55 protein-coding genes (1 of these 55 running past the window's edge) are annotated in these 57671 nt (G+C 54.9%); 24 read left to right on the plus strand and 31 right to left on the minus strand.

Going from position 1 to position 57671, the window contains the following annotated elements; genetic code table 11:
* The 8 genes from EXY20_RS23865 to EXY20_RS23900 form a co-directional block, all read left to right on the plus strand.
* Positions 1-954 (plus strand): helix-turn-helix transcriptional regulator (locus tag EXY20_RS23865; protein WP_207671329.1); only part of this gene is annotated, 954 nt, incomplete at its 5' end.
* Positions 955-1047: 93 nt separating this feature from the next.
* Entirely contained in the window at positions 1048-1917 is an 870-nt protein-coding gene (locus EXY20_RS23870) for a hypothetical protein (RefSeq protein ID WP_235886167.1), read from the plus strand.
* A 19-nt stretch (positions 1918-1936) separates the two neighbouring features.
* Positions 1937-2887, plus strand: a complete 951-nt coding sequence (locus EXY20_RS23875) for a hypothetical protein (RefSeq protein ID WP_135554640.1) — start codon at positions 1937-1939, stop codon at positions 2885-2887.
* Positions 2888-3342: 455 nt separating this feature from the next.
* Positions 3343-3948, plus strand: a complete 606-nt coding sequence (locus tag EXY20_RS23880; RefSeq protein ID WP_167859469.1) for a GNAT family N-acetyltransferase — start codon at positions 3343-3345, stop codon at positions 3946-3948.
* Between the two features lie 509 nt (positions 3949-4457).
* On the plus strand, positions 4458-4799 hold the full coding sequence (locus EXY20_RS23885; RefSeq protein ID WP_268966428.1) for an HIT family protein: 342 nt from the start codon (positions 4458-4460) through the stop codon (positions 4797-4799).
* Positions 4800-4902: 103 nt separating this feature from the next.
* Complete coding sequence (locus tag EXY20_RS23890; protein WP_135554643.1) at positions 4903-5502, plus strand: hypothetical protein; 600 nt, start codon at positions 4903-4905, stop codon at positions 5500-5502.
* A 257-nt stretch (positions 5503-5759) separates the two neighbouring features.
* Positions 5760-6503: a PIG-L family deacetylase gene (locus tag EXY20_RS23895; protein WP_167859470.1), complete on the plus strand. Its 744-nt coding sequence runs from the start codon at positions 5760-5762 to the stop codon at positions 6501-6503.
* A 200-nt stretch (positions 6504-6703) separates the two neighbouring features.
* Complete coding sequence (locus tag EXY20_RS23900; RefSeq protein WP_135554645.1) at positions 6704-7000, plus strand: hypothetical protein; 297 nt, start codon at positions 6704-6706, stop codon at positions 6998-7000.
* Between the two features lie 644 nt (positions 7001-7644).
* Here the strand turns inward: EXY20_RS23900 and EXY20_RS40455 are convergent.
* Entirely contained in the window at positions 7645-7773 is a 129-nt protein-coding gene (locus EXY20_RS40455; protein ID WP_328592587.1) for a 23S rRNA (pseudouridine(1915)-N(3))-methyltransferase RlmH, read from the minus strand.
* Between the two features lie 651 nt (positions 7774-8424).
* Here EXY20_RS40455 and EXY20_RS39550 point away from each other — a divergent pair.
* The 4 genes from EXY20_RS39550 (at position 8425) to xerS (ending at position 13430) form a co-directional block, all read left to right on the plus strand.
* The gene (locus tag EXY20_RS39550) at positions 8425-9456 is read left to right on the plus strand and encodes a stalk domain-containing protein (RefSeq protein WP_207671330.1); all 1032 of its coding nucleotides are present in this window, start codon (positions 8425-8427) and stop codon (positions 9454-9456) included.
* A gap of 399 nt (positions 9457-9855) precedes the next feature.
* Complete coding sequence (locus EXY20_RS23915) at positions 9856-10104, plus strand: helix-turn-helix transcriptional regulator (RefSeq protein ID WP_268966427.1); 249 nt, start codon at positions 9856-9858, stop codon at positions 10102-10104.
* A gap of 637 nt (positions 10105-10741) precedes the next feature.
* Positions 10742-11545: a class I SAM-dependent methyltransferase gene (locus tag EXY20_RS23920; RefSeq protein ID WP_135554647.1), complete on the plus strand. Its 804-nt coding sequence runs from the start codon at positions 10742-10744 to the stop codon at positions 11543-11545.
* 808 nt (positions 11546-12353) lie between these two features.
* Positions 12354-13430 carry a tyrosine recombinase XerS gene (gene xerS / locus EXY20_RS23925; RefSeq protein ID WP_328592588.1) on the plus strand — a complete coding sequence of 359 codons (1077 nt, stop codon included), beginning with the start codon at positions 12354-12356 and terminating at the stop codon, positions 13428-13430.
* A gap of 8 nt (positions 13431-13438) precedes the next feature.
* On the opposite strand, the gene EXY20_RS23930 is transcribed toward xerS, so the two are convergent.
* From EXY20_RS23930 to EXY20_RS23980, 11 genes are all read right to left on the minus strand, one after another.
* Positions 13439-14578: an NADH:flavin oxidoreductase gene (locus EXY20_RS23930; protein ID WP_135554744.1), complete on the minus strand. Its 1140-nt coding sequence runs from the start codon at positions 14576-14578 to the stop codon at positions 13439-13441.
* Positions 14579-14641: 63 nt separating this feature from the next.
* A complete protein-coding gene (locus EXY20_RS23935; protein ID WP_235886169.1) occupies positions 14642-15091 on the minus strand; it encodes an SRPBCC family protein in 450 nt (149 codons plus the stop codon).
* A complete protein-coding gene (locus EXY20_RS23940; RefSeq protein ID WP_135554648.1) occupies positions 15088-15426 on the minus strand; it encodes an ArsR/SmtB family transcription factor in 339 nt (112 codons plus the stop codon). The genes EXY20_RS23935 and EXY20_RS23940 overlap by 4 nt, the downstream gene beginning before the upstream one ends.
* A 77-nt stretch (positions 15427-15503) precedes the next feature.
* Positions 15504-16388: an ornithine carbamoyltransferase gene (locus EXY20_RS23945; protein ID WP_135554649.1), complete on the minus strand. Its 885-nt coding sequence runs from the start codon at positions 16386-16388 to the stop codon at positions 15504-15506.
* A gap of 142 nt (positions 16389-16530) precedes the next feature.
* Complete coding sequence (locus tag EXY20_RS23950) at positions 16531-17355, minus strand: helix-turn-helix transcriptional regulator (protein WP_135554650.1); 825 nt, start codon at positions 17353-17355, stop codon at positions 16531-16533.
* 24 nt (positions 17356-17379) lie between these two features.
* A complete protein-coding gene (locus EXY20_RS23955) occupies positions 17380-18138 on the minus strand; it encodes a phytanoyl-CoA dioxygenase family protein (RefSeq protein WP_235886170.1) in 759 nt (252 codons plus the stop codon).
* Between the two features lie 191 nt (positions 18139-18329).
* Positions 18330-19478: a trans-sulfuration enzyme family protein gene (locus tag EXY20_RS23960; protein ID WP_235886171.1), complete on the minus strand. Its 1149-nt coding sequence runs from the start codon at positions 19476-19478 to the stop codon at positions 18330-18332.
* 20 nt (positions 19479-19498) lie between these two features.
* Positions 19499-20284 carry an MBL fold metallo-hydrolase gene (locus EXY20_RS23965; protein ID WP_135554652.1) on the minus strand — a complete coding sequence of 262 codons (786 nt, stop codon included), beginning with the start codon at positions 20282-20284 and terminating at the stop codon, positions 19499-19501.
* A 13-nt stretch (positions 20285-20297) separates the two neighbouring features.
* Entirely contained in the window at positions 20298-21353 is a 1056-nt protein-coding gene (locus EXY20_RS23970; RefSeq protein WP_135554653.1) for a transketolase family protein, read from the minus strand.
* On the minus strand, positions 21350-22213 hold the full coding sequence (locus EXY20_RS23975; RefSeq protein ID WP_167859471.1) for a transketolase: 864 nt from the start codon (positions 22211-22213) through the stop codon (positions 21350-21352). The genes EXY20_RS23970 and EXY20_RS23975 overlap by 4 nt, the downstream gene beginning before the upstream one ends.
* Positions 22214-22225: 12 nt before the next feature.
* A complete protein-coding gene (locus tag EXY20_RS23980; RefSeq protein ID WP_167859472.1) occupies positions 22226-22960 on the minus strand; it encodes an SDR family NAD(P)-dependent oxidoreductase in 735 nt (244 codons plus the stop codon).
* Positions 22961-23090: 130 nt separating this feature from the next.
* Here EXY20_RS23980 and EXY20_RS23985 point away from each other — a divergent pair, with 130 nt between their 5' ends.
* Positions 23091-23762, plus strand: a complete 672-nt coding sequence (locus EXY20_RS23985) for a GntR family transcriptional regulator (protein WP_135554656.1) — start codon at positions 23091-23093, stop codon at positions 23760-23762.
* 84 nt (positions 23763-23846) lie between these two features.
* Here EXY20_RS23985 and EXY20_RS23990 read toward each other — a convergent pair whose 3' ends face one another.
* The 4 genes from EXY20_RS23990 to EXY20_RS24005 form a co-directional block, all read right to left on the minus strand.
* Positions 23847-24647 carry a phytanoyl-CoA dioxygenase family protein gene (locus tag EXY20_RS23990; protein WP_167859473.1) on the minus strand — a complete coding sequence of 267 codons (801 nt, stop codon included), beginning with the start codon at positions 24645-24647 and terminating at the stop codon, positions 23847-23849.
* Positions 24648-24690: 43 nt separating this feature from the next.
* A complete protein-coding gene (locus EXY20_RS23995) occupies positions 24691-25593 on the minus strand; it encodes a carbohydrate ABC transporter permease (RefSeq protein ID WP_167859474.1) in 903 nt (300 codons plus the stop codon).
* Positions 25594-25633: 40 nt separating this feature from the next.
* Positions 25634-26542: an ABC transporter permease gene (locus EXY20_RS24000; RefSeq protein ID WP_135554659.1), complete on the minus strand. Its 909-nt coding sequence runs from the start codon at positions 26540-26542 to the stop codon at positions 25634-25636.
* Positions 26543-26665: 123 nt separating this feature from the next.
* Complete coding sequence (locus tag EXY20_RS24005) at positions 26666-28348, minus strand: type 2 periplasmic-binding domain-containing protein (protein ID WP_135554660.1); 1683 nt, start codon at positions 28346-28348, stop codon at positions 26666-26668.
* 401 nt (positions 28349-28749) lie between these two features.
* Between EXY20_RS24005 and EXY20_RS24010 the strand changes: the two genes are divergently transcribed.
* Both EXY20_RS24010 and EXY20_RS24015 read left to right on the plus strand, forming a co-directional pair.
* Positions 28750-29976: a mandelate racemase/muconate lactonizing enzyme family protein gene (locus tag EXY20_RS24010; RefSeq protein ID WP_167859475.1), complete on the plus strand. Its 1227-nt coding sequence runs from the start codon at positions 28750-28752 to the stop codon at positions 29974-29976.
* Positions 29977-29978: 2 nt separating this feature from the next.
* A complete protein-coding gene (locus EXY20_RS24015; protein ID WP_135554662.1) occupies positions 29979-31766 on the plus strand; it encodes a glycoside hydrolase family protein in 1788 nt (595 codons plus the stop codon).
* Positions 31767-32030: 264 nt separating this feature from the next.
* On the opposite strand, the gene EXY20_RS24020 is transcribed toward EXY20_RS24015, so the two are convergent.
* Positions 32031-34076, minus strand: coding sequence for an alpha-galactosidase (locus tag EXY20_RS24020; protein WP_135554663.1), 2046 nt, complete (start codon positions 34074-34076; stop codon positions 32031-32033).
* Between the two features lie 20 nt (positions 34077-34096).
* Positions 34097-35332 (minus strand): mandelate racemase/muconate lactonizing enzyme family protein, encoded by a 1236-nt coding sequence (locus EXY20_RS24025; RefSeq protein ID WP_135554664.1) that lies wholly within the window; start codon positions 35330-35332, stop codon positions 34097-34099.
* Positions 35333-35476: 144 nt separating this feature from the next.
* Between EXY20_RS24025 and EXY20_RS24030 the strand changes: the two genes are divergently transcribed.
* The gene (locus EXY20_RS24030) at positions 35477-36259 is read left to right on the plus strand and encodes an SDR family NAD(P)-dependent oxidoreductase (RefSeq protein ID WP_167859476.1); all 783 of its coding nucleotides are present in this window, start codon (positions 35477-35479) and stop codon (positions 36257-36259) included.
* An 11-nt stretch (positions 36260-36270) separates the two neighbouring features.
* Positions 36271-37329 carry a DUF6786 family protein gene (locus EXY20_RS24035; RefSeq protein ID WP_135554666.1) on the plus strand — a complete coding sequence of 353 codons (1059 nt, stop codon included), beginning with the start codon at positions 36271-36273 and terminating at the stop codon, positions 37327-37329.
* Positions 37330-37346: 17 nt separating this feature from the next.
* Here the strand turns inward: EXY20_RS24035 and EXY20_RS24040 are convergent, their stop codons facing one another.
* Entirely contained in the window at positions 37347-37709 is a 363-nt protein-coding gene (locus EXY20_RS24040; protein ID WP_135554667.1) for a hypothetical protein, read from the minus strand.
* Between the two features lie 182 nt (positions 37710-37891).
* The gene (locus EXY20_RS24045) at positions 37892-38626 is read right to left on the minus strand and encodes a phytanoyl-CoA dioxygenase family protein (RefSeq protein WP_167859477.1); all 735 of its coding nucleotides are present in this window, start codon (positions 38624-38626) and stop codon (positions 37892-37894) included.
* 168 nt (positions 38627-38794) lie between these two features.
* Between EXY20_RS24045 and EXY20_RS24050 the strand changes: the two genes are divergently transcribed.
* Entirely contained in the window at positions 38795-39676 is an 882-nt protein-coding gene (locus tag EXY20_RS24050; RefSeq protein ID WP_135554669.1) for an AraC family transcriptional regulator, read from the plus strand.
* A gap of 16 nt (positions 39677-39692) precedes the next feature.
* On the opposite strand, the gene EXY20_RS24055 is transcribed toward EXY20_RS24050, so the two are convergent.
* The 3 genes from EXY20_RS24055 to EXY20_RS24065 form a co-directional block, all read right to left on the minus strand.
* Entirely contained in the window at positions 39693-41861 is a 2169-nt protein-coding gene (locus EXY20_RS24055; protein WP_135554670.1) for an alpha-galactosidase, read from the minus strand.
* Between the two features lie 192 nt (positions 41862-42053).
* Positions 42054-42464 carry a VOC family protein gene (locus EXY20_RS24060; RefSeq protein ID WP_135554747.1) on the minus strand — a complete coding sequence of 137 codons (411 nt, stop codon included), beginning with the start codon at positions 42462-42464 and terminating at the stop codon, positions 42054-42056.
* Positions 42465-42565: 101 nt separating this feature from the next.
* Positions 42566-43909 (minus strand): helix-turn-helix domain-containing protein, encoded by a 1344-nt coding sequence (locus tag EXY20_RS24065; RefSeq protein ID WP_135554671.1) that lies wholly within the window; start codon positions 43907-43909, stop codon positions 42566-42568.
* Positions 43910-44103: 194 nt separating this feature from the next.
* Between EXY20_RS24065 and EXY20_RS24070 the strand changes: the two genes are divergently transcribed.
* The 4 genes from EXY20_RS24070 to EXY20_RS24085 are packed head-to-tail and all read left to right on the plus strand — an operon-like array spanning position 44104 to position 47502.
* Positions 44104-44625, plus strand: a complete 522-nt coding sequence (locus tag EXY20_RS24070; RefSeq protein ID WP_135554672.1) for a sigma-70 family RNA polymerase sigma factor — start codon at positions 44104-44106, stop codon at positions 44623-44625.
* On the plus strand, positions 44622-45692 hold the full coding sequence (locus EXY20_RS24075) for a hypothetical protein (protein WP_135554673.1): 1071 nt from the start codon (positions 44622-44624) through the stop codon (positions 45690-45692). Before EXY20_RS24070 ends, EXY20_RS24075 begins: the two co-directional genes overlap by 4 nt.
* Positions 45689-46648 carry an ABC transporter ATP-binding protein gene (locus tag EXY20_RS24080; RefSeq protein WP_235886172.1) on the plus strand — a complete coding sequence of 320 codons (960 nt, stop codon included), beginning with the start codon at positions 45689-45691 and terminating at the stop codon, positions 46646-46648. Before EXY20_RS24075 ends, EXY20_RS24080 begins: the two co-directional genes overlap by 4 nt.
* A complete protein-coding gene (locus tag EXY20_RS24085) occupies positions 46645-47502 on the plus strand; it encodes an ABC transporter permease subunit (protein WP_135554675.1) in 858 nt (285 codons plus the stop codon). The genes EXY20_RS24080 and EXY20_RS24085 overlap by 4 nt, the downstream gene beginning before the upstream one ends.
* 33 nt (positions 47503-47535) lie before the next feature.
* On the opposite strand, the gene EXY20_RS24090 is transcribed toward EXY20_RS24085, so the two are convergent.
* The 4 genes from EXY20_RS24090 to EXY20_RS24105 form a co-directional block, all read right to left on the minus strand.
* Positions 47536-48300 carry an SDR family NAD(P)-dependent oxidoreductase gene (locus EXY20_RS24090; RefSeq protein WP_135554676.1) on the minus strand — a complete coding sequence of 255 codons (765 nt, stop codon included), beginning with the start codon at positions 48298-48300 and terminating at the stop codon, positions 47536-47538.
* Positions 48301-48342: 42 nt separating this feature from the next.
* Entirely contained in the window at positions 48343-49323 is a 981-nt protein-coding gene (locus tag EXY20_RS24095) for a mannonate dehydratase (RefSeq protein ID WP_135554677.1), read from the minus strand.
* 150 nt (positions 49324-49473) lie between these two features.
* Positions 49474-50478, minus strand: a complete 1005-nt coding sequence (locus EXY20_RS24100) for a LacI family DNA-binding transcriptional regulator (protein WP_135554678.1) — start codon at positions 50476-50478, stop codon at positions 49474-49476.
* 9 nt (positions 50479-50487) lie between these two features.
* The gene (locus EXY20_RS24105) at positions 50488-51087 is read right to left on the minus strand and encodes a TetR/AcrR family transcriptional regulator (protein WP_135554679.1); all 600 of its coding nucleotides are present in this window, start codon (positions 51085-51087) and stop codon (positions 50488-50490) included.
* A 282-nt stretch (positions 51088-51369) separates the two neighbouring features.
* On the opposite strand from EXY20_RS24105, the gene EXY20_RS24110 reads away from it, so the two are divergent.
* Positions 51370-52776, plus strand: a complete 1407-nt coding sequence (locus tag EXY20_RS24110; protein ID WP_135554748.1) for a DHA2 family efflux MFS transporter permease subunit — start codon at positions 51370-51372, stop codon at positions 52774-52776.
* Positions 52777-53014: 238 nt separating this feature from the next.
* On the opposite strand, the gene EXY20_RS24115 is transcribed toward EXY20_RS24110, so the two are convergent.
* Positions 53015-53710 (minus strand): histidine kinase, encoded by a 696-nt coding sequence (locus tag EXY20_RS24115; protein WP_135554680.1) that lies wholly within the window; start codon positions 53708-53710, stop codon positions 53015-53017.
* 82 nt (positions 53711-53792) lie between these two features.
* Between EXY20_RS24115 and EXY20_RS24120 the strand changes: the two genes are divergently transcribed.
* Positions 53793-54518, plus strand: a complete 726-nt coding sequence (locus EXY20_RS24120; protein WP_135554681.1) for a response regulator transcription factor — start codon at positions 53793-53795, stop codon at positions 54516-54518.
* A gap of 6 nt (positions 54519-54524) precedes the next feature.
* Here EXY20_RS24120 and EXY20_RS24125 read toward each other — a convergent pair whose 3' ends face one another.
* From EXY20_RS24125 to EXY20_RS24135, 3 genes are all read right to left on the minus strand, one after another.
* A complete protein-coding gene (locus EXY20_RS24125; RefSeq protein ID WP_135554682.1) occupies positions 54525-55628 on the minus strand; it encodes a hypothetical protein in 1104 nt (367 codons plus the stop codon).
* Between the two features lie 78 nt (positions 55629-55706).
* Positions 55707-57185 (minus strand): ribosomal protection-like ABC-F family protein, encoded by a 1479-nt coding sequence (abc-f, locus tag EXY20_RS24130; RefSeq protein WP_135554683.1) that lies wholly within the window; start codon positions 57183-57185, stop codon positions 55707-55709.
* A 304-nt stretch (positions 57186-57489) separates the two neighbouring features.
* Positions 57490-57671, minus strand: partial view of a YbjN domain-containing protein gene (locus EXY20_RS24135; protein WP_135554684.1) — the 3' portion only. The gene runs 307 nt beyond the window's last position; 182 of the gene's 489 nt are visible here — the last part of the coding sequence; the start codon falls outside the window, past its right edge — the gene reads right to left on this strand; it ends in the stop codon at positions 57490-57492.

Here is a 57671-nt window from a genome sequence, read left to right on the forward strand (position 1 = left end):
GCAGCGCATCCTCCCATTCTACAAGAAGGTTTCAACTGGCTCTCAGTTCCGGAACGGTGGCTCAGTTTGACCGGAGACGTGGCTCAAATATTCCGGAACGATGGCTCATTTTACTCCGGAGTATTCACGGAACATTTCGAAATTTCGCGGCGGCACGCCCAGCGCGACATCGAATATATGGAGCACACACTCCGCGCGCCGCTACTCTACGTCGCGAAACATCGCGGATACATGTATGAGGACCGAGCCTACGTGCTGCCGAGCTTATACATGACGGAAGAAGAAAAAAACGTGCTCCGTTTTCTTGCCAACCGATACAATCAATACGATTACGATAACGCAGACCAGGTTCGTCGCGTTGCGCAACTGCTGGATCGGTTCGCTGGCGGGCAGGATAACGCCCTGGACGGTCGGCTACCTTCGTTTCAGGCGAATCCTCGACTGATGGAGACCGTTCTCCGGCTCTCAAACGCGATCCGGGAAGCATTGGTGACGGAAATTCGCTGTGACGGCGAGCATCTCGTTGTGTGGCCGTTACGGCTGTTTGCGCACTATAACACAGATTATTTGGAAGCATGCTGCGAGACGAGCGGAAAGCTACGGACATTCCGGTTGAATCAGATTGCTTCGGTAAACGTGTCAGTGCGCCGCTTCAATCCGGCGGAAGCGGAACGCGGACTGCCGGACGAGACGGTGCCTGCCGTCCGCAAGCCGTTCACGGCTCGCGTTCGACTCGCGGAAGCGCCACCAGAAGGCGGAACCTGGAATGGATTCGCCGCAAGGTTATCTTCGGATGACCGACTTATATATCATGTTGATTTTTATGATACGGACGCTTTCTTGCAGCATTTGACGACGGCGCGGTGGGAAGCACTCCTCGGTCCGAAGTGGCTGCGGGTGAAACTGCGCGAGAGGTGCGCGGATATGTTGAGCCGGATCGAAAGGGAGCATTAAAGAATGTCGAGCGCTTACTTGGACCGGTTCAGGTTACGAAGGGAATCAAAATCGTACGTTGACAGCTTGCACGCGGTACTCTCGGCGGCCGGAATGTTCACCGGACCGAAATATATGTTGTCCGGACTGACTGGCATGGCGTTCAAATTTTCGGTTCATGAACGGCTGCTGCCGCTCTCCGTAACTGCATACGGTGGCTGGGGGGCTGAACATGGACCGGCTGTCGAAAACGTCGGTCTGCTGTCGGACTGGGACTGCAGCCGGACTCGCCATCCGACATTCCGCTTTTATCAACAGGCTGCGATTGACTGGATTAGGCGGTCGCTTGACCGCGGCATCGGAGTGATCTATTGGATTCCGGAGTTCGGAGTCATACGCGGTTATGACGACGGAGACAGCGTATTTTTCTTACAGGACGGCAAATCGGACGAAGACCAGATCGTGCTCTATGACAATTTAGGGCTGAACTCCACGGGGTTCTGGTATGTAGAAGCCGTCGCAGATGCAATAGATTTGCCGCTCGAGACGATGGCGCTCGAGTCGATTCGGCTTGCGCTGGACGATTGGACGACGCCGCACAAGACTCTTCCAAATACGGACATTGGCTCGGGCCGGCTTGCTTATTCGTTTATAATTCGGGCACTTCTGAAAGGTGATTACGATGTGCTCGGTGCGCGTTACATAATCGAATCGTACATCTATGCCCGGGATGAAATTCGGCACTATCTGGAGGACATCCACCATCTGTGGCCGGAGTTAGTCGAAGCGTCGCGGCTGTATGCAGCGATCGGCGACACGTTTGAAGGTTGGGACATGGCTGACGTACCGGCGCTCGTGCGCGCTTTCGAGACGGCGGTCGCGCTCGAGGAGGGGGCGATGGACCAGTTCCGCAAATTGTCGGACCGCCTGCCCGATCCGAAGCGTATCGTCGTTCCGCGTTGGGGTAAGGCGACAGCGAGATAGTGAGAGGGGGGGGCGCTCGGTGGGCGTTGTTTTGCTTAAAAACTTGCATATGCGCGCGGAATCGCAGTCCTATGTCGATGCGATGTACGCTGTATTGACGCATCAAGGCTGGTTCGACATGCCGAAACCGATACTTGCGGGCATGACCGTGTCGGGATTTCGTCTCACCGTCGACCGGCGTCTGTCAGCCGCATCGTCTACCGCTTACAATTGGATAGCGGAAAATTTTCTTGCTTGCGATTTCATCGGGATTACCACGTCATCGCGCGCGGGCTTCGCGTTTCAGCCGACTTTTCCGCTTCAACGGCGTCGTGCTATTACCGATATTATCGCGTCTGTCGATCGTGGCGTGGGAGCGATTTTTTGGCATAATGGTTTCGTTGTCGTGACAGGATATGACGCTGACCGGGAATTGCTCTATTATTCGGACGGCTCGGATTCGGTTGAAGGGTACAAGACGTTGCCATATGACAAATTTGGCCAGAACGGCACACCTTACTGGTACTACCAAACGTTTATTGGCCAAGTCCCTATGGATCCGCTCGCCGTATACAAGGAGTCGTTCATGCAGGCGATTTTCAAGTGGGAGACGCATGACATCATGTTGCCAAATGGGGAATACGGTTGCGGGCGAGCAGCTTACGAAATGATCATTCCGGCGCTGAAAGACGGTGACTATGATGCGGACGGATCGCGTTCTCTGTTTACATTTTATGCAGCGGCGAAACGGGACATTGCCATTTATGCGAAAGCTGTCGGATCAGTTTGGCCGGAGGTATGCGAAGTGGCGGAACAATACGGCGCACTCGCGGGTTTATTCAAACGGGTTGTCACGGCTGGGGTCAAGGACCTCGAAAGGGTAGAGGTATTCCGAGAAGCAAAGAGCGTTGAGGAACGGGCGATCGACGAACTTAAGAAGCTCGTGCGTGAGACGGCTGCGAACCGTCGTCACAACGTAGGTTTGCGTTAGCCGTATCCTGGTCGGATAGCTGTCCGGGAATCGTAGACCGAATCCGTGCCGCTGCTGCGAAGGCATTCCATTTCACAAAGAGCTCAAATGGTCCCCACGTGTCTTGTAATGAATAAATTTGTAAGTGTAGTACCGTATGAATATATATTTTTTAAACTGTTTCCTTTGCTACGATTGAAAAAACACCTTTAAAGGAGGACATTAGGATGTCATTACAAGTTCGTCCATACTGTACTGAATTGGAGGATGCAGTTAAAAATTTAAATCACAAAGCATGGTCACTATTTAAGCACAATAAAGATTTCGATCATCAGAGGATGAGTTGTGTATTTAATGAGGACGGTAATTAAATTTGTAGTGGATACTTACGACATGGAATAGCTGATGATCATGATGTATTCGAAATCGAAATGCCCACGAATGAATTAGCTTCATGCCATATGGAAGAAGTGAGAATGGTTCTATACCCTACATTCATAGATACCAGTCAAAAGATGCGTAATCCAAACAAGAAAACAAAGTTAGTTGCGTGGAAAGATTTTTATGGCGACAGAGAGTTTTACAAAGAGAAGGGCTTTATCCCGTATCAAACCTATTATGTAGCACAGCGTTCACTTGAAAACCCCGTACCTGAAGTCAGAACACCTGTTGGAGTTAATGTCGGCTACCATCCAATGAAATCCAAAGAGGAAAGGATCCAATATACCGAACTGGAAAATCAATTTTTTCAAGGCGTTGTATACAGAAGCGTCAATATGTTGGAATGGATGATGGGTGGACCAGAATTACATACCATTTCTGCATTTGAAGGCGATGAACTTGTTGGTAGCGTTATGTGTTGGCAAACTGGTGCAGTTGAAAGATTATTCGTAATTCCGCGATGGAGGAATAAAGGTCTGGGTAAGTTTCTCATAACGAAGGGTTTTGAGTATCACATTAAGAATGGTCGAAAAGAAGTTTATACGCTGGTTAATGAACAAGATAAGGAAGCTATGATGTTGTTAGAGTCAATGGGGTATACCTTTCCTGTAAAATTAGAACTCAAGGCATTGGATGTTTAATGATAGAAGAAATTCCCATTTAACAGCCATTTTCAATGGGGACGATAGTTCAAACATCTTGACGGTGGCCGGCACTCAGTCGGCGGCCGTAGTCGTTGAAGTAATAAAACATTAGTTTTTATTATGGAACGTGGCAATCGGACAATGTTCTTGACAACCGACAACATCTGTCGGATGACAAGAACATAGGCCGAATCAAGTCCGCGTAAACTGCGGGCTTTTTCATTTATCGGACAATGTTCTTGACAATTGGTGATGTCAAGAACATTGTCCGATTGCCACGGAAAACAGATAATCAGTATTATCGCTGGGCCGTAACAAAGGAGATACCGGTGCCGGTGGCGAAATGTCTGACGAAACGATTCATTGAGCTACCGGGCAGATTTCTATATACAAGGAAACACCAACCGATTTGGCGAATATAGTCGTAATATTGACATTACTTGCGAGGTGCGATCTTGAGTAGATGCCCATATTGCGATATCACCAATATTGGTAATGACCATGAAATCATAATGAGCAATGATAAATGCACTTATTCTCTCTTAAAAGAACAAGAGATACGGGGGGCGGGAATCATAGTGCCAAAAGAACATAGAGAAACTGTATTTGATTTAACCGAGGAAGAACGGATGGCTACATATCGCTTGTTATTCGAAGTTAAGGAATATTTAGATTTGAATTACGAACCGGATGGTTATAATGTTGGATGGAATTGTGGTCATGTGGGTGGACAACATATCTTTCATTCACATTTACATGTAATTCCTAGATATGCAGATGAAAAGATGGCGGGAAAAGGGATTAGGTATTTATTTAAAAACCTGCGGCAACCTGATCCAGATCGTTGAAGTAACGGGCAGGATAGCGTAATCACTTCACGAATCCCTTAGGGGTGTGGCGGATTTTTACGAAGTTCGTAAATGCGGCATATTTCAATTCTGAGGAGAGCAAATGAATAAATATCTTGAAGAGACCAAGTTTGCAACAAGTAATTTAATTGATTTAGTTACTACCGAAATGAGTTCTCTTAACGAGTTAAGTAATAGGATTAACACATTAGCTAATGAAAACAATGAAGTCCATGCAAAACTAATGTCTAATGAGTTAATTGATGAAGGAATGGAGTCTAATCATATTCATGTTGCCGCAATGATTAGGCATGTTAAATTTCAACTTGAGAAGATAGATCCATTGTTCAAAGATAAGCACCTATTAGAATTAAGTATTGAATCAAAGAAAGAATCTCTAAATGCTTTAGCAGGTGCGATTCTTCAAATTGCTAAACAAGGAATTAGCATAGCTTACGGTAAACTTAATTCTTGTCCAAATGGTAGATCTATAAAAGGAGAATTTCTGAAGAATATCATCTGGCAAGCTAGGAACCAATCATTGCATTATGAAGAAGGCAAATTTAACAAAGATGTTCAAGAATGTTTTAAAAGTTTGGGAATAACATTATCTAATAAAAATCTCGCTATGGATATTATTTATCTACTAGAATGGGACAATTACGAAACATATAAATCAGATATGCAATCACTGTTGGAGTAGTCATACACCATATTCAAGCATCGTTCATTCGCTCTTCATAATCTGACGGGAACGATAGCAGAATGTACAGCGCGGCAGCCGGCTAAACGTCGACTGCAGTCTCCATTGAAGTAACGGGCAGTTTACCGCGGCAACTGCTCCATTATTCGTGAACATTTAATGGGGCTACCTTGAGATCTGATTCGGGTGATTTGATATTAATAATGAAACTTTTTCCAGATATTTAAGTCCAATATTTTAAAGTGGAGGTGTTTAATTTGCTAAATAATCTGACATGCGTCTTCGCTCACCCAGATGATGAATTTTTGGCGGCTGGATTGCTTGCACGTGCTAAAAGAATTGGTTACAAGACCCATATTATATGTGGTACAAACGGAGAGGGGGGGAGAATAAAGGGTCAAAACTTTTTGGGTGATAAGACTGAGGATTTAGTTACTATACGAAATAGAGAGTTTAAAAAATCAAGCACACTATTGGAAGTTGATTCTCTGAAATACCTTAATTTGCCTGATAATAAGTCTGAACAATGGAATTTATACGATGCCGTAGGTGAGTTAGAATCAATTATGCTAAATATCGGCCCTTCTATTATTGTTACTTTCAATAAAAATGGAGGAAACAACCATCCAGACCATATAGGGATACATAACATTACAGTGAAAGCATTTAATAAAATAGCATTACAAAATTATAAATTGTATTTCGGGACTCTCTTTCCAAGGCAGTATTCACAAGCGAACAATATTTTACAAGTTCCCCCACAAATTATTGATAAAATTACTATCGATGATAATGAAGTTTCAAAAATAATTGAGTTATCAAATGATGAATATAAATTAAAACTCAATGTTATTGATGTATACAGAAGCCAGTTCCCAGATGAACATGGATTATATTATAAAATGCCTTTGAAGTTTCTCGCAATGATGGCTAAGTATGAATGTTACGAAGCGTTTGATATAGAAGAAAATCAAGATATCGAAATTGTAAATATGCTTTAGGTTGATATTCATGACTATTTTACCCAGGGTGAATCGATTGACTTTTATAAATAAGCCAGTCAAAACACAAGATATTTGGTGGTAACGGAGTATTGTTTTGGATAAAAGAGCTTTGAACTAACGGGCACGATAGTTGAACAACTGCCGTGGTGTGTCCCGTTAGTTATAAGAAGGATAATGTAAACAGGAGTTGGTGTATAATGCGATTTATAAAATATGGCTTATTACCCGAAGCATATGGTTCAGATAGTAAATTCATCAAAAAAGAAGGTTCTGTTACTGACCTTATATTGGATACTGGCATGCTTATTGGTTCCGAGTTTGATAAAGTAATTCCGCCTTTATCAGTCCTAAATAGAATGTTTTTGAAGGGATTCTATCCACGAACTGGTGAGTGGGAGCCATTTGATATTTCTCAAGAAGAGTACAATGAATTAATTAAAGAATTGGTTTCATTGCCTTTGGCTAGACCTTATAGAACTATTGATCATACTTGAGATTCCAATCCTCGAATGACAATATGTCTAAACTAACGGAGAACGATAGTTAAATAAGGAGCAACCGCCGCGGCAGTTGCTCCTTATCTATAATTGGACCTGGAATCAAATAATGGTCCGTCCGCAGGAGCACCATTCGGATTGAACGGCGGAAAACAATTGAGCGACGCAAACGAGTTTTATTACCGCATCGTGGCAATCGGACAATGTTCTTGTCATTTATCGGACAATGTTCTTGACAACCAACCGACATTATTATACATTTGTCGGATGACAAGAACATAGGCCGAATCAAGTCCGCGTAATTTGCGGGCTTTTTTATTAATCGGACAATGTTCTTGACATTTGGTGGTGTCAAGAACATTGTCCGATTGCCGAAAATGTCAAGAACATTGTCCGATTGCCACGGAAAGTTGATAATGGGTTTGTAGGGGATACGTCGGCGACGGCTAGACTTGCTGTTTCAGATGAAATGAATCATTAAGATCGGACAGGATAGTTAAAGATTATTCGCGGAGATGCTTACCACAGTTAATCCTAAAACCTTGCCATTCGATTTGAGCGATGAAAATTAGGTTTATTTTTTGTATGTCCGAAGGCAAGGTAGTTCAAGTCAAACATGCTGTTTAAGCGCAACTTAAGAACTATTTGTGATAGGGATGGTTGTGAATGATGCGATAGGCTCGATACAACTGCTCGAAAAGAATCGTGGCTTGTAGACCAGGTTCCATATCCATCTGGCTCAGGGTTAGTCGTTCATCCGCTTGTGGCAAGTCTAAGCCGATAATAAAGGATACTTGTGAAGTGACAGAGATTCCCTAACTGTTGATATTGTCAGCGAATGATTCGGACGAGATTGTTTGCTCGTTTAGGGTCACAAGAACCGTGAGACTACTGCCAGCAAGTTTGGTGGATAACTGCTCACGGTTCTTTAGCAGATGGAGTTGGGTTTTACCGTATCGTGTCAGGCGATTCTCGTATTCCTTGATGGCATCGAGATAGAACTTTTCAAGCTTGTTTTGGATAAAGTATATGTCAAATTTCATGGTTTGCTCCAGTTCACTGTTTTGTACTTTGCTAACCAATTCAGTGGCGACAATCAAGATGAATTAAGTATTCGACACATGTGGAGTGCTGTGTGTCGCTCGTAAGGAAGTAGTAGCCTCATCCAATAATCGATCGGGAGCTGCCACCACCACACGGGGTGGCTCTCTCTTCTGGAGAGGTGGCTCAATTTTCCTGGAGCACTGGCTCACCCATTTCCGGAATGATGGCTCTATTTCACTAAAATATTCACAGTTGGTTCAATTACGAAGGAGATTACTATAAACGTTGACATTATATCCGTTATAGTATAATGTTACCGTGGAAATAGTTCGAAATACTCAATTGGACGGGGTGCCTCTATGAAAAGGAAAATCTTCATGTCAATCAGCATGGTGTCGGTGGTTCTTGTACTATTACTTGTCTCCTCTATGTCAGCTTTTGCAGCTAATCAAAAACGCATCGATCTTGATGCTACTAATTACTTTACGGTTTCTGGCTACGATACTGAAACTTCAAGTGAATGGGGTTCTAATGGATCTGAAAAGTTAATATTTTCTGATTATAACTCTCGCTCCCCTGTAACGATTACTTACGAAGTGGACAAAGCGCTGGTAACGGTCATTTTATTTTCATATGAAACTAAACAACCTGACCCCGCCCCTCACACATTTACAACTCAAGAAACAACCGAACTTGCAACAAAAACAAGAAAGATCGAAAATCCAGGCGGTCAAACTTGGGGGATTCGAACTGAAGTCCTGGATTCTGTTACATTTGATGAACCCGGTTATTACCATGTCAAAATCAAACAGGATAACGGAAAAGTCAACAACTTATTTGTACACATCATTAAAGATGGTGAGCCAGCTCCAACAACTGCACCTGAGACAAAGCCAAGCGAGCCAGCTCCAACAACTGCACCTGAGACAAAGCCAAGCGAGGCAACGCCAACAACGTCACCGGCAACAAGCCAATCGGTATCTGCAAAACCAACATCTTCGAATGTCTTCGTTAATGGCAAAGAAAAATATTTCCAATCCTATAACATCAATGGGAATAATTACTTCAAACTACGCGACCTTGCAATGGCGATAAACGGTTCGGACAAGCAATTCGAAGTCAGTTGGGATGCGGATAAAAATGCGATCAATTTGATTTCGGCATTGGCCTACACGCCGGTTGGTGGTGAGATGGCGGTAACGACTCAGCCGGAGGATACAACTGGAAAACTGACAACTTCCAAAATTTATAAAGACGGTCAGGAGATTCAGTTGACCGCCTACAACATCGGTGGAAACAATTACTTCAAACTGAGAGACATTGCCAAAGCCTTCAACATTGGTGTGACATGGGATGGTACGGCACAGTCCATAGCGATAGACGCTGCCATCGACTATATTCCTGAGTAAATTCAGTACTTATAGAAAGAGTGAGAGGAAAACGAACGTGAGCTCGATTCATTCCCTCGCTCTTTCTTTTTGTACGATATTGGAACATATATTCCGTTCGGCCTGATAGGTGTCGTTCATTCTTACCTCTCCGCTTTGCCACAGCCGCTCCTTCTCTCGCGGCCACAAGGGTCGGTGGGAGCTTGCATCGGAGGGTAGTCGTGGGTTTATGTGTCGGCGAAGGATTTTGAGCATACAGCAGCGATTTCGTTGGTCAACTTCTAGCAAGTGGTATCCGTGTATACTCCGTATTCTTGTGCCGTCGTTTCTGGGGGGCTTAGGTACATTTCTGTTTTCAGCAAAGTTTTAGGGTAGGAGGTGGTAAGGTGAACCGTATCACAAATAGTGGTAAAGTGGAAAGTGGAGGGTAGGTATAGACTCTGCAATGATAAAGACATCGAGAACCTATCACGCCACCTTAAAACTTTACGGCAAGTTATGAAATGGACTCAAGACGACTTGGCAAAAAGAGTGGGGGTTTCTAGGCAGACAATTACTTTAATCGAAAGTGGCAAGTCTGCGCCTTCTAAGACTCTGGTGTTGGCTATATTAGGTATATTTATTGTCCTCATTGCTAGTCGAACAACAACAAGAACATCTGTCGGGTGACAAGAATATAGGCCGAATCAAGTCCGCGTAAATCGTGGGCTTTTTCATTTATCGGACAATGTTCTTGACATTAGGTGATGTCAAGAACATTGTCCGATTGCCGAAAATGTCAAGAACATTGTCCGATTGCCACGGAAACGCAGGTACGTGACCAAGAAGAAGCTGGAGCCGGCGCGACATGGAGGGTCAGATGATTAATTAAAAACGGTCCATTAAGCTAACGGGCAGTTTTGTGTAATATTTTGTCCTGTACAACTACAACATTTCCTGATATTGTATTTCCAATATCAAAAAGCGATGAAGAGGGAATTAGGTAAATGGATTCTTTCACAGAGAGCTCCGATAGCTGAAAAGGAGTAAAGAATTCTTTATTGAAAAAAGCCTCTGAGCTGCACAAAGGATCCACATCAGGTGGTGATGGTGTGACAGGAGCTCCTGTTATAGAGCTAAAGTATACACACTGCTAAAAAGGAGTGTCGTACTTGAAAAGGCATATAGGGTGACCTATTGGCGAACCTGGGTGGTACCACGAGACTTCATAATCTCGTCCCTGAGACAATGTCTTGGGGGTGGGATTTTTTATTTTGCGTCAATTATTTATGTGATTTGGTAATTCAGTTCTAACAGGAGGAATAATATGGATAGCATTGAGATAGTAAGAAGATTTTATGATGAAACCGTAAACTATGAGTGGAACCGACTTGATCGGCACAAAGTCGAATTCGAGCTTAGCAAGCGCTATATAAATCGCTATGTTAAACCAAATGACAAAGTGCTGGACCTTGGTGGGGGACCAGGCAAGTATTCTTTACTACTTTCGCAACGTGGTTGCCAAGTCACCTTAGCGGATCTCTCCCAAAACAATGTAGATTTTGCATTAAAAAAAGCAGATGAGCTTGGATTTGCGCTTAATGGTGTCCAAGTTGATTGCCGAGATTTATCAGCTCTTCAAGATGAACAATTCGACCACATCCTATGCATGGGCCCGATGTATCATCTGAAGGAAGAGAATGACAGAGTAATCACGATTAATGAATGCTTGAGTAAATTAAAGCCTAACGGGACACTTTTTGTATCGTTTGTGTCTTCATACTCGTTCGTTTGGGACTATCTTATTAGGGATCCCAGTTTGATTCTTGACGAAGGTAGGCGTTCTCAACTCAGAGCGATAGTGGATGATAAAAATTTTACAGGATACGGGTTTTCAGAAAACTTCTTCATCCGCCCAAGAGATGTTCTTTCTTTTTTCCAGCCATTTAGTCTGGAAAAGTTACATTTACTTAACTGTGAAAGCTTCCTATATTTACGTGAGTCGGAACTCCTTAACCAACCACCGGATGTGATATCGGCTTGGATCGACTTAGCTGAGCAGGTATGTGAACGCGAAGATTTGCTGAGTTTAGCGGAGCACTTCATGTACATTGGACGGAAGCAGGGTTAAGCTAACGGGCACGATAGTTAAATAAGGAGCAACCGCCGCGGCAGTTGCTCCTTATTTATAATTGGACCTGGAATCAAATAATGGTCCGTCCGCAGGAGCACCATTCGGATTGAACGGCGGAAATCAATTGAGCGACACAAACGAGTTTTATTACCGCATCGTGGAATCGGACAATGTTCTTGACAACCGACAACATACGATAACAATTCTTATGTAAACTAGCTCCTCGATCACTTAATTAGTTTACATAATATATATTATCGGACTCATCGGCAATGCCGCAATCTCGACCTTCATAATTGAGATATATCAAAAAGCCCTGTCTACTGTTGCATTCGCATCTGCTCCTCATGCAGAGCTTTTCAATATTTGGTTTTTCATTGAATGCATCCAGATGCTTTTCAAAAATAGAAATGGTTTATTCCGGAGCACCTAATTCAACTAATCGCCAGCACTAGCGATCCCGTTCAATGTTCAATCGAACTTCCGTATATGATCTCATATATGAATTGATATTTACCATGTGACGCGTTCACGTTTAATTTTTGTTGCTTATACTTTTGCGTACTTTTGCGGGAATATATTTCGCGAAATTCATTCATTGCTGCAGGACACTTCGAATTTCGGCTTATGTCGGCCTAAGATTGCCTGTGTTGACTACTTGTCTTTTCATGTTTGTGAGTCAGTGTGCTTGCAACTTGCGCACAAAATACGATTTTTGTGTATATTACTATTATTTAGCATTATTACTTTACAAGAACGAATGTTCCGGTGTATATTTAATGTAGTTAACGAAAGGCGGTGAACAATGAAAATGAATGTCATCAAGGTGCAAGATCTGAAATTGCTGGAACGCCGTCTCCCCTTATTCCCCTGGTTTGTCGGGCAATTCATCCAGCACAAGCTTGTCGATCATTCCCCTTCTACTCTTTTGGAATACTCGCGCGATTTTGAGTCGTTCTTTCGGTGGCTCATCCAGGAAGGGCTAACTTCTTCCCCATCACCGGAGCTTGTCGACATCCAGGATCTCGAGAAACTGACGGTTGAAAACATCGATACTTTCAAGCTACATCTGCAACTGAGGACTCAAAACAGCATAACAACACGCGAACGAAAGCTTGCTTCGCTCAAATCCCTGTTTCACTATTTAAGCCAGATTGCTGAAGACGACGATCATTATCCACTCATGAAACGCAATGTGATGGCGAAGCTCAAGTCACGGCGCATGGCCGATTCGCAGTTGATCGCTTCCCGTCTGCAAGGCAAAATTCTCGATGACGACGAGGAAATTGCCGCCTTCTGCTCATTCGTGGAACGGGATTATGTAGCCCGGATCAGCGATAACCCTCAAGCGTTGCATTATTACCACATGAACAGAATCCGCGATACGGCGATTATTACGCTTATTTTGTCCTCCGGCATGCGCGTTTCCGAGGTGGTCAATCTGGATCTCCACGATATCGATATCACGAAAAAAATGGCCCATATCTACCGGAAAGGCAGCACGGACCCGGATTCGAAGCAAAGCGTCTTTTTTACGGAAAACGGCCGGAAAGCGCTGCTCGATTACTTGCCCATCCGCTCGAACCTCTATCCCCATCATCGCACGGAAAAAGCCTTATTCCTGGCGGTTTCAAGAGGATCCGGGCAAGCCGGACGGATGTCCAAACGCGCCATTCAACAGATGGTGAACAAATACGCCTCCGCCTTCGGCAAACCGATGCTGACTGTCCATAAGCTGCGGCATTCGTTCGCGACGAGCTACTATTTAAAAAACGATATTTACAAAACCCAGCGGCAGCTCGGACACGCAAGTATGGACACAACCGAAATTTACGCGCAACTGACCGATAAAACGATGGAAACAGCGATCAATCGCTTATAAGGGGCAAATCAATATAGAGTTCTCAACGCTTCAACTGTAAAAGGTTTCCGTTCATCGAACCGCCCGTTTCGGATTTTCATCGCCCATTCCGGGTCGACTAACAACGAACGCCCAACAGCTACCAGATCAAATTCATTTCGTTCAAGTCTTTCGATCAAACCATCAAGACCGGTAACCTCGGATACTTGACCGGGAGCAAAGGAGCCAATGAATTCTTCGTTCAGCCCTACGGAGCCGACGGTAATGGTCGGTCGTCCAGTCAACGATTTGACCCACCCTGCCAAGTTTAAGTCAGAGCCTGCGAATTCCGGCTCCCAGAATCGCCGGGTCGAACAATGGTACATGTCGACACCGGCAGCTGTCAGCGGCTCAAGGAACGATGACAATTGCTCCGGCGTTTCCGCCAACTTTGCCGTATAGTTGGCGTTTTTCCATTGCGAGATACGCAGAGCAATCGGAAAATCGGGACCAACTGCATGTCGAATAGCACGAATGATTTCTACTGCAAAACGCGTTCGTCCCTCGAAGCTGTCCCCGCCGTAGCGGTCCGTTCTCCGATTGGTTTGTTTCCAGAAAAATTGATCGATCAAGTAGCCGTGCGCTCCATGAATTTCGATCCCGTCGAATCCGAGTAATTTCGCATGGGCAGCCGCTTGGGCGAACGCCTCGATCACGGAAAGGATATCCGATTGACTCATCGGTTCGCTTATTTGATTGCCTGACAGATCGATACCGGATGGCCCAACAGGGAGAGCTTCCGGATGCGGAGGATTGCCGACTTTCCGTGCCATGCCGACATGCCATAATTGAGGGAAAATGCGCCCGCCCGCTGCATGCACTTGCTCCACAACAGATGACCACCCGTCCAAAGCACGCCCGTAAAATTGGGGCACGTTCGGATGGTCGGCTGCCGAGGGATGGTTGATGACTGTTCCCTCCGTTACGATCAGCCCCACCCCATTCTCGGCACGACGACGGTAATACTGGGCAACATCAGCGCCGGGCATGCCGTGGGGGGAAAACGTTCGAGTCATAGGCGCCATGACGATTCGATTTGGAAGTGTCAACTTGCCGATCGAATATGGCGTAAATAAAGGTTGTACGGTAGGGGGAACGGCAATTGCGTTCTCTTTTGATTCATTGGACATGATGATGGAATCCTCCTGGTCCGATCTCCTCTTCATTTTCAACATTCAAGCTGCTGGCCTTCTCTACTGCTTCTGGTCGAGCAAGTGCGTCGTCAGATCGTCCAACGCGCTGGACCAGCCGTCGTAAAAGTACTTATCGCCGGGGTAACCGGCGCATCCGCGCAAGTGGAAGATCATCTCGGTACGGTCGCCATGTGCGGCAAGGGTCAAGGTCACGACAGGGGAATTCTCGACAGGAGCATCAGGATCTCCCCAAGTGAAGACGAGCCGTTCGAAAGGAACGACGTCGAGAAACACGCCTCCGGTGTGATACTCCTCGCCGGTCTGTGCGTTGACCATCGTGTAGCGGTAGCGTCCACCTTCCCGGACGTCGAAGGAGATAGACTCCAACGGTGTTGAAGGTAACCAGGCGGCAAGTTCCTTCTTCTCGGTCCAGGCGCGCCATACGAGCTCTCGGGGGACATTCAGGTTGCGGGTGATGGTGAACTCCGGTGCGGATGAGGTCATTTTCATTTTTCCTCCTTAGTGGTCATGGTCTTGAGGTGATCTTCGAGTGCGTCGAAAATCTGGTTCCACTCGCGGCGGTGCTTCTCGACCCAGGCCGATACCTCATCGAGAGGGTCCGTGCGTATCGTCAAGGTCCGCCACTGCGCGTTCGCTGTGCGTTCGATCAACCCTGCTCGTTCCAGCACTTTGAGATGCTGGGAGATCGCCGGTGCACTTATCTCGAAGAGCTCGGCAACCTCCCCGACTGTTGCGGTCTTCTGTGACAGTCTGGTCAGGATGTTGCGTCGCGTCGGATCGGCGAGCGCAGCGAAGATGAGGCTGAGTGTATCCTTCGCAGTCATTTAAACGACTCCTTAATTAAGGATGATGTTAAATATATACCACAATACGTAGTCATGTCAAGAAGAGTGAGCGTGGGTTAAATGTTGTTTACGCCGTTAAATATGGCCGCATCCTCCTTCTGCTGCAGACTATACAGCAAGATGGCTTGTTGGACGAACAACAAGTTCATTTTGAAGGAGTAGCCGACAAAAAAATCGGAAGCGATCGCATCAGCACTGACTTCTTCGCCGCGGAAAAAAGGCGGGCACGGATTCAGAATCGCCTGTTTGTTCGCCAAGTTCATTTTCTCCATTGTGATCTGGTATTTGTCGATATACTCGTTCGTGCGAAACAATTCCGGCAAAGCGTCCGTCAGGACGACATCGCTGTTCGGCAAAGCTTCCTCCAACTCGGTGTAATAGTTGTAGTTGCGGCTTTCGGCCGCCACCTCTTGTCCGCGGATGCAAACATGGTTAAACCGGAGGTCCATCACTTGTGCCGCCTTGGCCCACGATTTGCAAATATTCCCCGCCGGTCCCACGAATGTGAAGACAAGCTCCCGAACATCCCCTTTCCGCTTTTGAATGGCATACAGGTCGGACAATATTTCGCAAGGATGATTGTCCGATGTCATGGCGTTGATAATAGGAATAGCCGAATGAGCGGCCAATTGTTTTACTTTCCCGTCATCGGGATGCCTGATAATGAGCCCATCCGCCCAGTTTTGAACGTATTGTGCAACATCATGCAGCGATTCCCTCTTGTCCAGCGTTTCCGGAGGGAATAGCAGACATTCTCCGCCCAAATCCTTGATGCCTCTTTCGAACGCTATTCGTGTCCGCAGACTCGATTCGGGAAAAAATAACAGGAACAGCTTCCCGTTCAACCATTTCTCGGCTTTCCTTACGCTTGCCTGATCGGCCAGCTTGAAGATTGCGGTCACTTGATTAGAGGTTAAATCCCCGATTTCCAACAAATGCATTCTTCATCACCTGCTCTTAATCGTATTTTTATAAATTATAATGTATTTATATACAATACCAAATGATTCCGATTGCATGCAAGCAAAAAAAAGCCTACGAAGACGCAGGCTTGCTTGTTGCTTCATAATACGGTGCAGGCCGCTAACTGCCTGCCTCCCAACTGTGGCGGCGCAGTTCGGTCGGTGTCATGCCGGTGAGACGTTTGATGGTGCGGGCGAAGTGGTAGGTTGACTTAAAGCCCGACCGGTTGGCGATTTCGCCAACGGTAAGTCCCGTCGAGCGCAGCAACTCCACGCTGCGTTCAACGCGAAAGCGCCATAAGTATTGCGTCGGCGTCATCTTGGTTTCGCGCTGAAACAGCCGAATCAAATGCTCCGGCGAAACATTCGCCGCCTCCGCCAGATCGGCAAGCGCCAGCGAATCCCCGTAGCGATCGGCTACTGCCTTTTTGGCGAGCTGCACAGCGGGATGCTGCCGCATCACCGATTCCCTGCTGCCGCATTCCGCCGCATACGCAAGCACCGCAGAACGGCCGAGCGCACAAAGCAGCTCCCGTTCTGCGGGGGCAAGATCGCGCCCCCCAAGCGACAACACCAGATCGGTAAGCTGATTGATTCTATCGGAAAGCGGAATGAACGGAGGAAGCGCCTCCAATGCCATTCTTGTCGCCGTCGGGAGCACGGAAACACGAACATGAATATACCGGTGCCATGTCGATTGATCATGCGCAAACTCGAAACGCTCGGTTGCGCCCGGCAAGAGCAAGGCGACATGCCCTTGGGGCACGATGTAGCTAGTATCGTTCACCCATATTTTCGCCCGCCCGGTGTGGACAAGCACAAGTTGTATGTGTACTTGTACACGCGGACCAAACGTTCCTCCCGGCCTGTATTCGACCGCCCCGGCAACGGCAAATGCAACTGTCATGGCCAGCGTTTCGCCGGTATCCTGATCTTTTTCCGCCATCCGCACACACCCGGTTCCACGCGATTATTCAAGTGCTATTTTTTTCTTCAAATCTTCACGAACGATGGACGAATCGTGACGGATGTAATGGCAAACGTACGAACGTCTCCAGCGATCCGCCGAACGGTTGCGGTTGGATGAATGAATGAGCAAATTGTGGAAAATAACGATGTCGCCTTTCTCCATTTCAAGCGGCACCTCTTTACTCAGGTCGGCTCCTTCCGTTTCGTACGTCCACGCTTCATGCTCCTCCAGGTTTTTCACCTTGCCATGGTCGAGCAATCCAAGCTTGTGGCTGCCGGGAATCGCCCACAAACAACCGTTCTCCGTATCCACGCGCTCCATCGCAACCCAAGCCGCGATCAGCGTGTTCGGGTCATTGCGAATGTAGTAATAGTCCTGATGCGCCGCTTGTCCGGGCGAACCTGGCTCCTTGTAAAAGTACATGCTTTGCACACCGACCGCTTCGTCGCCCAACAATTGGGCCAGCGCGCCGCGGACAACCGGCAGCTTCATCATTTGCAAAGAAAATCCGTCATGCAGATGCGGGTTGAACAGTCGCACGGCAAACCGCATGTGTTCCGGGAATTCCATGCTCCCCCGTTGCGGTCGCGCCCACGCCGGCATATGTTCAAGATCGGCCGAACGAATCGAATGGATATGCGCGTTGTACGCGTCGATCAAATCGTCGCTGCACGCCTTGCGAAGCACGATGAATCCATCCCGTTCGTAGTTCTCTACTTGTTGTTGCGACAGCGGCGCGAGTCTTGCCTGCTTGATCACGAGCAATCCCTCCAGGTATCCATGTAGGCTTGGCGTATGTGATGCAGCCAGCTACATATAAGCGTAAAGGAATCGCTTCCGATTAGAAATGCTTCCAATCAACCAGTTTGTGTCTGCAATTGATATGTTAGCAGGATGCAGCCGAAAATGCCATCGTTGCGTCGCCGCCCGCTTGTAAACCGTTTGCTGCTTCATGCACCGGCTAAAATAGCGGCGAATGCGTTTGCCATATCATCGATCAGCGCCTGCGGTTCCTCCAGGCCGGAATAAAGGCGAACCAGAATGCCCGGTTCGCTTCTTCCCAGCTCGGACAGCGGCGCAATCACGAGCACCAGACTTTCGTAGCCGCCCCAGCTGCAGCCGTTGCGGTAATACCGCAGCGCGTCCGCCCAAGCCTGGGCCTGTTCGAGCGGTACGTCCCACTCGAAGGACAACAAGCTGCCAAAGCCGTCCATCTGTTGAATCGCCAGCTTATGCTGCGGATGGTTCGGCAATCCCGGGTAATTAATGCGGTTAATGAAAGCCAGGCCGCTCAAATAGTCGGCCACGATCCGCCCCGTCTGCCGGTACCGCTCCATACGCAGAGGCAGCGTTCGCAAGCCGCGCAGCATCAGCGATGCCGTGTGCGCCGTCATGACGCCGCCGAGCAGCACACCCTCCTTCTCCAGAATACGCCGGATGTTGTCCCGCGATCCGATGACTGCCCCGCCCAGCGCGTCGCTGTGGCCGCCGACATATTTGGTCAGCGAATGCACGACAAGATCGACGCCCAGCTCCAAGGGGCGCTGAAAGCAAGGCGTAGCCCACGAATTGTCGAGGATCGTGGTCAATCCGCGGCGTTTGGCCAATGCCGCACAAGCCGCTATATCCTGCAGCTCGAAAAAAAAGCTGGTCGGGCTCTCCAAATACAGCAGCACGGTATGTTCCAAGGTGGCGGCTTCGAGATCCGGCAGCGACGCGCCGTTGACGAATGTCGTACTCACGCCGAAGCGAGGCAACCAGCCCTCAAGGAACGCCCGGGTTCCGGTATAGACTTGATCCACGCAGACAATATGGTCGCCTGCCTGGACCCGGGACAATATCGCCGCGGAAATCGCCGCCATGCCCGAAGCGCAGCAGCGCGCGTCCTCCCCGCCCTCCAACTCGGCCAGTTTGCGCTCCAGCTCCCGCACGGTCGGGTTGGTGCCGCGGCTGTACGTGTACGGATTGGCCGGCTGATGATAGCCGGCAAAACTGAACAATGTGTTCTGATAGATCGGGAACGTCACCGCTCCGTGATGGCGTTCGTCATGCTCGTCGTGCGCAACTGTCGTATAAATCGCCGGTTTCATGCCCGACATGTCCGATTCCTCCCGGATGCTTACAACTGAAACGACTCGCCAGCGGCCATAAGCCGTACGTTTGTCTGCGGGGCCAATTCGACGGTTTTGTCGAGAAACAGCTCGAGATCGCCGCCGGAATTCCCGGGCAGCATCCAGAAGTGGCAAGGCACCGCCTGCTTCGGCTGCAGGATAGCCACTGCTTCCGCGCCGTCCGCCGCATCCATGTTGCCATAGCGGCCGTTGATCGGCACGAACAGCAGATCGATGCGGAACTTGTCGCGGATGGCGGCGAATGCCGTACGATCCAGGCACGTATCCCCCATATGGAAAATCGTGCGGCCGCCGATTTCGATCACGATGCCGACGGCGTCCGGCGCATATTCGCCATGATCGGCGAATACGCCATGAATCCGGATATCGTTGTGCAGCAGGTGCTCCGCTCCGTCATGCAGGTACAGGATGCGATCCCGGGCAACGCCGAGCTCGCCCAACAAGGCGGCGGATTCGGGCGGAGCGTAAAAGGGAAACGCCTTGTCGCGCAAGGCGGGAATCAGAAACGCATCGAGATGATCCTCGTGGTGATGGGTCAACAAGTACGCTTCGAGCTGCAGCGCATCCAATTCGTCGGCGTCGAGAAGCGCCGGCGTCAACCGTTTGAATTTGATCCCGATGCGGGTTTCGCACAGATCGGAAAGATAGGGGTCGACGATGACATAACGTTGCGGATACGTCTTGATCAACACGCCGGCCTGCCCCAAAAAACAAACCAGCGTTTCCCCTTCCCGCAGCTTCTGGTTGCGCAGTCGGTTGAAGAGCGTTTCCATGCGGCCGGCCTCCTTATTTTTCCTTCCAATCCTCGCCCCAGCCCGCTTCTTTCTCCGCGTTCGACGCCCAGCGTCCTTGCAATTGCACGTCCCGATTGCCTTCCAGCTGCGCGGCAGCAGCGGCGGCAAGCTGATCGGGATCGAGCTGGAAATGGCGGAACAAATACGCGTTCGACGCCGCCTGGCCGTATACGTCCCGCAGGCCGATCCGCTTGAACGGCACCGCCGCCCCGTGCTCCGCCAACGTTTCCGCAACCGCGCTGCCGAGCCCGCCGATAATGCTGTGGTTGTCCAGCGTCAGCAGCAGCTTGCAGCTCTCGGCCATGTGCAGCACGCCTTCCGTATCAAGCGGCTTGATGCTCGGCGTATGCAGCACGGAAGCGCGAATGCCGTTCGCTTCGAGAATCGCCGCCGCCTGCAGCGCCCGTTCTGTCATCAAGCCGGACGCGATGAAGCCGACATCTCCGCCATGGCGCAGCAAGTAGCTCTGATTCAACTCCAGGCGGAAGGCGGCCGGGTCGAACAAAACCGGCAGCAGCCCGCGGCGCAGCCGCAAATAAACGGGACCGGCAACTTCGGCGGCGAGCCGGACCGCTAGCTCGACTTCCGTCGCTTCGCCAAGATCGATCACCGTCATGTTCGGCGTCGCCCGCATCAAGGCCAAATCGTCGATCGCCTGATGCGATGCGCCGCCCGGGCTGGATATGCCGGGCATCATTCCCACAAGCTTCACATTCAGCTTCGGGTACGCAACCGACATCGCAATCTGGTCGAAGCAGCGGCGCGTGAGGAAGCAGGCGAAGCTGTGCGCGAACGGAATTTCCCCGGCGCGCGCCAAACCCGCGGCCACGCCGACCATGTTCTGCTCGGCCATGCCCATACTGAAGAAACGCTGCCGGTGCGCGCTGCGGAACAGATCGGCCTCTGTTTGCGAGGTGAGATCGGCGCTGAGACAGAGCACCTTTTCGTTGCTGCCGCCAAGCGCCGCCAATGCGTGGCCGTACGCTTTCATCCGCGTGGGCGCCTTATCCTTGCCGTCGTACAAACAAGCCTGACTCGCATCGATCATACCGGCTCCGCCCCCTCTCCGGCGATTTCCCGCAGCGCGTCCGCCGACTGCTCCGGCGTCCAGCGCACATAGTGCACATCCGGTTTGCCGTGCAGCGAAGAAACGCCATTGCCCATGATCGTGTTCGCCACAACGATTGTCGGCCGCCCGTCCGGCGCGAAGCCGCCGGTCAAGCTTTCCAACACGACTTGCAAGTCGTTGCCGTCGATTTCGAGCACCCGCCAGCCGAACGCCTGCCACTTCTCGGCAATCGGCAATATGCCCGTGACATCCTCGATCCGGCCGTCCGCCTGCACGCCGTTCACGTCGACGACGACCAGCAAATTATCGAGCTTGTGGTGCCCCGCGACCATCGCCGCCTCCCACGTTTGGCCTTCCTCCAGCTCGCCGTCGCTCATATACACGACCGTGCGCCAGACATGGCCGCGCAGCTTGGCGGCAATCGCCAGGCCAACGCCTTGCGACAAGCCTTGCGCCAGCGAACCGCCGGTAATTTCGATGCCGGGCGTCATTTCGCTGCCGATCATTTCGATGACGCTGCCGTCCGCGCTGTAGGTATCCAGCATCGCCTTGTCGAAGAAGCCGAGCTTCTCCATCGCTGCGTAGACCGCAATGGCGTAATGTCCGACGGACAGCAGGAACCGGTCGCGGTCCGCCCAATCCGAATCGTGCGGATCAAGACGCAGCACGCGATAGAACAGCGTCGCCATCACTTCCGCCGAACAAAATCCTTGCGCAATATAACCGCCGCCCGCCGCTTCCGTCATGCGGACAACCGAACGCTTCAGCTCCTTGACCAGCTCTTCCAGCGGTTCATCGGCAACGATGCCGCCGGGCCGTACCTCGTTGTAGTTCAACATGTCGCCCTCCATTTAAATAAGACTGCCGCCGTTGACGCGCAGCACCTCGCCGGTGATGTAGCCGGCCTTGCGCGGATCGCTCAGGTAGAGCGCCGCCTCCGCCATATCCTCCGGCGTGCCGAGCCGTCCGACCATCGGGCGTTTGGCGACTTCGCGCTTCTCTTCTTCCGTCGCCGCCAGCATCGGGGTGTCGGTCGGTCCGGGCGAGATGACGTTGACGCGGATCGATGGCGCTCCTTCGCGGGCGAGCGACTTGCTCATCGCGATGACGCCGCCCTTCGACGCCGCATAGTGGGCGGCAGCGCGAATGCTTCCATATTCGCCGGCGGTCGAAGCGATGTTGACGATCGAACCGCCGCCTGCCTCGCTCATCATTTTCATCGCTTCCTGACAGAAGAAGAAATTGCCTTTCAAGTTGATGTCAACGGTGAAATCCCATTGATCCTCCGTCACCGCGCTGTACGGCGAATCGTGCCAAACGCCGGCGCAATTGACGAAAGCGCGAGCCGGGCCCAACGTTGCTTTCACTTCCACCATCCATTCGCGAATCGAAGCGATGCGGCGACTGTCTACCACACCGGCCAACACCTCGCCGTTTCCGAGCAAAGCTTTCGTTTCGTCCAGCCCTTTGGCCGACACGTCGCAAATCGCCAGCTTGGCGCCTTCCCGCGCAAAGGCGAGCGCCACCGCACGCCCCATGCCTCCTCCCGCTCCCGTCACAACTACAACAACATCCTTGAAATTCATTTGGCTTCCTCCCGCTTGGCTCATGATCGCCAATCATTGTGAATGGTTAACAGATGACTATTTACAATGCCTAGTTCTTTCATTATAATGTAGGAAACCAAATCCAATTTCCCCAGAAGGAGATCGACCTATGTTAAAGAAGAGTGCCGACCGGTTTTCCCGCAGCTTGTTCGCCCGCGATATATTGCAGCATTTGCGGCTCGGCATCATCACCGGCGAATTGAAAGCCAACCACCGTCTTGTCGAAAGCCAGCTGGCCGAAGAGTACGGCGTCAGCCGCGGCCCGGTCAGAAGCGCGATTCACGCCCTGGAGCAGCAAGGGCTCGTTCGTTCCCTGCCGAGCGGCGGCGCGGAAGTGGTCGGCTTCTCGCAGAAGCATGCCATCGACCTGTTCATCGTGCGCACCCAAATGGAGCAGTTCGCCGCCCAATTGATGATGCAGCGCTCCGACCTGGACACCGGCATCCTGCACAGCATTACGAACGACATGGCGAATGAGCCTTCCATCGAGAAGCTTCACGATCTGGATATGCAGTTCCATCTCGAGTTCATGAAGCTGGCCGACAATTGGGCGCTCTTGCAGTCGTGGGTGACGCTCAGTCCGATCATCTCCGACATGCTTACTTTCACCAACAGCCTGTTCAAGGACTATCATCTCGTTGCCGCCAACCATAAGCAGTACGTCGAATTCATCGAGAAGCGCCAGCTCGAGCCACTGCTGCACAAGATCGTCGTCAACTTCGAATTCCCAAAAAAACTGATCTCCGAACGGTTTGGCGGCTTTTTCGCCGACAATAAGTAACGGAGCACGGTTTCTTGCATGCGTCAGGAGTTCCGCCGCCGTTCCGGCCGGATCTCCCGATGCCGACGCGGAGCGTCCTCCCGGCTAGCGGCCGATTTCCTCCGGCAAGTGTGCCGTCCGTGCATACAGATCGCCGTCCAGCGACATCAATTGCTCCAGATGCTGCTTCCTTCCTTCCCCCGCCGTGGCGATCATCGCCGGTCCGTAATACTGATGCCTGCGGCTGTGGGCATGTTGCACCGAATAAACCTTCAGCTCTTCCAGATCGTCGAACCGCTGGCTCAGATTGAGCGTAAACATGCGGCGTTTGCTGCCGCCATTCCAGGAGGAATGGAACGTATTGTGGTTGAACAGCAGCAAATCCCCCGGTTCGATGGCAATAATTTGCGCCGGCACCTCATCCCCTTCCAAGCCCCAGAACGTCTGGCTTTTCGCCGCTTTCAACTTGATCTCGTCCGCATAAAGGTCGCCCAGCCGATGGCTTCCGGGGATGACGCGCAGCGCGCCATTCGAACCGTCCAGCCGGTCGAGGTAAAAGGTGATTTTGATATGCGTGCGCTTGCGGTTCTCGCCGTCGGGATGCCACCGGGTCGGGCCGGAATAATAAGCCCCGTCGCTGCCCATATAATTAAAATCCGCCCCAAGCAGCTGCACGCAAACGTCATTGATCCGCGGATCGTCCAGCAAGCCGCTTAACGCTTCGCTTTTGTCGATGAACGGAACGACGCCCGTCGTTTTGCTGCCGTCATGCTTCTCCCTGGCGTAATGGTCCAGAATGGCCGTATATTCCGCCGTCATCCATTCGATTTCATCGCGGAACAAGCCGGGCAGCTTCAAATACCCGAACGTCCCGAAGAAGTCGATTTGCTGCTGCGACAATCCCATCTTCCCCATCCTCCTCATCCGCATCCGACTGCGGCTTTGCTTTTTACCCTTTGATCGAACCGAGCAGTACGCCTTTGGTAAAATATTTTTGCAGGAACGGATAGACCAGCAGAATCGGCGCCATGCTGCCGACCACCGCGGCAATTTTCAGCGACAGCGACGTGGTCGAGCTATAGTCCAGCACACTGGCGCCGGCGATGAGCGGCGAGCTCCGTCCTTTTTCGAAAAAGTTGGTGAAATCGCGCGTCATCATGCCCTGCAAATACGTTTGCACCGGCACAAGCTTCAAATCGCGCACGAAAAAGGCGCCGCGAAACCAGTCGTTCCACTGAGTGACGGCGACAAACAGCGAAATGGCGGCAATGAGCGGCAGCGAAATCGGAAAAATAAGCTGTGCCAATATGCGCAGCTCGTGCGCGCCGTCGATGCGCATCGATTCCTTCAGCTCCTCGGGAATTTGCTGGAAGAACGATTTCATCACGATGCAATTGTAAATGACGAACATCGACGGGATGACGTAAACGCTGAACGTATTGATCAACCCGAGATTGCGCAAGTTCAAATAATCGGGAATGAGCCCGCCGCTGAAAAACATCGGAATCAGCATGTAGATCATGACCCACTTGCGCCCGGGCAGCCGTTTTTCGGCCAGGCCGTAGCCTACGAGCCCGGTGATGAACACGCTGGTTACCGTGCCGATGACGGTTTTGAGGATCGTAATTTTGTAAGCGCCGAGAATGAGCTTGTCGGTAAAGATGCTGGCGAAGTTGGCAAGCGTAAACGCCCGCGGGTAGAAGGCTATCCCGCCCCGCACCGTATCCGTTCCTTCATTAAAGGACAGAATCAGCATGTACAGGAACGGATAAAACGTCAGAAACCCGACGATTGCCAGCAGCGCGTAATTGATCGTATCGAACCACAGGTCCTGTCTGCTCCTGATGTTCATCCCCACCCACCTCCGATGCCGGATATGGCGCCAGCCTGCTTTACCATAGTCCTTCCAGCCCTTTCTTTTTGATCGCATAGTTGACGGCCAGGACGAGCGCCAGCTGGATGACCGACGAGAACAGGCCGATCGCCGTGGCGACGCTGAATTGCGACTGCGCCAGGCCGAGGCGGATGACGTAAACGTCGAGCACGTTCGACACTTCCAGGTTCGACGGATTGACCAGCGGATAAATTTGATCGTAGCCGGCGCTGAGCAGCATCGGCATGTACAGGATGAGCAGGATCGTAATGACCGGCATGATGCCCGGGATGTTGATATGCCAGATGCGCGCGATTCTGCCCGCGCCGTCCAGCATCGCCGATTCCACCTGCTCCTGGCTGATATTCGTCAATGCCGCCAAATAGATGATCGTGCCCCAGCCGATATCTTTCCAGATGGCGCTCACCACGATAATGAAGCGAAAATATTCGGGTCGGCCCATGAAGCTGATTTGACCTGCGCCAAACAGCTGCAGCAGGTTGTTCACAACCCCCGTATCGAGCGCCAAAATGACCTGCAGCATGTAGGCGACGATGATCCAGGAAATGAAATGCGGCAAGTAGCTGATGCTTTGAATCGTCCGTTTGAACTTCATGCTGCGCAGCTCGTTCAGCATCAAGGCGAGTACGATCGGCGCGGGAAAACCGAAGATAAGCCGGTAAACGGTAATGTACAGCGTGTTTTTGATCGTTTCCCAGAAATACGGGTCGCTGAGAAAATAAAAGTTGTCCCAGCCGATCCACTTGCTGGCCCATACGCCGGTGAAGATGTCATAATCCTTGAAGGCGATCAGCACGCCGGCCATCGGCAAATAGGCAAACAAAAACAGCAGCACGACGCCGGGAAGGATCATGACATAGTTCCAGCTGTAGATGCTGGCCATTCGGTTAAACTTGCGCTGTTTCATGCCCGAAGCTCCTTACCGTTGGTTTGTCGAACCCGATGCGGAATATCCGGCAAAAAAGACCAAGGCGGCCGTCGCAATGGCTCCGAGCAGCCACCTTATCTTCCTGGCTCAAGCGAACGCGGCTTATTTTTTGGCGGCGATCCATTCCGCTTTGGCGGCGGACCAGTTGCCTTGCTTCTCGAGCTGCGTTTGATACTGCTCCCATATTTTTTTGAAATCGTCGTCGTTTTTGGCCAGAATCAGCTTGGCGAAATATTCCGTGTCCAGTTTGGCCAGCGTCCCGAAGTTTTTCAGCCATACGCCGTCGGCCGGCATTTTCACGTTGTAGTAGGGTTTGAACTTGACGATATACTGCTGAGGCGCGTAAAACTTGTGCATATCGAAAATCCAGAACAGCTGCGGCTCGGCTGCCTTGTTGAAGTAGTTGAGGTCGAGGTCGAATGGCGCCAGATTGACGATGGAGGAGAAGCCCAGCTCGTTCATTTTTTTGTAGTCGCCTTTTTGCTGCGCGTCGCTCAGCTCTTTATCCGTAATCACGTAATTCGGTTTTTTCGCGGCCGGATCCCAGTCCCAGAACTCGCCGTACGGGCCGTAGTACATTTCCCAGCCGCGCGACACGCCTTTTTCCGACGACCAGTCCGCATACTTGGCTACGGCGTCCGGGTTTTTGCTGCGCGTCGTTACGAAGGCGCCGGTGGTGCCGAGCGGGTTGTACGTGTCCATGACGCCGAGCTTGGAAACGCCGGGGGCCATCGGGAATTTGATTTTCAGCAGATCGGTGACCGGGCCTTTGCCGGCGGTAACGGTGCCCCAGAAGCGCCACGCTTCGTCGGCGACCAGCGCGACCCGCTGGTTGGTCAGCTTCTGCTGCAGCTGCTCATCCGCTTGCGAAGCGATTTCCGCATCCAGCAAGCCTTCGCGGTTCAGCTTGTTCAGCCAGGTCAGCGCCTGCACGAGCCGCGGATCGTCGCGGTAATGCAGGAAGCTGCCGTTCGCCTGCTGCTCAAAGCCGTTGCCGGCCGTCGTGACGCCGAACGCGGTGGCGACTGTTTTCCAGAAGCGCAGCTCCTTGCCGGCGGACATCGGAATGATCTCGTTGCCGTTCTTGTCTTTCAGCTTCGCGGCCTTGACCGCTTTCAAATAATTCTCGAAGGCGTCCAGCGACGTCAAATCTTCGGTTTTCATATTGACGGCGGCGAGCGTCGTCGGGTTGACGTACCAGCCGGCAGCGGCCCAGTAGCCATAGATCGAATTCGGGTCCTCGTACCAGCCGGCGGGGAACTGATAAATATGGCCGTCCGAATACCGGTAGTTATCGAGCACTTCCTTCGGAATTTTCGCCAAGTTCGGATACTTGTCGGGCTGCGTAAAATAGTTGTCCAGCGGAATGATCGCGCCGGCCTTCAGCAGCTTCTCCGTCCAGTCGAAATTGATCGAATCGGTCCAGATGACGTCCTCCCAGTCTTTGCTGGCCAAACGCAGATTGAAGTTTTGCTCCTTGTCGCCTTGCGTGTAATTGACCGTAAAGGACACGCCCGACTTCTTGGCGATCGACAGCCCGACTTTCGTGTCGGAAGCTTTCGACGTCAACAGCCCCTGGGGCGGCGCAATGCTGCTCCAGGCGGTAAGCTCGATGAATTTGCCCGCTGCGGGCGTTGCGCTGGTAGCCGCGCTTGCCGCAGGGGAAGCCGAGCTTTTCGTATCGCCGGCGGGAGACGGCGACCCGGAAGAATTGCTTTTGCCGCCGGAGCAGCCCGTCACCGCAACCATCACAAGCACCAACAAACCATACCACCATCTCTTCAAACCATTCACCCCTTTAATGGAAAAATGATGAGAAATGATAACGCTTTCACTTGAGGTTCAAAAGAAAATCCGCCCTACCGATCTGCATCACCTGCGAAGCATGTTACCGATGTGCGAATCGACTATTTTGCATTGTTTACTTGTCACCTGTTAACCGAATAGCTTAATCATAAGGTTCCCACTTTCGGTTTGTCAACACAATTCTTTCGTGGTTTCTCACGGCAGTTTGTCGAAAACAGGCGTATTTTGCTGCATCCGAACGAGCGTTTGCGCAAAGAAAGGGATTGACAATTGGAAAGGATTTGACTACGCTTGAAGCATTACTTGTCATCTGGATGACTGTTAACCGAATTAACGGCGATCGGATGATGGTTACCTATTTTGAGCGAAGTGGTGATTATATGGCGGTTGCGCATCCATCGGGACTCCCTGTCGATCGCATCTCGAAGATCGAAACATTTCGCTGGCAAGCCCAGAGCAACATTCTTTGGGTGGAAATTACGACGGAAAGCGGCTTGGTTGGATTGGGCGAAACCTACTACATTCCAAGCGCCGTCGAATGCGTCATTCACGATATGGCGGCGCCCCTGCTGCTCGGCGAAAACGCGTTCGATATCGAAAATCATTGGAACACGCTGTTCTGCTGCGCCAACTTCCACGGGTATGCCGGATCGGAAATGCGCGCGTTTTCGGCGATCGACATCGCCTTGTGGGACATTCTCGGCCAGGCGGCCGGCATGCCGATCTACCAGTTGCTGGGAGGCAAATGCCGGGACCGCATTCGGGTGTACAACACCTGCATCAACGGCTTCAAGTACACCGACATGGACGATACGTTCGCGCGTCCCGGCGAGCTGGCCCAGAGCTTGCTCGATCAAGGCATTTCGGCGATGAAGATTTGGCCGTGGGACCGGTTTGCCCCGCAAATCCGCAGCAAGGCGGCGACGGGGCCGGCGGGATGGTCGGCGGTTGGGCCGGCCGGCAGTTACATCAGCAGCGAAGATTTGAAAAAAGGGCTGTGGGTCGTGGAAGAAATTCGCCGCGCGGTCGGCGACCGGATGGACATCATGATCGAAGGCCACTCCCGTTGGGACTTGAACTGCGCGATCAAGATCGGGCGCGCGCTCGAGCCGTACGATATTATGTGGCTGGAGGATATGATGCAGCCGGACAGTCCGGGCGATCTCGCCCGGTTGGCCGACAGCGTGCGCATCCCCTTATCCGTCAGCGAACGGCTGTTCACCCGCTACGGCTTCCGCGCGATTCTGGAAGCGAAAGCCGCCCATGTCGCGATGATGGACGTCGTCTGGACCGGCGGGATCACCGAAGCGAAGAAGATCGCCACGCTCGCCGACACGTACCATCTATCCGTTGCTCCTCATGACGGGACGGGGCCGGTGACCGTATTTTCCAGTCTGCATATTTGCGCCAACGCCTCCAACGCGATGATGATGGAAACGGAGCGCGCGTTTTATGACGGCGGGTATTACAGCGAATGCGTGACCAATAATTTGGCGGTCAAGGATGGCTTCATCGCCTTCCCGGAAACGCCCGGGCTCGGTACGGCGCTGCGAACGGATTTTAAAGCGCGCGAGGACGTTCATTCCCGCGTTAGCAAAGGAGCTTGAATATGCTGCCGCACATCCATGGACTTAACGGCGATATTCGCAACGCGGAAATCGCGGTTCCCGCTGCGGGCGCGGCTCCCCGCCTTCGCAGCGGCGCCGCGCCCGGAGGCCGCGATATCGATTTGAAGCGGATGGCCGAATGGGCGCTGCACTATTTGATCGAAACGCCGCGCAGGGAGCTCGGCTATGAACCCGTCTTCCAGTGTTACCCGCTGGAATGCCCGCCGATTCCGCCCGGCACGGACGTTGTGGTCGCCTGCGACACCGACGCGCGGATGGACTGGGAATGGTACTACATGCGCGACATGACCGGCTCCGATCGGGGACGGGACGTGGAAGCTGCGTTTCATCGCCGCATTCGCCAATATATCGATGCGGAAGGCAAAGTTTGGGCGCATGTCGGCTGCTACAACGAAAACTTGACCGAAGCCGAATACGGCGAAGACGACAACGTGATTCACGTATGGGGCGCGACCAAAATTTTGAAAAGTTTGGCCGAGGACTACACGCGCACCCGAAGCGAGGAATCGCTGGCCCTGGCCCGGAGCGTGATGAACGCGCTGAAGAAGCTGGCGGTATGGGAGCCGGAAGGCTGCTGCTATTTTCCCGGCGGCATGGGGGCAATCAATCGCGATTTGACGGTTGTGCCGAACTTCTGGAACAAACACCCCGCGCCGATCGTCGAACCGCTCGTTTCTTATTGGCTGGCTACCGGCGATCCGGATGGGCTCGCGTTTGCCGTTGCGTATGCGGAAGGGATGATCCAAGGCGCGCAGCCCGGCGGCATCGTGTTCCGGGAAGACGGCAGCGTCGACTACGGACCGGGTCATCCGCACAGCCATGCGACGATGCACGCCGTCTGGGGAGTCGCCCATCTCGGCTCGGAGCTGGGAGAGCCGCGTTACATCGAGTTCGCCAGGAAGGTGTGGGACTGGATGAACCGGCGCGGCACCGGCACCGGCTGGTTCCCGGCCATGCCCGACAACTGCAACGAAACGTGCCTTTTGTCCGACATGATTTCTATCGCCTGTCTGCTCGGCCAGAGCGGGTATCCCGAGTATTACGACGCGGCCGAACGGTTCATGCGCAACTACGTGCACAACCTGCAGTTCATCATGACACCCGCTTTCGAGCAGTATTACCGCGAGCGGAACGCCGGCGCAAACGAAGCCGACCTTGCCGCGGGCTTGCGCGAGCTGCGCAAGTTTCAGGGCGGCATCATCGGCGGCTCCGGTCTGAACGACTACGAAAACGAGCTGCTCGGCGGCGTCAGCGGCTTCAAAATGTTCGGCTGCTGCGCGCCCGAAGGGATGCGCGCCATCTATACGATTTGGTCGAATGCCGTCGAACGGCGGGATGCGGGCATTTACGTGAACTTGGGCTTCTCGCGGGAATCCGAATGGTGCGAGGTGGTTTCACTGCTGCCGGACGAGGGGAGCTTGCTCGTACGAACGAAGGTGGCCGGCCGCTTCTTCCTGCGGCCGCCGCATTGGGCGCCGCAGGAAGAAGTGCGGGCCTTCGTCAACGGGCAGCCGGTTCCGGCGGCGTGGTCCGGCGTTTATCTCCGCTTCGACGCGCAGGTGGGCGACGAATTGGCCCTCTCCTATCCCCTGCTGCGGTTTACGCAGGAGGTGGGCGGGCTCTGGAGCCAGGAGGCGAATCGCCCCGACCTGGTCATGCGGTTCGAGTGGCTGGGCAACACGGTCGTCGCTGCCGACCCGCCGGCTGTCCGGACGGCGCTGTTCGTCGGCGCGCCGCGCGATTTGCCCGTATGCGAGTGCCACCATTAACGCAAGAGGCGCCAACTAACAAATTTGCTTCTGTGTGAAATAGGCCCTATTTTATTGCCTATTTCACTAATAACGGGCAGCCCATACGAAGATAGCCAGTGATTTCACTGGCTATTTCGCTTTAAATGCCGATTTGAAGGCAATTTGGAGCAAATAGCCTATGTTTTCACTGGCTATTTTCGACGAGGCACCCAAAATGGAGCAAATAAGCCATTTTTCATTGGCTATTTTGGTTACCGAGCCTAATCGGAACCGCCTTGCCGATCAGGCCAGCACATAAATATTCGACGTGCGGCCATCCGCCAGGTCGACGGTCAGCCCCTGCTCCATCAGCGCCGACCCATCGACGAACGTCATCTCGCCGGTATTGAGGCAACGCAGCTTGTAGCGCTTGCCCGGCAACAGCCCTTTCCATTTCACCTGGCAGCGCGTTTGCGGCGAATCGCCGAGGAAGCAGAACAGCACCGCTTCATGCCTGTCGTGCGACACGAACAGGTGAACGTGCCAATCCTCGTTCTCCGGCGGTGGCGCCACATGATAGGCAAGCTGGGACAGCAGATGCCGGTAGCTTTTGTACGAGGCGATGTTCCGGCGGAACGCCTCCAGAATCGGCGACGGCCACAGCGACGCCCGTTCCGCCAGCTTGCCGTGCAAGGTAGCCAGCCCGATCAGGCCCATCAGCCGGCAGCGAACGAGAGTGTCCAGCTTGTGCGGGTCGCTTTCCTCCACGATTTCCTTGTCATGGATCAGAAACGACGTATTGTAGGAAGCGGGAAATACGCGGCTGGTCACCTGCAAATTGTTCAGCACATGCGTGGCGCTGCCGGTGGCGTCGCTTAGCCAGTTGGAGCGCGCGTAGCGGGCCATCCCGTAATCGAGCCGGGCCGGATAGCCGCACATCTCGATCGCCAGATCGGGGAACGCCGCCATCAGCCGTGCGCATATCTCGTACTTGCCGAGCAGCGCCGAAAAGTTGCCGTCCCCTGCCTGATGGCCATGATCCGTGCGGCTGCAGTACGGGTTGTTCAGCGCGGAATCGTCCCACTTCATCCAATCCAGCTTGTATTTGCCGATCAGGCCGATCAGCTTGTCGGACAAATAATCGACGACTTCCGGGCAGCCGGTGCACAGATGGTACACGGTCGGCCAGTCGCCGTCCTTGATCGTCAAGCTGCGATTGACCCCTTCGTGGCGGATGAGCCAGTGCTCGGGATACAACCCGTTCCTCACCCACTGCTCGTCGATCACGATCGGATCGACCCACAAGCCGAACTTCATGCCTTTGGCGTGCACCCGCTCCGACAAGAAACGCAAGCCGCGCGGAAACTTGCGGCGGTCTTCCTCGTAATGGCCGAGCCCGAGCCCCCAGGAGCCTTCGCCCCGCACCGAAGAGCCGGCATACCAGCTCGCGTCGATATAGAACAGCTCCACCCCCATGTCGGCGGCAAAATCAAGCTCCTGCAGCAAAGTTGCTTCCACGTCGTCCTTGTCGGTCGACCAGATGTCGTAGCTGACCCAGGGAAAGCCGGGAAGCTGCGGCGGAAACACGTGTGCGGCCAAATACGCCAGCATCTGCTGAACGGCGTCATCCAGTTCGCCATGGGCAAGGCCTACGAACATCCGCGGCGATTCGACCGCTTCTCCCGGGGCAAGATCGCGCGAATACCGCACGACCCCTGCGGAGATGTCGTAACCGCCGTCCGGCCGGAGGACCGCGTCAAGCTCCCATTCTCGCTCCCATTCGATGCCGACATACAGCAATTCCGCCGCCGCCTTGTTCTCCAGCACGAACCAGCCGGCATGCTCCGGTCCGTTCCAGTTGCCGCCCCGGAGCTGCAACGAATGCTCCAGCGGCTGGGCCGACAATGCGTATTGGTCGCGGCGCACCGCGTAGGCGGTCAGCCCGGACGTTCCGGCAATCGCAAACGCCAGCGGATCGAAGCGGTCAAGACCACGAATCGTCTCCGTCCCTTCGTTGGCGACCCGGCACTGGTGCTCGATGACCGCCGCATCGGCCCATACGGTCGTCCGCTGGGTGACCGTCAAGCCCGACGCATGCTCCAGCTTCATCGACAAGCGTTTGGCGCCGCCGGGCAAGTCGCTGCAAACCGTATGCGCGATCCGCCAGTTTTGCCGGTCGGCATGATGCTGTCCGGCAAATCCCGTGCGCAGATCGCATGGCGATCCGCTTAACGCCCAATCGAAACCGCTTTCATGTAAAATCAAACTTTCCAATACAAGTTGACCAAGCTCGCCTATTGTCACGCTTCGCCTGATGAGGCCGTTGTCCAGAACGCAGGATGGCGACATGATATCGATTCCCCCCTTCCTTACGATAACCGGGTGATCCGGCTCGATACATCCGCCCGGGCTTTAAAATCCGGCCGCAGCTCCGTGCCGAGCCCCGGCGTATCCCAGATCCACATCCGCCCGTCGCGAATCGGCAAATTGTTCGTGACAACCTCGCTGTAGTAACCGCCGTCGTAAAAGGCGCGCTCCGTTTCGATCGTGGCCGCATTCGTCACACTGGCGCACAGGTGCATGCTGGAAAGGATCGTCACCGGCCCTGTTCCGTCATGCGGCGCGATCGGCAAATGGTACGTGTCGGCCAGGTGGGCGATTTTGCGGCCTTCGGTCAGCCCGCCGGTCCAGACCAGATCGAGAATGACGATATGCGCGGCTTTCCTCTCCAGAATCTGTCGATAGGCATAACGCGTAAACAATCGCTCGCTTACGCATTGGGGCACACGAACGCTGTCCGCCAGCCGGGCGAGATCGTCCGGGCTGTCCGGCTGCATCATGTCCTCCATCCAGAACGGCTGCAGCGGTTCCAGCGCCTTGCCAATCTTGATCGCACAGTTCAAATCCCAGCGGGAATGGCCTTCGATCATGATTTCCATCCGGTCGCCGACTTTGTGGCGAATATCCTCGACGCACCACAGCCCTTTCTTCAAATCCTCCAGGCTCAAATAGCTGCCTGCCGGGCCTACCGCCGCCCATCCGGCCGGGCCGGTGATCGCTTCCACCTTCAGCTGCGGCGCGAACCGGTCCCACGGCCAAAGCTTCATCGCCTTGATGCCCTGGGCGAGCAGCTCTTCGGCCAGCTCGCCGGGTCTTGCGAGCGAATCGTCCATGTCGGTGTATTTGCCAAAGTTGATGCATGTGTTGTAAATCGGAATGCTGTCGCGCGTTTTGCCGCCAAGCAGCGTGTGGACCGGCAAGCCCGTCGCCTGGCCGAAAATATCCCACAGCGCTATGTCGATCGCCGAATAGGCGCGCATTTCCGCACCGGCGTAGCCGAAGAAATTGGCGCACACGAACAGCGTGTTCCAGACGTCCTCGATATGGAACGGATTTTTGCCCAGAATAAGCGGAGCGGCCATTTCATGAATGACGGCTTCCACGGCGCCGGGCACGTAGTAGGTTTCTCCCAGCCCAACGAACCCTTGCTCCGTCGTCACTTCCACCCACACGATGTTCGGCTGCTGCTTCCAGCGGAACGTCTCCAGCTTGACGATCTTATCGTTGCCAGGGGCGGCAACCTGCGGTTTCGCCGGGATTCCCATGGCCCACCTCCTCGGTTGATCGTTCGGCGGTTAAGCGAACCGAAAAACCGTTGTCCGGTTAACCGTTACCTATTTACTAGTTTAAAAAAGTGGCCTATAATTGTCAATAAGCACTTTTATTCCGGTCATGGAAAGGATATTTTTATGAAAAATTTGGCGGGAAAAGCGGCTTTGGTTACGGGAGCGGGTCGGGGAATCGGCAGCGGCATCGCCGCTTATTTGGCCGGGCATGGCGTCAAGGTAGCCGTCAATTATGTCACCAGCGCGGCAAGCGCCAATGCGCTTGTTCAGGAATTGACCGCCGCCGGCCACGAAGCGATGGCCATTCAGGCGGACGTATCCGACGTGGCGCAAGTGAAGTCGATGGTCGAACAAGTGGCGCAAGCGTTTGGCGGCATCGATATTCTGGTCAACAACGCCGCGATCGATCCTGTCGTCGACTTCTTCGAAGTGACGGAAACGCTTTGGGATCGGGTGATCGATTCCAATCTGAAAGGCACCTTCTTCTGCACGCAAGCTTGCGCTCCTTACATGAAACGGGCCGGCAAAGGCAAAGTGATCAACATCAGCTCCGTTCACGGCAACACGACAATGCACGGTTACGCCGCCTATGCCGCCTCCAAGGGCGGCATGAACGCACTCACGCGGCAGTTGGCGCTCGACCTCGCTCCGCTGCGCATCAATGTCAATACGGTGGCGCCCGGAACGATCGAAGTGGAAAAATACAGCACGTTCGGCTGGTTCGACAGCGAATTCGAAGGCCGCAAAATTCCGCTCGGCCGTATCGGCACGCCTGCGGATGTTGCGCCCTTGGTCGCCTTTCTGGCGACGGAGGAAGCGGATTACATTACGGGGCAAGTATTTACCGTTGACGGCGGCGCGAGCACCCGATTTTTCTACTATTCCGACCCTGTGGTCATCGAGTAGCGGAGGCGCGAATGAGATACCAACAATTGATGAACGGTTTGGAGCGATGGGGTCTTCCCTGCCGAGTCATGACGTACGGAAACGGCAAGCTGGTCGTGCTGCAGCGGGGGGCCCGCATGTTGGGCGTTTATCCGGACGCGGACGATGACAATGTGCTGTGGACGTCGCCGGCGCTGCTCGCCTCGGCGGCGCAGACAGCGCCATTTGCCGCAGCGTCGGCCTGGAACACGGGCGGCGACCGCACGTGGATCAGCCCCGAATTCGAGTACAACATCGCGGACGTAACCGATATGTGGAACACCTATGCGGTTCAGGAAACCGTCGATCCGGGCGATTACCGGTTTACCCGCTCGGACGCAGACGCCACTTCCCTCGCGCAGGTTGCCGCACCGCAGTCGTATTATACGGGCGTGCCACATCCGCTGGAAATCGCCAAAACGTTTCGCCCGATTCCGGATCCGCTGCTGCCTTTGAAAGATAAGGCCGGGTCTGTTATCGACCCGGCCTCCTATGCTTATATCGGCTACGAATCGGCAACCCGCTGCCGTTGCACCGACCCGGAGCAGCGGGCTCCGGTGTCGATTTGGCAGCTGGCCCAGCTGCCGGCCGGCGGGCAGATGCTCGTGCCGACTTACGGCAAGGCTCCGGTCAGCCGGTTCTTCGGCGCCGAAAACTCGCCGCGAATCGCGATCGAACCGGGCCACGTCCGGTTCACGATCGACGCGCGCGAAAGCTTCAAAGCTTCCATCAAGGCGCCGTATGTAACGGGGCGCATGGGCTACTATCGCCCGCTTGGGCCGGAACGGTCGACGCTGTTCGTGCGCCAGTTCACGGTTCGCCCGTCGGCCGCTTACGGCGACGCCTTCTACCCCAACCTCGATGATCCTGGCCACTGCGTACAAGTGTACAACGACGACGGGACGCTCGGCGATTTTGGCGAAATGGAGTATCATTCCCCTCTGCTCGGCTCATTCGGCGGCCCCATGCTGGAGGACACGAACGAAACGTTTGCCTATGCGGGAGCCGCCGACACGATCGAGCGAATTCGCCGTTTGCTGCTGGGCGGATAACGGCAGCAGCAGTTTCGCTATTCCACGCCATAAGGGCCCGACAGATGCCCGAGATGGACGACCGGGGACAGCACCGTTTCGCCGGGAGCGATCACGCGCAGCGGAGCCGGCGCTTCGGGGCCGACGGCGAACGACAGCGCCGCGTCTTTGGCGCCCGGCTCCTGATCGGCGGTGAACGAAAGGCGCCAGTTGTTCGCCCATTCCAGATGCGCCGTGACGAATTCGCCGTTCAGCTCATTGCGCACGACAAAAAGCGGGCAGCCCCAGCCGGACCGGCCATTACGGCCGTGAATGGCAAATTCGCCGTTCGTCAGCGGACGCCAGACGAAATTGCCTTCTAAGCCCCACTGCGAATCGTCGTAGTAACCGACGGAAAACAAGGGGGCATCCTTCTCCGTTGGCCGAGCGCAGGCCGGTGATATACCGGCCGTTCAGCAAGCTTTCCCCGTACACGTGCAAGCCGGTGGAATAACGCACGCCACGGACCGGCGCTTCATGGAACGAAACATCAATATAGGGCCTCTTGTTCATCGGCGCTCTCCCGCTTCTTCGATCGGTTTCGTTACCACGGCACACTGGTGCCGCGCAGCACCGGCACGTGCTCAAGCGGCTCCTTCTTGCGGGTCGGATCGGCGGTGCTGGCCATCGCGTCCATAAAATGAAGCGCCAACGCCCGCCTGTGGGACGGCGTCGTGTTTTCCAGCGTGCGGTGCGGCGCCAGCCCGTGGTGGAACATGATTTGGCCGGATTTCATCTCCAGCGGGATCGCCCGGCTTTCGTCAATGGCGGGAATGTCCCAGCCGAGGTCGCCGCTCTTGACATGCTCCAGCAGCTCGCCATGCGCACCGGGCACCACCCACATGCAGCCGTTGTCCACCGTCACGTCGTCCAGCGCCACCCAGCAGCTCGCCACCGCATTTTCCTTGTGCACGCGGAAATAAAAATCGTCCTGGTGCCAATCCATCACGCCCCCCTTGAAAGGCGGCTTGTAAAGGCCCTGATACAGCACCAGCCGCAAATTCGGCCCGATCAGGCTTTCGACGAGATCGAGCAGTCGTTCGTTGCGAAGCAACCCGTCGAACCGCGGATGGTGCAGATGGGCAACCCGAATCTGGAACACTTCCTTGTCGCCGGGGCGGACCGTTTTCAGCTGATTCGCCGCCCGCATATTGTCCAGCGCCAGCATGTACGCTTCCCTCAGCTCCTCCACCTCCTGCGGCGCCAGAAAATCCCCGTACACAAGGTAACCGTCCCGGTAAAACTGCTGCACCTGCGCTTCGCTTAATCCGTTTGCCATGCCCATCAGCCTCCTTAAGTGTTGATCTTAATATTCTTATCATAGCGCAGCTTTTTTGCGGCGTTTATGACGATATTGGGAGGATCCTATTAAAATATTGAGACACTTTTGCCTGTTGCTGAGCTATACTGAAGGCAGGCGAAACGAAACCTTTTCGAGGTGATTTCCATGCGACTGTCCTTCGATAACAACCTGGAAATCCAACAGGAAGTCGACCAGCTGCTGCAGCAATTCCCGGTCATCGTCCATTACCGGCTGAGCGCAATTGCGCCTTATCCGGATTTCAACAGCCACAACGGGTTCGAGCTGTTTTACGTGCACAGCGGTTCGGGCTACTACATCGTCGGCGACCGCATTTTGCCGTTGAGCGAAGGCTCCTTTGTATTCCTCCGCCCCTACACGCTGCACAAAATCATCCAGCACGATCCGGAGACGAACATGTGCCGCAGCGTGTTCATTTGGCCGGAGTCGTTCCTGCCGCTCCCGCAGCCGTTGGCCGACTCCCCGTTCGCCGCCGAATGCTTCAGCCTACAGCTTGAGCCCGTGGACCGCTCCAAGCTCGATTTCCTGCTGGCGCGTGCGTTTGACGAATTTACGGTACGGGCGGAAGGCCATCTGGACGTGCTGCACAGCCTGCTTATTCAGCTGCTGTGGATGTGCCGCCGGCTGTATGGAGCCGTTTTGTCCGAAGCGCCTTTGCCGCCATCGCCATCGCCGTCTCGCAAAACGATGCCAAACGAAATCGCCTATTTGGTGCAATACATCGGCTCGCACTTCATGCAGCCGCTTTCGCTGGAGCAGTTGGCCGGGCTGGTGCACGTCAACAAATTTTATCTCACCGCGCTGTTTCGCAAGCAGATCGGCCTGACGATCGGCGACTTTATTACACAAAAAAGAATCCACTTCGCCAAAAAACTGCTGCGCGAAACAATGGATTCTTCAAGTGAAATCAGCTTTCAATGCGGGTTCAATTCGCCCGCCTATTTCGGGTACGTATTCAAAGCGCAGGAAGGGATGACGCCGACCGAATACCGGCGAAGGATGACATGAAATTCCGGCGCCCCGCCTATTCCCCTTTTTCCTCCGCAACGGCCGTGTACAAAACAAGCTCCGACGTATTCGCGTGTTCCAGCGTCACCGACAAGCCATGCCGGGCCAGCTCGACCCCGGGCAGCACAACCGAAACACCGTCGTTGTCGAGCGTGACGCGGTAATGCCTGGCCGGGTCGATGCCGCGCGGCTTCAACACATACTCTTTGCCGCCGTCCTCCGAACCGAGCCGGAACACGCCGACGTAGCCTTTGCTCTTGTCTTTCGCCGCATATTCCAGCACGCACCAATCCGCCGGAATGTCGACCCCGATATACGGCGTGTGATGAAATACGGCGGGCTGCTGTTCCATAATCGAACGGCAGAACCCTTTGGCCAGTTCGATATAACGGTGCGTTTGGTCGTAATAAACGCCGGTGCGCTCCGCATTCTGCGCCCCGAAGCCGACAAATACCGGCGTGGCGAACAACGTGACGCGCAGGTGGGTGTCCAGATCGGCCGTTTCATGCGCGAACGTAAAATGATTGTGGTAATAGCACAACGCTTCCGGCGGCAAAAACAGCGTCAGCCCGTTGATCGCACGAATGCTGCGGGGAAAATAGCTGAAATCGGATTGGCAGCCGTAATGAAAACGCGACATGATGCCAAGATCGAGCCGGCCGCCGCCGGCAGCGCAGCTTTCGAGCACCGTGCCGGGAAACGTCTCCAGCACGCGGTCGTAAATGCCGTAAATGACTTCATAGTGGCGCCAGGCTTCATTCTCCGCATACCCGTCGCGAATGTGCAGCCCGCCTTCCGGCACCCGCTGGTTGTAGTCCGTTTTGTAGAAATCGAGCTTGTAGTCGCCAATGACGCGGAGAATCGCGTCTTCCACGTGGCGGGCCGCTTCCGGGTTGGCAAGGTCGATCATTTTGTAGGGGGCGGCGGTTCCGCTGTGATCGGCTTTCAGCTTCCAGTCGGGATGTGCGGCGAACGTTTCGGACTGTTCGGTCAAACATTCGGGCTCCATCCACATGCCGAACAGCATCCCTTTCTGCCGCACATAGTCGCCGATGGCCCGCAATCCGCCTTCCGGCAGGAAGTCGCCTTCGTTCCAGTCGCCGCGCAGCTTCCACCACGCCCCGAACTGATTGCCGTACCAGCCGGCATCGACCATGAACGCTTCCGCCCCCATCTCGGCGGCAATATCCACCTCGCGCAATATCCAATCCCCCGGCTTCTCGACAACGCGGCCTGCAACCGTATACATGTTTTTGCCGGCGGGGCGCGGCGGCAGCACCGATTGGCGGACATGTCCGTGCCAGCCGGCGACGGCTTGATCGAGGTTGCCGCGCAACATGGCGATATGCACCTTGGGAGAGCTTACCGTTTCGCCGGGAGCGATCACGCGCAGCGGCTTGGGGCCGTCCGGACCGATGTGAAACGACAGCGCGCGGTTGACGCGGTCGAGGGCGAATTCGGCGGTATAGTTTTCCGACCAGCCCAAGGCGATAAAGCAGCTTTCGCCGCTCGCTTCATTTTTGACGATGAAATACGGGTTGTAGAACATATTGCCGCGGCTCTTCTCGACCTTGAACACTTCCGCCGTCAGCGGCTGCCAGGCGAAATTGCCTTCCTCGCCCTGAATTTGCGAGCGGAAATAGCCGAGGCTGAAAACGGGCTTATTCGCCCGGTCGAACGGGAAATCGAAAAAATAGCGGTCGTGCCACAGCATCCCCGACATCACGGCGAGATCGGACAGCGCCGCCGGCGTCGGGCCGGTATTCGTCACTTCCAGATAACGCGTCAAAACGGGCGTGCCGTCGAGCGCAGTCACGATCTGAACCGTAATTGGCCGGATGTTGTGCGTCAGCCGCACGACCGCTTCTTCGGTTCCCGGGCGTTTGCCCGGCCGGCGCGAGCTTCCCGCCCAGGACCATTCGTTGTGCAGCGATTGCCCGTCGACGACCAGCTTGAACGTGTTCAAAGGGTGCACTTGCGGATCGTATGGCTTGGTCTCGTACACCAAGTCCTTCGCGGGCAAGCTCGCGACCACATTTTCGCGCTGCTCCTGCCCCGAGGACGAACGGTACAGCTGAATCCATCTTCCGTTCTGCAAACATTCTTCGTAAACGGTCGTGCCGCTTACGTAACGTGCGGTTTCCCTTCCGTTGCTCGCATAAAACATGATTTTGCCGCCGCTCATGGAATGGCTCCTTTCCGGATTTCAGTTTGATGACGGATGACTGTTAACCAAATAACAGTTTCTACTGCTAATCATAAATCCATCCGCCAAATTGTCAAGTGCCATTTCCGTCAGTCGGTGTGCGCCAAAAAACCGCAGTCCCGACCGGCGGTAACTGCGGTTATGCACATCGCGATATGCTGCCGGTCAACGTTATTCCCGGCAAACCATCAGCTTGTTGCCGTCCGGATCTTTGACGACAAACCAGTGATCGTGCTCGATCTCGGTCACCAACTCGACGCCCAGCTCCTTCATGAAGGTCAGCGAACCTTGCAGATCGTCCGTCATCAGCATAAAAGCCGGCGTTTCGATCGAAGGAGCCCCTCCCGGCTCCCGGCCTCCCCACATCGGCATCGTATCGAGGACGATCCCCGTTCCTTCCATCGGCAACGGGCACAAATGTCCGGCCATGATGCTGCAGTCCGCCGCGTCAAGCCCGAGAACACGGCAATACCAGTGCCGCGACGCTTCAATATCCCGCACCGGGATAAAAATGCTGCCCACCTTGTTTTTGATCGGACTGGCGGGCTTCAGCTCTTCTTCTTTGGACGATGGTTGGGACATGACTTTGCCTCCTTCGATCAGTTGCAACGCCTTCGAAACAAAATAAGGGCGGTAGCCTTCCACTGCCTTGCTGCGTTTGCGTTCGGGCGAAGAACTCATGTTTATGCCTCCGTTGCAATAGGAATCCAGATGGTGACGCTGGCGTCGCGCTCCACATCCATGCCGGGGCGAACCCGGTATTCCGCGAACCATTGCCGCTCATCGTCCAGACGATACTTGCCGCTTGCCGCGATCCACCGGTACATCCGCTCCAGCACGCCGGTCAACAAGCCGTACGTCTTCGTGATGCAGCAAACGTACGTACCGGCGCCGAACCGTTTGCTTGCGATGTCCGGCGGGCCGCTATCGGCTCCGGGGAGGATAATCCCGTTTTCCCACCAATAGTCGTCTCCCTTCGCTCCATACGCGTAGGACATGTAATAACGCTCATCGGTGGACCGGTTGCGCCGGCCGGCATGCCGTTCATGCCACTCGATCAGCTGCCGTTCGGCCAGACGTTGGGCGTCGGACCCGTTTCCCCGGCAAAAGCATACGAGCGCCTCCGGGCGTTCCACCACTTCGATCGGCTCGTGAAACGTCCTCCGCTGGACGGGGAGAAACAAATGCATTCTTGTCAACCGGCCGCGATAAGCGATAAACTCTTCGATATACTGATGCGGACCGAGGTCGAACGTGCTTTTCGGCAGCCATTCGGCCAACAGCCGGTCCCATCCGGCTTGAATCGTCTCATGATCCGCTTGTGCGGCCATTTTGCGAACGGCGTACAGCCCGCCGGGGAACATTTCCGCTGCGAACGTTTCATCCGCGATGCTTCCCTGCTCCAGGGCGACAAGGATGCGATACCCGTACCGGCGCTGCTCCGGTTCATCCGGCAGATCGACGTTATGGCCAAAAATACGGCTGTTCGCCGCCGGCGACACGCCGCTTGCGGCCAGCTTATCGCTCACCGAACGGAAAGCATCGCGCTCCATCCCCTCTTCTTGCTGCGCGACATGCAGACAGGCGTAAACGTTCATCGGCAGCAACCGGATCACGCTTACGTCGGGGAAACGGGCGGACTGCTCCCGATCTTCCCAATAGGCCACTTGCTCGCGCAGCCGAATCGGCTCGAAGCTGAAAAATAGTTCCGCTTGGCGATAGGCGGCCGGAGTCAGGCCGACGATCTTCTTGAATACTTTTGCAAACGAATGATACGACTCGAACCCGTATGCCCACGCAAGCTCTTCCACCGACACGTTCGAGTTTCGCAGGTGGTTGGCGGCAACGCTCATTCTTCGTTTGCGAATGTACTCTTTGACGGGATGTCCGGTAAGCGCGTAAAACAACCGGTACAGCTGGGCGACCGATGTATACGACGCTTCGGCCAGACGGGCAAGCTCCAGCTCCTCGCCCAGATGCGCCTCGATATGGTCGATTGCCCGTTGTACGGATTCGACATGCTCCACAACGCTTCCCCCGCCATCCGTGTCTTCATCGATGTGATAACTTCATTACCGCACTATTTGCATCGATGTGATAACTTGATTATAGCAAAGGAACCGGCGCGCCGGTTATGTTCAAAATTATCAAAGAATGCCTATACAACCTGATGCAAGATCGCCCAAACGTTCGTCTTAACAAGTGAAAGGGGGAGCGCCGGATGGAAGATTCGCAGTTGGCAAACTTTCAGACGATATTCCGCGAGCATTATCCGACGGTGCTGCGCCGGATCGTCGCTTTGATCGGCGATCGCGCCGCGGCCGAAGATTTGACGCAGGAAGCGTTTCTTCGGCTGTACCGCCATCCTCCCGATGACCTTGGCAAAGTCGGGCCTTGGCTGCATCGCGTGCTTACCCGGATCGTGTACGACTATTTGCGCAAATCGGGCCGCGACCAGAAGCTGCACGAACGGCAAGTTTGGCATCTGCATACGCAGGAAACGGTTTCGCCTTCGCAGGAAGACCTTGTCATCCGGGAATGGGAGCGCGATGTCGTGCGGCAAGTGCTGGCCAAACTGTCCGAGCGGGACCGCCAGGCGCTGCTGATGAAGGAGAACGGATACAGCCACGCCGAAATCGCCGAAGCGCTGGCCGTTAATCCGCGGATTGTCGCCACGCTGCTGATTCGGGCGGAGCAGCGGTTCAAACGCAATATGACGGATGGGGAGATGATGGATCCATGATCGAAAACCGCAACAAGGATGTTCAAGTAGACGAAGCCGACATCGAACGCGCATGGGAAACGTTCTGCAGCCGTGTGAAACGCGAGGCGGTCGAAGCGGCGGCTGTCTGGCAGCAGCCGATGCCCGCGGCGCAAGTGCCGAAGCAAACGCCGCTGCCGCCGGCAATCATACCGGCAGCAACCGGCGCATTGCCGAAAACAGTTGCGGCCGACCGACGCCGCACCGGACGGCACGGCAGCAAGCTCGTAGCCGCCAGCGCCGCCGCAATTGCCCTTGCCCTGCTGCTCAGCCCGTGGGGCGGCGATGCGATGGCCGAGCTGCAGCGAACGTTTTCGGCGAAGCAAGTGAAGACGATTTCGATCAGCCAGGAAGAAATGAACGGCTTGCGGCAATCGCTTGCGCAAGGGCTGGAAGGCGACCGTTCGTTCAATCTGGCGCAATACGGCGAGATCGAACAGCGCGGCCAGGGCGAGGCGCGTATGGTCGGCGCAGCGGAAGCGTCTGCGCTCGCCGGGCGGACGCTCGCGCAGACGCCGGGCGCCGCTGCAGCCGAATACGTTTACGAGCCGCCGCAGGAGCTGATCTTTACGCTGCACGCGAACGAAATCAACACGATGATCAAGTGGCTGGGCGGCAAGTCGACGCTTCCTGCCGGCATGGACAACAAACCGATCACGATCCGGCTGCCGGGCGCATTCGGCTTGAAGCCGGATGGCGCGGGCAAGAGGCTGCTGCAGTTCCCGTCGCCCGTGCTGGAAGTGCCCGAAGGCGTCGATGCGGAAGCGATTCGCCGGGTGGTGCTCGATTTGCCGGTTATCCCGCAATCGATTCGCGACAAGCTGGCGGCGATCGGCGATTGGCGGACGACGCTGCCGCTGCCGGCCGCAGGCGACCGGACGCGCGCCGCTACCTTCGGCGGCCAGGACGCGATTCTGCAAACGACGGATAACGGCCGGTCGCTGCTGTGGATTCGAGACGGATGGGTGTTTATGCTGAGCGGCACGTCGGCTGCATATCCGTCGGATCAAGCGATCCTTGCCGATGCCGAAGGAATGATCCGGCCTTGATCATCGAAACGAAGCAATTGACTAAAACGTTCGCGAACGGTTTCGGCTGCCGCGACGTCAGCTTGTCCGTAAGCGGCGGGCGCATCTTCGGCCTGCTCGGACCGAACGGCGCCGGCAAAAGCACCTTCGTGAAAATGATCGTCGGCCTGCTTCATCCCGATTCCGGCAGCGGCACGCTGCTCGGCCACCCGCTCGGAACGCCGGAGTCCCGGCGGCGCGTCGGTTATTTGCCCGAGCTGTTCCGCTTTCAGGATTGGCTAAGCGCGAACGAAACGCTCGTCTATCACGCTTGCCTTGGCGGCATGACGCTCGCCCAGGCGAAGTCGGCCGCCATGCGCGACCGGATTCGCGACGTGCTGCGGTTGACCGGCCTGGAAGGCCGCGGCGCCGACCGGCTGAGGCATTATTCCAAAGGGATGCAGCAGCGGTTCGGCATCGCTTGCGCCTTGCTGCTCGATCCCGAGCTGATCATACTGGATGAGCCGTCTTCCGCGCTGGACCCGATCGGACGCTACGATATTCGCCAATTGATCGTCCGGTTGCGCGAGCAAGGGAAAACGATTTTTTTAAACACCCATTTGCTTGAGGATGTGGAAGCCGTTTGCGATGACGTCGCCTTCCTGCATGAAGGCCGATTGCGGGCAGCCGGGCCGATCGGCGAGCTGCTGCACGCCGGCAACAAATGGGAAGTGGCGGTTGGCGGCTGGCTGCCCGAGCTCGAGGCCGTCGTTTCGGGCCAGCTGCTTCCCGGCATGAGCTTCCGCGTAACGGCCGACGCCCGCGACGGGAGCGCAACGCTGGAGCTTACGGCGCGCCATCGCGAGCAGCTCGGTTGGTTCCACCGGCTGCTCCACGAAGCGGAAGCGACCGTTTATGAAACCGTACCTTGCAGCATTCGGCTGGAAATGTGGTTTCTGGACATGTCGACGGACGGCAAGGGAGGAAGCAAGTCGTGACGATGTGGCTGACGTATGCAGGCAAAGAATGGGTGCGCAAAAAAATATGGGCCGTCGCCATGGCCCTTACTCTGCTGTTCATCGGGTTGTACAACTACGGCATCGCCGAGCTTGCCGCTTACAACGCATCGGGCGGCGTAACCGCCGCCGAACGCGCGATGTCGTCGATCGTCGTGCTTTACCTCGGCTTGCTGTTCGCCCAGATGATCACTGCCTTCCTCGTCTTCTTCTCGACGATGGGCGCCATCTCCGGCGAAATCGAAAGCGGCCTGATGCTGGCGGTGCTCGCCCGGCCGATATCCCGGCCATCGCTGCTGCTTGGCAAGTACGCCGGGATGGCCGTTTGGATGCTTGCTTACGGCGGCGTGCTGTTCTGGTCGATCGTGCTGCCGGTGCATATGCGGCTGGGCGTTCCGCTCAGCGCATCGACGGCACTCTTTTCGTTTCTGCTGTTCGAATGGGTTATCCTGCTGCTGATGGCGTTGTCCATGCTCGGCTCCGTTTATTTGCCGCTGCTCGGCAATGGCGTCGCTTGCGCCATGCTGTACGGATTAGCCATGTTCAGCGGCTTTTCGGCCAATGTGCTCAATATGGACGGCAGCCGGCCTTCCGTCGGCTACGCGGATCTCATCGTCAGCCTGTTCATCCCGTCTTCCGCCGTGTTCCGCCGGATGGCTTACGAACTGATTGGCGGCGGTCAGCTGCTGAACGCCGTTTCCAGTCCGGGCAGCTCGCTCGGCCCGTTCTCCATGAGCTACGTGCCGAGCAACGCTTATCTCGCGTTCACCGTCGTCAACGGGGTTGTTCTGCTCCTGTGGGCATGCCGCGCGTTTCAGCGCAAAAATATCGCCTGACGTTCCGCGAGGCGAGCATTAGCCGTTCGCCGGCTAATGCATCATCCAGCCGCCATCGACGTTCAGCGTCTGGCCGGTAATAAAATCGCCCGCTTCCGACGCGAACAGCAGAAACGCTCCTTCCAGATCGCCGGCGACGCCGCGCCGGGGGACGGACTGCAGCCCGGCCATTTGCGACTCCAGCGCATCGGCGGAGACGGACGGGCCTACCTTCTCCGCTTCCGTCTCCGTCCAGATCGCGCCGGGCGTAATGCAGTTGACGCTGATGCCATGCTCGCCGATTTCGCGAGCCAGCGCGCGGGTGAAGCCGACGATCGCCCCTTTGGACGCGACGTAATGCACGTACCCCCGCTGGCCGCTAAAAAACGTCACCGATGACACATTGATGATTTTGCCGTAGCGCTGCGCCTTCATATGCGGAAATACGGCCTGCGCGCACAAAAACTGCGAGCGCACGTTCACCGCCATGACCCGGTCCCAATCGGCGACGGCCATCGTTTCCCACGACTGCCGCGGGTCGATCGCCGCATTGTTGACGAGAATATCGACGGTGCCGTACCGTTTCACGGTTTCCGCGACCATCGCCCGAACGTCCGCTTCCTCCGAAACGTCGGCATAACAGGCGAACGCCTCTCCGCCTTGCCCGCGAATGTCCGCCACGACCTGTTCGGCCAACTCGGCATGGCTGCGGTAGTTGACGACAACCTTCGCCCCTTCGCGCGCGTAGCAGGCGGCCACGCTTGCGCCAATCGAACGCGAGGCGCCAGTCACGATCGCCACTTTATTGTTCAGCCTCATGGGCAACTCCTCTCTTCCGTTTCCGGATGTCGTCGATTATTATTAACGGGGTGAAGTTTCACGGGCGGCCGCTTCCATCAGCCCTTTCAAGTAGCCGAGCGCAAACAGTCTGCCCATCGTTTCATACCCCGGATCGCCGTTGTTCTCGCCGTACATCGTCGGCACATGGTCGACGCGAACGGCGCCGTCGAAGCCGATTTCCGCATATGCCTTCATCGCTTCGTACATATCTGTCTGCCCTTCGTCGTGGAACGTTTCGACGAACTTCTCCGCCGTGCCGCGAACGTCGCGGAAATGCACGTAGAACAGTTTCCCTTGCCGGCCAAAGTGGCGAATCGCACGCGGAACGTCTTCGCCTGCAGTCGCCAGCGTGCCCTGGCACATCGTCACGCCGCTGTTTGCGCTCGGCACCAGGTCGAGCACGCGCTGCACAGCCGCCGCGCTTGTGACGATCCGGCCGATGCCGCGGACCGACGGCACCGGCGGATCGTCGGGATGCAGCGATAGCTTGACGCCCGCTTCTTCGGCGACCGGCACCGCCCGCTCAAGAAAGTAGCGCAAATTGTCCCACAACGCCTCCTGGCTCACTTCGCCGTATTCCGTCCAGGGCGCGTTCTTCATCAACGCATGGTCATAACCGGTGACGTAAGCGCCGCCTCGTCCGGGTACCGCCAGCGACGTGCGAATCCAGTTGAAATGGGCCATGAAGTTGTAGCACAGCACCGGGATGCCGAGTTTGCCCATGTTGCGGATCAGCGTCAGCACAACGTCCAGCTCTTCCTCGCGGCCTTCCAGCCCCAGCTTGATCCGCGGCATCATCATTTCATAGCCGGGCTCCAGGACGCTCAGCCGGAAACCGAACTCCTCGTAGCGCATTTTCATTTGCAGCAGGTCCATGTAGTCCGTCGATACGCTGCCGTCGCTCCGTACCGGCGCTCTTCCCACCACATCCGTCACGCCCGCTTGTTTGGCGAGATGCCACAATCGATCCGTTTGCGGCGCCAAAATTTCGGCGAGTTTCAAGTCGATTCCTCCTGTCGAGTCAAAATACAAACGTTTGTATTTTGCATGAAAAAAATAATGGCTCGCTTTCTACTCCTTACAGTAGCAACATTTGGCGGATTGTCAACAAGTTTTTAGCGCAATTATACGCATCATAAACAATTCGTCCTTTTAACCTTTACCCGGCACCGCTCCTGTCGTCTTCCTGACGACCAGCTCCGGCTTCAGCACGACTTGCCGGAAACCTGCCGCTTCGCCGGTTATTTTTGCCAGCAGCAGCCCGCAGGCAAGCCGCCCCATCTCCTGCTTCGGCTGCAGCACCGTCGTCAGCGGCACCTCCGCATACGCAGACGCGATAATGTCGTCAAATCCGACAATCGACATCTCCTCGGGCACCTTCACTCCGGACTCCCGCGCCGCCCGCACCGCGCCGATCGCCAAATTGTCCGTGCCGACGAACACGGCCGTTGGCCTGTCCGGCTGTGCGAGCAACTCCGTCATGCGGCGATAACCGCCTTCCTCGTAACGCTCTTCGCCGACGAAAATATGCCGCGCCGCAAGCTCGATGCCATGACCGGCCAATCCGCGGCGAAACGTTTCCAGCCGCAGCGGCGTAATTTTGCTGTCGCCGATATAACCGAACTCGCGATGACCGAACGCCAGCAAATGGTCGATGACGCCGCCGACGCCATATTCGTGATCGATCGTCACCACGTCCATGTCCGCATACGGCTCGAACGTGTCGGCGATGACGATAGGAATGCTCTTTTTCAGCTTGCGCAAATGTTCGATCGTCCGGCGCGAGCTGGAACAAAGAATGATGCCGTCGACCCTTCTGCGCATGAACATGTCAATCAGTTTGATTTCTTCCTCGCCCGCGAAGCGCGATTTGCCGAACATCAGCGAGTAGCCGCGCTCGTTTCCCGCTTCCTCGATGCCTTCGATCACTTCCGCGTAAAACGTATTGAGCAGCTCCGGAACCAGTACGCCGATCGTGTCGTTTTTTTTGCCGACGAGGCTTCTCGCCATATCGTTGGGCACGTAGTGGTGCTTTTCCGCCAAACTTTTGATCAGGGCTTTCGTTTGCGGCTTTACCCGCTCGCTGTCGTTCAGCGCGCGGGAGACGGTAGAGACGTCGACGCCGGCCATCTGGGCAAGCTGCTTCAAATTAATCATGGGATCCCGTCACTTTCGTTTGCGCTCCGCAGCGGTGCGCAGCAGCATAAATTGTTTGGCAAGAAATTGGGGAGAGTACGGCATATCTTTGCGCAGCCAGGACACGATCGTGCCGATCAGAGCCGATGCGCCGTACCAGATGACGATGTCTTTGCGAATGCCGGTTTCGGCAAAAAAGCGTTCGTCGAGCTGCCGCTCCACCTTGTCGGTGACCACCTCCGTCAGCAGCCGCAGCATACGTTCGGTAAAAATCGGCGTTCGTTTCGAAGCAAGCACGACTTTAAAAAATTTGACGTTGTCGGCAATGTGCTCCAAAATCCGGGTCATCAATTGCAGATCGCTCTCTTCCTTCGATACCGCTTTTTCCGGCGATTCGTGCAGAATACGCTGAAAATCGTCGATCATTTCGTCCGCCATCTTCTCCATCATGTCCGGAATGTCCTTGTAATGGAGATAAAAAGTCACCCGATTGATCGTGGCTCGTTCGGCGATGCGGTTGACCGATATTTTGTCGATATCCATCTCTTCGAGCAATTCCACCAAAGCGGTTTTCAGCATATGGCGGGTGCGTACGACTCGCGGGTCGGTGCGGGACGTATTCGGCTCCATGATCGTTTCCTTTCCCCGGCGCAACCAATAAACAGTTTTGCGGATTTCGTCGTATTTTTGCGACTTTGGCTACAGATGGCAGGAGGACTGTAAACTAATCGACAGATCGCGCTTACGTGTCGCTTGTAAACGGCTTTCCAATGCCTATAATCTATTTAATACAGTGTAAATTATATTACACATTGTAAATTTAGTCTACAGACACAGAGAGGATGGAGTACGGTGAGTACCAGCAAGGCAACACTAACCAACACGATCAAAAAAGGGCCGATCTTGTTCGTCATGATTTTGGGCGCGTTTCTCGCGACCTTGAATCAGACGATCATGAGCGTCGCTGTCCCCGAATTGATGGGCGACTTCGACATCTCAGCCGCGACGGCGCAATGGCTGACGACCGGCTATATGCTGGTGAACGGCGTGCTGATTCCAATCACCGCTTACCTGATGCAGCGCTTCTCGACGCGCCAGCTGTTCCAGTCTTCCATGGTCATCTTCCTGCTCGGCACGATCGTCTGCTCCTTCGCGACGAACTTCCCTGTTCTTCTGACGGGACGCATGATCCAGGCAGCCGGTGCCGGCATCATCATGCCGCTGCTGATGACCGTCATCCTGACGCTGTTTCCGCCGGAGAAGCGCGGCGCGGCCATGGGCATGGTTGGGCTGGCCATCATTTTCGCGCCGGCCATCGGACCGACGCTCGCCGGTTACCTGCTGGAAAACTACGCTTGGGAAACGATGTTTTACGGCATGATTCCGCTTGCGCTTATTGTCATCCTTTGCGGCTACATTTATTTGACCAACGTATCGGAAAAGGCCGCGAGCCGCATCGATTGGCTCAGCGTCGCGCTTTCCACCGCCGGCTTCGGCGCTCTCCTGTACGGTTTCAGCCGCGCGGGCGGCCTGGGATGGTCGAGCGCGGAGGTGCTCGTTTCGATTATCGTCGGGGTCGTCTCCCTTGTCCTGTTTACGTGGCGCCAGCTCGTTTCCCGCAATCCGCTGCTCGATTTGCGCGCGTTCAAGTACAGCATGTTCTCCCTGACGACCGTTATCAACATTGCCGTGACGATGGTCATGTACGCCGATATGATGCTGCTGCCGCTCTATTTGCAGAACGCCCGCGGCTATACCGCGCTGGAATCGGGCTTGCTGCTGCTTCCGGGCGCGCTCCTTATGGGCTTCATGATGCCGCTCGCCGGCCGCCTGTTCGACCGGTTCGGCGCCAAATGGCTGGCGGTCGTCGGTTTATTCATCACGATCGTGACCACGATCGGCTTTATCGACTTGACCGATTCGACCAGCTATACGTACCTCATCCTCATGTCCACCGGGCGGCGGATCGGGATGGCGCTGTTCCTCATGCCGGTGCAAACCGCCGGGTTGAACCAGCTGCCGTCCAAGCTGAACGCGCATGGCACGGCGATTTCCAATACGGTGCGCCAGGTGGCTGGGGCCGTAGGGACGTCGCTGCTCGTTACCGTCATGACGAACCGGACGAAAACGCATTTGACGGACTTGATGGCGGCCGGCGGCACCGATCAGAAGCATATGGTAACCGAAGCTTCCATACAGGGGATCAACGACTCTTATGTCGTCATCATCGCCATAGGCGTTATCGGTCTGCTGCTCTCTTTCTTCATCAAACGGGTGCGGCAAGCTTCCAACGAAGAACCGGCGCGCAGCGTGGCGTAGCGCCTTTCGCCGCAGCGGTACGAACAAACGGCAGCCCGTGATCGGGGACTTCCCGATCCGGACTGCCGTTTGTCGTTTGGAGTCGATCGTGTTGGGGCGAAATAGGCCACAAAAGATGGCCTATTCCGCCATCCCCAATGTTGGCGACGGAGCCGCGGATCGAGAAGTCGGAGGAAAATTTAGGGATGGTTTTTCGAAGCTTTTGCGGTAAAATAACGATAGACGCTTCTCGCCGCTCTTACGGCCCGAACAACGGCAGCGTAATTCGGCAGCCGGACGTTTCGCCGGGCAACGACAGCCAATCCAGCGTGCCGTCATGCAGCGCAAGCGCCGATTCGACATAAATCGCCTCAAGGCTGGCCGCAAACGCAACCGGCGATCTTCCGTAAGTTCCGGCGGCCGTCTCCTCAAACTGCCCTTGCGCGAACGGATCCGCACCCTGCGGGATGCCGTACGTTTCCAGGCGCAACCTGTCGCCGTCAACCTCGGCCGTCAGGCGCAAGCCGCTCGATCTGCCGGGCGAACCGTATACATAATGAAACAGCAGGCGCAAGGCGATCCGAAGCGCATGCGCATCGCCGCGCAGCCGGACATTCGCCGCCGCGCAGCCGATCTGCGGCTGCCAATCGTCATCCGGGAGCCAGGCGGGTTTCAGTTGCTCCACCCACCGATCGGCGAAAAAAACGAGGTAACGGTCCGAAAATCCCCGGCGAACGGCATCGAACGCCTCGACTAACTCGTTCATCCGGTCGAGCTGCTTGCGGATGTACAACGAATATCTTGCTTTCCGCTCCGCCGTCGGTGGCGGGTCGTCCGCTGCCAACAGTTCGAAAAAACCCGTGATTGTCGTGAGCGACGATCGCATATCTTCCGACAGCAAGTCGCCGACAGTTCTCCAGGCGGCCGTTTCCCCCGGTCGCTGCTCTTGCGTCATCAGCTTCGCCTCCGATTCCATTCGAATGAGCTGCGGCTTCCCCTGTTGTAACCAGCACGAAGCGAAGAAGGAGTGGCATGGCATGGCCCAATTGTTGCTAGTGGAAGACGATCGCAACATCGCCGAACTGATTCAAATTTATTTGTCCGAAGAAGGCTTCTCGATTCGGCACGCATCCACCGGCCAAGAGATGGAGATGCTGTTCGCCGAAGCCGTGCCCGAACTCGTCATTCTGGATATGCGGCTGCCGGATACGGACGGCCTGACGCTGTGCCGGCACATTCGCGCCGCTTACCGCATGCCTATTCTGATGCTGTCTGCCGTCAACGACACGAAGGCGAAGATCGATGCGATCACGACTGGCGCCGACGATTATTTGTGCAAGCCCTTCAGCATGCGAGAGTTGGCCGTCCGCGTCATGGCGCTGCTTCGCCGCGTGCAGCCGCCGACGCATGCCGCGGCGGAACAAGCGGCGGCCGCCGCCGCCCGCAGCTCGCTGCCGGAGCAACCGGCCGAACCGGCCGCCATTACGATCGACGTGGACAAGCGTCGGCTGAGCTTGAAAGGCCAATGGATCGAAACGACCTATTTTGAATTCGAGCTGATGAAAATTTTTCTCGCCCATCCCGGCCACGTCTTCGACCGCGAGCAGCTGCTCACCCTGATCAAAGGGCTCGAAGCGGAAGTGTCCGATCGTTCGGTGGACGTGCACATCAAAAATTTGCGGCGCAAATTCGAAGACGATGCCAAAAATCCGAAACGAATCGTTACCGTACGCGGCGCCGGCTACAAGTTCGAGCCCGAATGACACCGTTTACGCGCCGTTCCCCGTGTTGCCGTAAACGCTGCGCCGTCTGGCGCCTGTTAGCACCTCGATCAGCTCGAGCGGCGTGCAGGCGAGCAGCGTCGGTTCTTCGCCGGCGCCCAGCTTGACGATTTCGCCGTCGCCAACGGCGTAGGCCGTCTGCTTCGTTTCGCAGATGCCGATGCCGCGCACAATCGTCCAGGATAGCTCGCGGAAGCCGCTCCCCGGGTACGACAGCGCCTCCCCCGGGAACAGACGGCGCCGGCGCACGATCACTTCCGGCATGCGCCACTCGCCTCCGAGGCGCGCGCCTTCCTTATTCCTGCCCTCGTCGATTGCGGGCTGCTCCGGCCAATTCCCGTCATAAACCACGGCCACGACGCGAATCGCCAGTTGGAACAACGCCTGCCTCAAATCGAGCCTGGGCAGCGAACCGTAACAGCGGATAAGCGATTCGGGCTGCCGGGGGACGCCGTGCGCCCGCATCAATTCGTCCATCGCCCCGAGCCGGAACGCGGTGACGCCGCAGCTTTGCAGCGCGCCGCGAACGAACAAGTCGTGGGCTTCCTCCATCGACGCTTTGCTGACGAATCCGCTTACCGCCGGATAGATACCCGTTCCGGTCGCTGCCACCCTTTCCGTTACGATATAGCTTTGGCCGAAACGAGCCCGTTTGGGCCAGACGCCGACGAATGCGGCTTCCGCCGTCGACTCCCGAAGCGTATGCTCGAGCCGAAGCAAGCTGCGGCAAAACGTTTCGTCGACTCCATCACCCGGCTGCAGCATGCATACCCATTCGTCCGGAGGCAGCTGAAGCCGATCGCGCAAATAAGCGCAGGCGTAGGCCGCTGCCGCAAATTCGCCGTTCTTGGGCGGTGCCGGTTCGGCCACAACGGCAACGTCCCCGAGCCGGGCGCGCACACTCGCGAGCAAATCGATCGGCGCCACGATGCGGGCGCTGTTCCGCATGCCCGCTTGTTCCATATGACGCCATACCCGTTCCGACGCGGCGTCATCGTTCCCCCACTGCAGCAACCAGTACATCGCACTCACTCCTTCGGTATCGTCTCCCTGATCCGAAACGCCCGTCGCGATCGTCGCGCTTCTTGTCATGGCAACATCATACCGTCCTATTGTGTGCGGAGAATGAGCGGCGATTGTGAGTTTTCTTCATAAATTCCTACACACAAACTAAAGTTCGATTACCTTGGTAGCGATTTGGCGGCAAAACTCGCGGTCATGCTCAACAAACAGCAATGTCGGCGCATAATCGAGCAGCAGCTCTTCGATCTGCATGCGCGAGATCACGTCGATATAATTGAGCGGCTCATCCCAAACATACAAATGCGCCGGTTCGCACAAACTTTTGGCGATCAGCACTTTCTTTTTCTGGCCGCTGCTAAAGTCCGCTATCTCTTTCTCGAATTGTACCCTGGCAAAGTCGAGCTTGCGCAAAATCGCCTTGAACAAACTTTCGTCAAGCCCATGCGAACGCGCAAAATCGGTCAAACTGCCGCGCACAAACGAACTCGATTGGGAAACGGAAGAAATTTTAAGCCCGCTGCCGATCCGAACGGTGCCCGTATGCGCAATCGTTTCGCCGCAAATCAGCTTAAGCAGGCTCGATTTGCCGGAGCCGTTCCTGCCGCTCAGCGCAATCCGCTCCCCTTGCTCGATCGTCAGTTGCACGCCCGAACAAACCGTCCGGTCGCCGTAATGAATGGAGACGCAATCCAACTCGACCAGCCGGTGTTTGTGGTACGCAAGCGGCGAAAGCTTCAGCCGCTCCTTTTGCTCGATATTTTGCAGCAGGCCGGCTTTTTCTTCAATGGCGTTCGTTTGCCGGTGCTCGATCGATTTCGAGCGCTTCATCATTTTGGCGGCTTTATGCCCGACGTACCCTTTATCGACCTTGGAACCGGAATTGCGGGTGCCGTTTTTCGTTTTTTCCACTTCGTGCGACCAGTCGCTCGTTCGTCTCGCCGCTTCCTTCAGCTGCCGAATATCCTTCTTCAGCCGATCGTTTTCGGCCAGCTCGTAGTTGTCCTGCCGCTGTTTGTTCTCCCACCAGCTGGAGAAATTGCCTTTCTGGATGTCGATGCCGGTTTTGTTGATCGACAGCATATGATCGACGCAAGCGTCGAGAAACGCACGATCGTGCGATACCAGAATGAAACCGCGCTTCGCGGCAAGATAATCGCTCACCAGCTTCCGCGCATTGCTGTCGAGATGATCGGTCGGTTCGTCGATCAGCAGAAACCGGTTTTCGTTCAGGAACAAGGCGGCCAGCAGCACCTTCGTGCGTTCGCCGTACGACAACGTACGGAACGGTCGTTCCAGCGCGCCCTCTTCTACTTGCAGCAATGACAGCTCGCGCTGCAGCTCCCAGTATTCATAGTCCGTTACGATCCCGTTCACCACGTCAAGCGTGAGCTGATCTTCGTCGTCGACACGATACGGAAAATAATCGAAGCTGACGGAAGCGGAAATGGTCCCGCTGTATTCGTATTTGCCGAGCAGCAAGTTCAGAAACGTCGTTTTGCCTCTGCCGTTCCGCCCGGTGAAGCCGAGTTTCCAATCGGTATCGAGCTGGAACGAAACCTGTTCAAAAATCGGGTCGTAGCTGCCGTCATAAGCGAAAGTCAAGTTGGCTACATTTATTAATGACATAAATCATTCCTCCTGCATAAGAAAAAGCTGCAAGAAAATTACTTTCCCGCAGCTCATCTATATGCAGTCCATCGCACCGCCCCGGGACGATCGATCCGGCGGAAGCGGCAACGAATTGGCAGTTTTATGAGCGGAAAAGGAACCGTAATTTTCTTGCGCGTCAACGATAAAACAGGCATGCGAAAGTATGAAAATTCGCATCACGTGTTTCACAATTGAGTCGGTCGGCAAGAAAACTTACATGTTCCCCTTCAGCTCCCTTTTCGAAAAATTACATGCATCGTACCACATCCGCCGGCGCTTTTCAACCTTGGGGACGCAATCCGCTCTCCGCTTGTTCGGCGAAAGCGCCGAACATGGTGACGAACAAACCGACAAGCTCCAGCATTACGTCGCGATCGAACGACCGTGCGGCGGACATGCAGTATACGTATCGATAATGCAAGCCACCCTCCTCTTCCAGGCCAAAGTGGCCGATCGGCACCC

The organism is Paenibacillus cymbidii (genome assembly GCF_004764705.1).
Classification (GTDB): Bacteria; Bacillota; Bacilli; order Paenibacillales; family NBRC-103111; genus Paenibacillus_AN; species Paenibacillus_AN cymbidii.

What these genes read in the sequence shown, in the direction of transcription:
- EXY20_RS23870 (WP_235886167.1), top strand. Translation starts at nt 1,048, where the DNA reads ATGTTCACCGGACCGAAATATATGTTGTCCGGACTGACTGGCATGGCG.
- EXY20_RS23880 (WP_167859469.1), top strand. Translation starts at nt 3,343, where the DNA reads ATGGTTCTATACCCTACATTCATAGATACCAGTCAAAAGATGCGTAAT.
- EXY20_RS23890 (WP_135554643.1), top strand. Translation starts at nt 4,903, where the DNA reads ATGAATAAATATCTTGAAGAGACCAAGTTTGCAACAAGTAATTTAATT.
- EXY20_RS23900 (WP_135554645.1), top strand. Translation starts at nt 6,704, where the DNA reads ATGCGATTTATAAAATATGGCTTATTACCCGAAGCATATGGTTCAGAT.
- EXY20_RS39550 (WP_207671330.1), top strand. Translation starts at nt 8,425, where the DNA reads ATGTCAATCAGCATGGTGTCGGTGGTTCTTGTACTATTACTTGTCTCC.
- EXY20_RS23920 (WP_135554647.1), top strand. Translation starts at nt 10,742, where the DNA reads ATGGATAGCATTGAGATAGTAAGAAGATTTTATGATGAAACCGTAAAC.
- xerS (WP_328592588.1), top strand. Translation starts at nt 12,354, where the DNA reads ATGAAAATGAATGTCATCAAGGTGCAAGATCTGAAATTGCTGGAACGC.
- EXY20_RS23930 (WP_135554744.1), bottom strand. Translation starts at nt 14,578, where the DNA reads ATGTCCAATGAATCAAAAGAGAACGCAATTGCCGTTCCCCCTACCGTA.
- EXY20_RS23935 (WP_235886169.1), bottom strand. Translation starts at nt 15,091, where the DNA reads ATGAAAATGACCTCATCCGCACCGGAGTTCACCATCACCCGCAACCTG.
- EXY20_RS23940 (WP_135554648.1), bottom strand. Translation starts at nt 15,426, where the DNA reads ATGACTGCGAAGGATACACTCAGCCTCATCTTCGCTGCGCTCGCCGAT.
- EXY20_RS23945 (WP_135554649.1), bottom strand. Translation starts at nt 16,388, where the DNA reads ATGCATTTGTTGGAAATCGGGGATTTAACCTCTAATCAAGTGACCGCA.
- EXY20_RS23950 (WP_135554650.1), bottom strand. Translation starts at nt 17,355, where the DNA reads ATGGCGGAAAAAGATCAGGATACCGGCGAAACGCTGGCCATGACAGTT.
- EXY20_RS23960 (WP_235886171.1), bottom strand. Translation starts at nt 19,478, where the DNA reads ATGTCGGGCATGAAACCGGCGATTTATACGACAGTTGCGCACGACGAG.
- EXY20_RS23965 (WP_135554652.1), bottom strand. Translation starts at nt 20,284, where the DNA reads ATGGAAACGCTCTTCAACCGACTGCGCAACCAGAAGCTGCGGGAAGGG.
- EXY20_RS23970 (WP_135554653.1), bottom strand. Translation starts at nt 21,353, where the DNA reads ATGATCGATGCGAGTCAGGCTTGTTTGTACGACGGCAAGGATAAGGCG.
- EXY20_RS23975 (WP_167859471.1), bottom strand. Translation starts at nt 22,213, where the DNA reads ATGTTGAACTACAACGAGGTACGGCCCGGCGGCATCGTTGCCGATGAA.
- EXY20_RS23980 (WP_167859472.1), bottom strand. Translation starts at nt 22,960, where the DNA reads ATGAATTTCAAGGATGTTGTTGTAGTTGTGACGGGAGCGGGAGGAGGC.
- EXY20_RS23985 (WP_135554656.1), top strand. Translation starts at nt 23,091, where the DNA reads ATGTTAAAGAAGAGTGCCGACCGGTTTTCCCGCAGCTTGTTCGCCCGC.
- EXY20_RS23990 (WP_167859473.1), bottom strand. Translation starts at nt 24,647, where the DNA reads ATGGGATTGTCGCAGCAGCAAATCGACTTCTTCGGGACGTTCGGGTAT.
- EXY20_RS23995 (WP_167859474.1), bottom strand. Translation starts at nt 25,593, where the DNA reads ATGAACATCAGGAGCAGACAGGACCTGTGGTTCGATACGATCAATTAC.
- EXY20_RS24000 (WP_135554659.1), bottom strand. Translation starts at nt 26,542, where the DNA reads ATGAAACAGCGCAAGTTTAACCGAATGGCCAGCATCTACAGCTGGAAC.
- EXY20_RS24010 (WP_167859475.1), top strand. Translation starts at nt 28,750, where the DNA reads ATGGCGGTTGCGCATCCATCGGGACTCCCTGTCGATCGCATCTCGAAG.
- EXY20_RS24015 (WP_135554662.1), top strand. Translation starts at nt 29,979, where the DNA reads ATGCTGCCGCACATCCATGGACTTAACGGCGATATTCGCAACGCGGAA.
- EXY20_RS24020 (WP_135554663.1), bottom strand. Translation starts at nt 34,076, where the DNA reads ATGTCGCCATCCTGCGTTCTGGACAACGGCCTCATCAGGCGAAGCGTG.
- EXY20_RS24025 (WP_135554664.1), bottom strand. Translation starts at nt 35,332, where the DNA reads ATGGGAATCCCGGCGAAACCGCAGGTTGCCGCCCCTGGCAACGATAAG.
- EXY20_RS24030 (WP_167859476.1), top strand. Translation starts at nt 35,477, where the DNA reads ATGAAAAATTTGGCGGGAAAAGCGGCTTTGGTTACGGGAGCGGGTCGG.
- EXY20_RS24035 (WP_135554666.1), top strand. Translation starts at nt 36,271, where the DNA reads ATGAGATACCAACAATTGATGAACGGTTTGGAGCGATGGGGTCTTCCC.
- EXY20_RS24045 (WP_167859477.1), bottom strand. Translation starts at nt 38,626, where the DNA reads ATGGCAAACGGATTAAGCGAAGCGCAGGTGCAGCAGTTTTACCGGGAC.
- EXY20_RS24050 (WP_135554669.1), top strand. Translation starts at nt 38,795, where the DNA reads ATGCGACTGTCCTTCGATAACAACCTGGAAATCCAACAGGAAGTCGAC.
- EXY20_RS24055 (WP_135554670.1), bottom strand. Translation starts at nt 41,861, where the DNA reads ATGAGCGGCGGCAAAATCATGTTTTATGCGAGCAACGGAAGGGAAACC.
- EXY20_RS24060 (WP_135554747.1), bottom strand. Translation starts at nt 42,464, where the DNA reads ATGTCCCAACCATCGTCCAAAGAAGAAGAGCTGAAGCCCGCCAGTCCG.
- EXY20_RS24070 (WP_135554672.1), top strand. Translation starts at nt 44,104, where the DNA reads ATGGAAGATTCGCAGTTGGCAAACTTTCAGACGATATTCCGCGAGCAT.
- EXY20_RS24075 (WP_135554673.1), top strand. Translation starts at nt 44,622, where the DNA reads ATGATCGAAAACCGCAACAAGGATGTTCAAGTAGACGAAGCCGACATC.
- EXY20_RS24090 (WP_135554676.1), bottom strand. Translation starts at nt 48,300, where the DNA reads ATGAGGCTGAACAATAAAGTGGCGATCGTGACTGGCGCCTCGCGTTCG.
- EXY20_RS24100 (WP_135554678.1), bottom strand. Translation starts at nt 50,478, where the DNA reads ATGATTAATTTGAAGCAGCTTGCCCAGATGGCCGGCGTCGACGTCTCT.
- EXY20_RS24105 (WP_135554679.1), bottom strand. Translation starts at nt 51,087, where the DNA reads ATGGAGCCGAATACGTCCCGCACCGACCCGCGAGTCGTACGCACCCGC.
- EXY20_RS24110 (WP_135554748.1), top strand. Translation starts at nt 51,370, where the DNA reads ATGATTTTGGGCGCGTTTCTCGCGACCTTGAATCAGACGATCATGAGC.
- EXY20_RS24115 (WP_135554680.1), bottom strand. Translation starts at nt 53,710, where the DNA reads ATGACGCAAGAGCAGCGACCGGGGGAAACGGCCGCCTGGAGAACTGTC.
- EXY20_RS24120 (WP_135554681.1), top strand. Translation starts at nt 53,793, where the DNA reads ATGGCCCAATTGTTGCTAGTGGAAGACGATCGCAACATCGCCGAACTG.
- EXY20_RS24125 (WP_135554682.1), bottom strand. Translation starts at nt 55,628, where the DNA reads ATGACAAGAAGCGCGACGATCGCGACGGGCGTTTCGGATCAGGGAGAC.
- abc-f (WP_135554683.1), bottom strand. Translation starts at nt 57,185, where the DNA reads ATGTCATTAATAAATGTAGCCAACTTGACTTTCGCTTATGACGGCAGC.